Raw genomic sequence first — 57671 nt, forward strand, 5'->3', positions numbered from 1 at the left:
CTGCTGGCGAGCCAGCTCCGCGTCAATACGCTCGGCGATCTCCGGATCAAGCGTGGAAATATCCTGCGTCAGCGATGCAGGGGCCAGGGATTCGAAGGTAGCGGTCACGCTACATCGCCACCGTTGGCCGAGGCGTACTCTGCCGCAGTAAGCAGCGGGCCTTCCTCGGTCACCTCAACGGTGAACAGCCAGCCGGCGCCGTATGGGTCTTCGTTAAGGATTGCCGGGTTGTCGATGGCGTCCTGGTTGACAGCAACGATGGTGCCGGTGACCGGTGAGTACAAATCGGATACCGACTTGGTGGACTCAACTTCGCCACAGGTTTCGCCTGCGGTCACTGCGTCGCCAACCTCTGGCAGATCAACGTAGACAACGTCGCCCAGTGCATCTGCTGCTACCTGGGTGATGCCGACCTTGGCAGGGGTCGCGTCATCGAGCCACTCGTGCTCGGCGGAGTAACGAAGGGAGGCAAGAACCTTGCTCATGATGATATTTCCTCTCAAAGAATGTGATGGTAAAGCTGTAAAGCCGTGTGGTTGGTGGTGCGCTGAGCAACTAAATGCCTCGCACACCACCAACAACGTTACTTGGCTCGGGTGTAGAACGGCAGCGCGACGACCTCAAAGGCCTCCGGCTTGCCACGCAAATCAACATCGACCTTGGTGCCGATTTCCGCGTGCTGCGGTTCAACATAGGCCAGTGCCACCGGGAAGCCCAGGGTTGGGGACGGCTGACCGGAGGTCACAGCACCAATCTGGGTGCCATCAACCGAGACCGGGTAACCGCCACGACCGGCGCGACGTCCAAGACCCTTCAAGCCGACCAGTACCTTCTTGGCGCCCTCGGCCTTGATGGCCTCCAATGCCGTGCGGCCCACGAAGTCTTCTTCCTTCTTGAAGGAGACGATGGGGCCTAGGTTGGCCTCGAACGGGTTGCCTTCTTCGGAGAGCTCGTTGCCGTACAGCGGCATGCCGGCCTCGAGGCGCAGCGAGTCGCGGCAGGCAAGACCTGCCGGGGTCAACCCGTGGTTTGCGCCGGCCTTCATGAGTGCTTCCCACAGTGCCGGGGCCTGATCGTTGGGCAGGTACAGCTCAAAGCCGTCCTCACCGGTGTAACCGGTACGCGCCAACAACACGTCGAAGCCACCAATGGTTGCCTCGTCCGCTGCGTAGTACGGCATCTCGGAGACAAGTGCCTTGTTTGCATCGTCGGCAAGCTCATGCAGGATGGCCACGGAGTTTGGACCCTGCACGGCAACCAGTGAGGTATCTGCCGAGGCATCGGTGACAACTACGTCAAAGCCAGCCGCACGTTCGGCAAGGGCTGCCGCAACAACCGGTGCGTTACCGGCGTTAGGAACCACCAGGAACTTTTCTTCGCCGCGGCGGTAGGTGATTAGGTCATCAATGATGCCACCTGCTTCGTTGCAGATCACCGAGTACTTGGCGCGGCCGATCTTCATGATCGCCATGTTGCCGGCCAGCGCCGAGTTCAGGAACTTCGCTGCTTCCGGGCCTTCAACCCAGACTTCGCCCATGTGGGAGAGGTCAAAGAGACCAGCGGTCTCGCGTACTGCCTTGTGTTCGGCCAATTCCGAACCGTACTTCAGCGGCATATCCCAGCCACCGAAGTCGGTGAAGGAAGCGCCTAGTTCCGCATGCTGGGCATGCAGGGAGGTTTTCTTCGGGTCGCTCATCAAGCTACCTTTCGTGGGGTAAACGAGTTCTCGGGCTTAGTTTTCGAAGGCTTCGGCCGGTGGGCAGGAGCAGATCAGGTTGCGGTCGCCACCTGCACCATCGATGCGTCCCACGGCCGGGAAGTACTTATCTACGCGCAGTGCCTTCACCGGGAAGGCCGCCTGCTCTACCGTGTACTTGCGATCCCAAGCGGTGTTGACCACTGCCGCAACGGTGTGCGGGGCATTGCGCAGTGGGGATTCTTCGATAGCGAAGTCTCCGGCAAGTACCTGCTCCATTTCGCCGCGGATGGCGATCATGGCTTCGATGAAGCGTTCGATCTCGCCCAGGTCCTCGGACTCTGTTGGCTCAACCATCAGGGTGCCGGCCACCGGGAAAGAAAGAGTTGGGGCGTGGAAGCCGAAGTCGATCAGGCGCTTGGCAACATCCTCGGCTGTCACGCCGGTCTTGTTGGTCAGTTCGCGCAGATCCAGGATGCATTCGTGGGCAACTAGGCCCTTATTACCGGTGAACAGGATCGGGAAGTGCTCGTTCAGTCGGCTCGCGATGTAGTTCGCGGAGAGGATTGCGGTCTTGGTGGCGCTGGTCAATCCGTCGCCACCCATCATCGCAATGTAGGCCCAGGAGATCGGCAGGACGCCTGCCGAACCAAAGAGCGTTGCAACTACCGGGATGCCGTCGCGCACGGTGTAGGTGCCGGTGGCATCGCCCGGAAGGAACGGTACCAGGTGTTCGGCAACTGCAACCGGGCCAACGCCCGGGCCGCCGCCGCCGTGCGGGATGCAGAAGGTCTTGTGCAGGTTCAGGTGCGAGACGTCTCCGCCGAACTTGCCCGGCTGCGCCAGACCAACCAGTGCGTTCATGTTTGCACCGTCGATGTAGACCTGGCCACCTGCTGCGTGAACCTTGTCGCAAACCTCGCGCACATCAGGATCGTACACGCCGTGGGTCGACGGGTAGGTGATCATGATTGCCGCAAGAACATCCTTGTTGGCTTCGATCTTCGCATCAAGGTCGTTGGCGTCGATTGAACCATCGGCCGCGGTCTTGACGACGACGACCTTCATGCCGGCAAGTACTGCCGAGGCAGCGTTGGTGCCGTGTGCCGAGGCCGGGATCAGGCAGACATCGCGGGCGGTGTCCCCATTGGCAAGGTGGTATCCGCGGATGGCCAGCAGACCCGAGTATTCGCCCTGTGAACCGGCGTTTGGCTGCAGTGAGACACCTGCATAGCCGGTGATTTCTGCCAGGCGGCCCTCAAGATCGGTGATCAGCGCGCGCCAACCGGCGGTCTGGTGTTCCGGGGCAAACGGGTGAATGGAGGCGAATTCCGGCCAGGAGATGGATTCCATCTCGGCGGTGGAGTTCAGCTTCATGGTGCATGAGCCCAGCGGGATCATGGTGCGGTCAAGGGCTAGGTCGCGGTCCGAGAGGCGGCGCAGGTAGCGCAGCATCTGGGTTTCTGACTTGATCGAGTTGAAGATCGGGTGGGTCAGGTAATCGCTGGTGCGCAGCAATGCGGCAGGGATTTCAAAGCCCTCGGCCTTGATACCCGCGGCATCGGCACCGAAGACTGCGGCGATGGTTGCCACGTGTGCGGCGGTGGTTGTCTCATCGGTGGAGATACCCACGGTGTCTGCGTTGACGCGGCGCAGGTTAATGCCCGCTTCTTCGGCCTTGGCGATGATCGCAGCAACGTCGACGCCCTTGACCTGGACGGTGTCGAAGAAGGTGTTTGCAACAAGTTCCAGACCTGCAGCGGAAAGCACCGTGGCGATGGTGCGGGCGTGGTTGTGCGTGCGCTGAGCAATGTGCTTCAGGCCGGCCGGACCGTGGTACACGGCGTACATCGAGGCGGTGATGGCCAACAATGCCTGTGCTGTACAGATATTGGAGGTGGCCTTCTCGCGGCGGATGTGCTGCTCACGAGTCTGCAGGGCCAGGCGGTAGGCAGGGGTTCCGGCATCATCCTTGGATACGCCAACCAGGCGGCCCGGAAGAGCGCGCTCAAGACCATTGCGTACTGCTAGGTAGGCGGCGTGCGGGCCACCGAAGAACAGTGGAACACCGAAGCGCTGAGTGTTACCCACGGCGATGTCCGCGCCCTGATCGCCAGGGGCGGTGATCATGGTCAGCGAGAGGATATCGGCGGCAACGGTCACCATCGCACCGCGCTCCTTGGCGGCGGCGATCACGGCAGTGTGGTCAACAACTTCACCGTTGTTGCCCGGCTGCTGCAGCACGATGCCGGAAATTTCACCTTCTGGCAGGCCAGCGGTCAGGTCGGCGATTTCAACCTCGAAGCCCAGGGCTTCGGCGCGGCCCTGGACCACGGAAATGGTCTGCGGGAACAGGTTTGCATCAAGTACGGTCTTGGCGGTGGCCTTGGCCTTGTTGGCACGGCGCATCAGCAAGACGGATTCGGCAACTGCCGATGCTTCATCGAGCATCGAGGCGTTGGCGATCGGCAGACCGGTCAAGTCCATGACCATGGTCTGGAAGTTCAGCAAGGCTTCGAGGCGGCCCTGGGAGATTTCTGGCTGGTACGGGGTGTAAGCGGTGTACCAGGCCGGAGCTTCGAGCACGTTACGCAGGATGACCGGAGGGGTGAAGGTATCTGCGAAACCCTGACCAATCATCTGGGTCTTCATGACGTTCTTGTTAGCCAGCACGCGCAATTCGGCAAGCGCTTCTGCTTCGGTGCGGGCTGAGGGCAGGTTCAGCGGTTCGCTCTGGCGAATATCTGCTGGGACTGCTGTGTCGACGAGTTCGTCGAGGGATGAATAGCCAAGCTGGGTGAGCATGGTGTCAATATCGCTGCCCTGAGGGCCAATATGGCGGGCGACGAATTCAGCGGACGGGGTCACGGTCATGGGGAACTCCATTGGGTCATCGGCGTACGCGCACGCCGAACGAGCTGCAAGTTCCTCTCCGACCCTGTTTCTGTGACCTGAGAGTTTCCGCACCACCCGCTGGAGACGGGAGATTGCTTGCACCTTCGGTGAGCCGCAACGCCTTAGGCGATGTTGCTACTTTCCAGAGTTGCCTCTTCGCGGCGGTACGGGGGCCTGAGAGTTTCCCGGAGAGGAATTGCTCCTACGGCGCCCGACCAACTTACGTTGAGCGGGACTCTCCCGCCGCGTGTCAATGGCTATGCCCCCTGCGAGGCACGCCTTCCATCCTACCGCCGAAGCGTGAGCCAAACAACATGTGGCATTGAATCGCAGATCAGCATGGCAATTTGAAAAAAACTTCTGACCTTTCCCCGCTTCCGATTCCATCGGCCGAAAGGAAATCGAACACCTAGGCGAGATTTTATACTTGGGCTCAACGCGACACTCATGAACGAAGCCATGACTCAGTTCGGTACTCCTTTGGCCGTTTCCCGCACACTGCAGCGTCATCTTCGGGCCTACACGTATAGGGGGCGACTAACCAATATTTTGGTTAGTCGCCCCTCTATACTCGAATGCATTTCAGAACGTGAAAAACCTATACAAGTTCCTCGGTGGCCTTACGGTCCGGGAACAACACGTAGTAGGTGAGACCCGCGATTGCCGCGCCGATCAGTGGTGCCACGAAGAATAGCCACACCTGACCCAAGGCTTCAGGTCCGGCAAACCATGCGACCCCCAATGAACGCGCAGGGTTTACCGAGGTGTTGCTGATTGGAATGGCAACGAGGTGGATCAGGGTCAGTGAAAGACCAATAGCAATCCCGGCAAAACCAGCTGGCGCACGTAGATCCGTGGCCCCCAGAATCACATAGAGGAAGATCGCCGTGAGCACGATTTCGGCCACCAGCACCGAAGCCATTGAGTATCCATCCGGAGAACGCTCGCCATAACCATTTGAGGCGAATCCGGATTCGACGGCGTTGAAGCCATCCTTGCCATTGGCAATAAGGAACAGCACGGCACCGGCAACGGAGGCTGCAATCAGCTGAGTCACGATATAAGGAAGTACAAGCTTCCATTCCACACGCTTGGCAAATGCGGCACCCACGGTTACTGCCGGGTTGAAGTGTCCACCGGAGATGTGGCCAACCGCGTAGACCATCACCATGACCGTGAGACCAAAGGCCAGCGCAACGCCAAGAAATCCGATGCCCATGTTCACTGTCTCATCGGAGAGAACCTTTGCGGCGAAAATAGCCGAACCACAGCCGCCAAATACCAACACGAAGGTGCCCATAAATTCAGCGGAAAGTTTCGCACCGAGTGTTGGTGCATGTATCTCAGACATATAAACCTACCTCCATCGTCGTCGTTGTTTATTGAGCCACAGAGGTTCGTACCACACTCACAAACCCACGTAAACGCATCCTAGGTCAGGGGTGACTCTGGGCGCTAGCTATGAGCACCAATTGATCGGCACCATAGAACAGCGAAATCAGCCTACGACACCTCCCCAACAGGAATCGGAATTCAAACCGAGCCTTCCAAACACGTCACAAATTTGTCGCATGGTGGCACAAAACGTGGCACTACATCTGGTGCTCATACCCATAGTTCAGCACCGCTGCTCGATGCTATAGAACCCCTGAAACACCCAACCACGAACCAATGGCAAAGGTGACGGCGAGCGCCGCTGCCCCACCGATCAGCACCCTGAGCGTAGGCCGTAGCATCGGAGCTCCGCCCAGCCGGGCACCCAACGCCCCGGTAATTCCCAGTGCGATCATCACGGCAATAAAGGTGATGGGGATTTTCAGTGCACCGGGAAGGAACACGGCAGTGGCGAAGGGCAGCGCGGCTCCCACGGAAAAGGCGATGGCGGAGGCGATGGCCGCGTTCCAGGGGTTGAGCACCTCGTCTTGATCGAGTTGTAGCTCGGCATCCAGATGGGCCGCCAGCGCATCATGTTCGGTCAGTTCGCGGGCCACCTGTGCCGCGGTTCTTGGGCTCAGTCCCTTGGCTTCGTAGAGCCCGGTCAGCTCGGCCAGTTCTTCCTGCGGCATGTGCTTGAGCTCTAGACGTTCCTTTTCGATCAGCGCCCGTTGCGAGTCGGCGGAGCTTGAGACCGAGACGTACTCCCCCAGTGCCATGGAGATGGCCCCGCCGATGGCCGCAGCAGCACCCGCGGCTAGAATTGGCCCGTTGGCAGTTGTGGCTCCGGCAACGCCAACCACTACCGCTGCCACCGAGACAATCCCATCATTGGCGCCCAGCACCCCGGCGCGTAGCCAGTTCAGCCGTTCGGCGACTCCCCGATTATGGGGTTCGTTCGCGTGTTTGCCTTGTGTATCCGGTGCCTCGTGGGATTTCTGTTGCCCGTCCATGGTCCCCAGCAAATCATTTCCCGCAGCGTCTTGACTAGATGTGTGGCTGATCTTGCCGATTCAGGCAACGAACCCGAGGCATATCGCGCCGCGGACCCTAGATTTAGGAGGCAAGCCCCTGCAGCGAAATATACTGCGGGTAGCGTGCCGAAAGGTGATCGCCCGATGAGGTGCCGGTGAGCCGACGTTTGATCCACGGTGCCAAGAATTCTTTGGCCCACACGGCATCCGCGCGTGCCTTTTGAATCCTGGATTGCACCACCATCGGTGGCAGCACCGGGTCGGTGATGGCATTGGGCCCCGGGCCGAGGCCAAATCCTTCGCCCAAGACACCAAGCACTTTCTTGGCCATCAGGGTGTGTCCGGCTGCTCCCATGTGTAGCCGGTCGGTGGCCCAATAACGCCAGTCCTGAAATTCGTACCAGTTCCAGTAGTCGGCAACACGTGCACCGTGGCGTTCGGCAATGGCCCGCACCCCCAGGTTGTAGATGGCCGTACGACCGCGGGTTTTTTCAAAGATCGCCGAACCATTTGAATCAAAGCCGGTAAACAGCAGCAGTTGCGCACCGGTGCCGGCCAGCTCGCCGACCATTGCATCGTATTTTTGCAGCAGGTTATCGATATCCACGCGCGGGCGCAAAATATCATTGCCACCCATATACAGGCTGATCAGGCTCGGGTTCATGCGCAGGGCCACGGGCAGCTGCTCGTCGATGATTTGCCCGACCTTCTTCCCGCGGATCGCCAGATTCGCATAACCCCAGTCTGGGTCCTGGCAGAGCTGTTCGGCTACCTTATCTGCCCAGCCGCGGACCTGATTGGGCCGTGTTGGATCAACATCGCCCATTCCTTCGGTGAAGGAGTCGCCAAGAGCCAGGTATCGTTTCGAGAATTCCACGCCCACCAGCCTATCCCGGGACAACCCGGCCTTGCCCCCTAGATGACTCATGGTTTGTACCGGCCTTAGACACAGCCACCGCATAGTCTTGGCGCGCAGGCTCAAAGCATGAAACATCACCTCGGTAAGAATCTCACGCATCAAAACCACCGGTCCACTGAGCTCGAAAACCACTCATACCCCGGCCATCCGGTGTTGGGACACGGTCAAGATCTTGGTCAAGCTGGCCCACACCAGGTTCCGCTAACCCTTAGTGAGGCGACCGATCAGGCAAAGGCTACTGATGAGTACATCATCCCGGTACACATCGTGTTCTTGCATCAGGCCAACACGCGGCGCAGCGCCGAGCCGGCGCAGATCCCCTGGCTAGAGGAACTTCGGGCCGATCAGTATCTCTCAGATTTACCTTCCGAAGTCATCTAAGCGGATTTCTATCCCTGGCTAAGAGCTAAAGTTCTCGAAGAAGGTGCCCCTTTCCCTGCATTCGCACGGATTTCAGTTCCGTCGCGCCAAAGGATTAGCCGCCCAACAGCACCTGGCGGCTCAGTACACTCAGGCGTCCACCGCGCGATCCGGTGCCGCCGGCCTCGGCTCGCGAAGGAATGTAGCCAAAGGCCAATCCGTAGGCCGGATCTGCATAGCCAAGCGAAGCATTAGCCCCATCGTGGCCAAAGGCGCGTGCTGATCCAAAGTCGTTGCCCGCATGCGCTTTCATGAAACCAATGCCAAAGGCATTCTGGTTCCCAGAAGCACGGTCAAAACCATAAACCCGGTCTTGGCTGACCGCGGCGATGGTCTGTGCGGTGAGCAATGGTGCGTGTTCATCACCCGATGCATCAACAAAGCCAGTGGTTACGGCCGCATAGAGCGTTGCTAAGCCATGTGCATTGGCAACCCCACCAATCGCGGCAAGTCCTGCCTCACGTACGGCACGGGTATTTGGCACATCCATCAGTTCGAAGCTCGGACCTTCGGGTCCCACAAACCCGGCGGTGGAATTTAGCGCAAGTCCCAGCGTCGAGTACGGATCGATGAACTGTGCCTCATCCCCGGCGGTGGCCTTGAGCACCGGGCGGAAGCGCTCCTCAAGAGATTCGGGCAACCCCAGGTAAAAATCGATGTCATGCGGGGCACGCATGCGACGCTCAAAAATACTCTGCAACGATTCTTGGGCGGCCCGGCGAGCCAGCTCCTCCATGAAAACACCCATACTCAGTGCGTGATAGGTAAAGATGCCGGGAGCATTCCAAAGCGGCTGAGCCGCAGCCAGAATCCCGGCGGCGAGCTGCGAATCAATGAGCTCTTCTTGGGTGAATCCACCCTCAACTCCGGGCAGGCCACCTTGGTGGCTGAGCAATTGGGCCACGGTCATGGCTTCCTTGCCGGCGGTGGCAAATTCCGGCCAGTATTCGGCCACCGTTGCTTCGAGCTCCAGCACGCCTTCTTGCACCAGCAACGCCATGACTAGCGCTCCTGCACCCTTGGAGCAGGAGAACACCCCCGTCATCGAATCGTCGCTGCAATCATCACCAACATGCATGTCAACAACCAGTTCACCGTGCTGGTAGATGGCCAGCTGGCCCGAATACGTTGGATCGTCTTGAGCGTAGGACGCCAGCAGCTCGGCAACGGGGGCAAAACGTCGGTCAAGGGTCTTGGCATTTATCTGCGTAGTCACCTGCCCCACATTACCTATTCACGTGGGCTCTCGGATGTCTTGCGAACCATTCATGACGGTGTCACACCGTTTATGGCTCCTATGGCACTAGCTGGAGGGGGTTTCTTGCCGGTAGCGCAGCAACCAGCGGCCCTCGATCCGATGCCAGAATGAGGAACACAAAATCACTTGGTGACCCGACTGCAATCTGTAGGCAAGCTGCACCATATTTGCACCCAGCGGGTTAGCGGCAAGCACCTGCAGGCTGCCACCCGGTGGCAGTGCCTGGCCCGCACCGAGTGCCGCAATGATCGTCGATCTGTCGGTCAGTGAGCCATCACGGCTAATCTCCTGGAATTCCGGGTGCAAGAATGCGAGCACCTCACGCACATCACCGCGCACCTCATCGGAAAGTAGTTCGCTTTCAAGTTCAAAGACCATGTGTAGATCGGAGGCCGATGCTTCTGGCTCACGCTGTACCGGAAGCGGGGCCACCGGCGCCTCGGCAATGGTGTGCGGTGGCGCTGCAGCGGGGCTTTGGCCCTGTGCATCCTCGAGCATGGCTAGCGTTTCGCTTTCCACCGGCGTGGAGGATATCTGCGCGCGTTTTGCCGCACGTTCCCCGGCATCGGGTGCGTCTTTGAGTCCCGGCCCGGCATCGGGTTCGCGCCCGGCCTGATACGCGGTGGCGGCCGCTCGAGCTCGGTCATCTGCGGCCTCATTCAGATCATGCCCGGCATGTCCCTTGACCCATTCAAAGCGGTAGTTCCGACCCTTGATGGCTTCATCGATCTCCTTGAGCAGTTCAAGGTTGAGCACGGGTTTTCCATCGGACTTTTTCCAGCCCTTTTTCTTCCAGCCCGGCATCCATTTGGTCACCGAATTGATCACGTATTGCGAATCGCACAGGATGTGTAGCTCTTCATCCTTGCGGTGTGCGGTGGCGCGGAACAGGTCAAGCACCGCCATGAGTTCGCCCATGTTGTTGGTGCCGTGTGCCCAACCACCGGAGGCCCATTGGTTATCGTCGATGTACCAAGCCCATCCGGCCGGGCCTGGGTTTCCGAGTGCTGAACCGTCTGCGGCTGCGGTGATCGTCATATTTCAATCCTGCCACGTGCCCACCGACGCTTTCACATCGCCGCCCACGGCCCCCAAATCTTGCCTCAAGCTTTCTCGCGCTACTCATACCGGTCCGCTCTCGTGCCGCTTCGATTCAAAGAGAAGGGAATCCCGAGCCACACCATCGATCGTTTTGTCGCCTACGAGGTAACCGATCCGATTCAAGCCAAGTTTCTCCAAGACGCGCACCGAAGCACTATTTTCTGGTCGACACGTTGCAACTAGTCGAGTAATCCCCTGTTCTTGGTGTGCCCACCGCATCACGGCTCCCGCTGCTTCGGTGGCAAACCCCCTGCCCCAGGAGTCTTGGCGCAGCACATAACCAATTTCGGCATCACCTTCCCGGCGTACCAGATCGGATTTTTCACGCATCAAGGCGATCGATCCAATGACTTTTCCCGCACGCGAAATGGCAAAGGTCCACGTCATCCGCGGGGTTTCGGTGCTTTCGGTCAAACATTGGGCAAGGAATGCTTGACTCTGAGCAATACTGTTAGGACCCCACTCGGAGAGCGCACACACCAGCGGATCCGAGGCGAATTCGTGCACATCGTTCAGGTCGGTTAGCAGATATTCACGCAAAACTAATCGTTCGGTGCTCAAGTCCATGCGCATTATCATCACACACGCTTCCCGTGGACTTGGCGGTAGGCGGCAAAATTGGTACCGCGGATTCATCCCCAACCCGCCACCTCGCCTAGACTCGAAGTCGAACCCCACCAGCACTCCCACGCAAGAACCGGCGGCAATGCAAAACAAAGATTCCTCAGTCCAGGCCACCTTCAACTCGGTCGCCCGACGCTATGACCTAATCAACCGCCTGATGACCCTGAACTCGCACCAAATCTGGTGCCGCGAGGTCGCCGCCAAGGCCACCTCATTCCCGGGCTCCAGCTACCTTGACCTCGCCACCGGCACCGGTGTCATTGCCCGCGAAATTCGCACCCAGTACCCGGCAGCAAAGATCATTGGCGCCGATTTCTCCGAATCGATGTTGGATCTTGCTCGGCAGATCAATGGCGGGGAGGGCATCGACTGGCAGTTTGCCGATGCCCATGAGCTTCCCTTTGCCGATGAGAGCTTCGATGCGGTGACCCACGGTTACCTGCTGCGCAATGTCAGCGATCTGGATAAGGTGCTTGCCGAACAGTTCCGTGTGCTCAAGCCAGGGGGCATGGTTTCGGCCCTTGAGTCTTCTCCCCCGGCCGGCCCGCTGACCCCGGTGATTCGTTTGGGCATGCGTATCGTGATTCCAACCCTGGGTCAGTTCATTGGTAAGGATCGCCCGTCCTACGAGTACCTGGTTGATTCGACGCTTGGTTTCTTGTCCCCCGATGCGCTGCGTGAGCGTTTCATCAAGGCTGGCTTTGAAGATGTTCAGGTCAAGGCCAAGTACTTGAATACAAATATGATTTGGTCGGCACGTAAGCCCGCCTAGGTTTTTGCCTGCGCCTGCCGAGGTCTTTGCACGGGGCATGATCCAAGGTTTGCGCCGATCGGCTGACGTGCAAAGAACAATCAATAACGCACGATGCTTCGAGGTGGTGGATTACCGTCGGTAATCCACCACCCTTGCTTCACTCGGCATAACTCAGAAGCATTCGGTACAACTCAAAGCTCACGAAAATTGGCGTTCCGAGCCCGGATTCTAGGCAATTTTTAGTTTTCCGCTACATTGCCAAGTCATCCCCCAACGCTTTGCTCCCCGCTGCGCACAGGCCCTTGCAACCACGCGCTCTTCTACACCTAGATGTATTTTCGCGCCCGTCGAAGCTTTTTAAAAAGGTTGATCTAGGCTCGGAAACTCGGTCTTTTCAGCGACCCGATCACGTTCGTCGCTCTGTACGATGCGGCTCTTGCCTTCCTTGCCTATGGGCAGTGATCGTTGCACCGCATCCCAACGTTTGTACAACATTTAGCAAAACTAGTTTAGGCTCGCTTCATGCAGTCCTTCCTCACCCCAGCGCAACACGCAGATCTTTACGACGCGGAAAACACCTGGACGATCGCCGAAGATTTCTTTCTCGAGTTCATTAACCAGCAACCGTCCAGCCGAGTTCTTGACCTTGGGTGTGGCACCGGCCGACTGACCATAGCCCTGGCTCAGGCCGGCCACCAGGTCACCGGACTTGACCCGCATTCCGGTTCGTTGGATGCCGCACGGGCCAAGCCCGGGTCACACGCCGTGCACTGGATCGATGGCACTTCGGCCCAGCTGCCCGATGATGCAACATTTGATGCAGTATTGATGAGCTCCCACGTGGCTCAGGCAATTACCCGCGACGATGAATGGTCCCGAACGCTGGCCGATGTTCAGGCTGCCTTGTGCCCCGGGGGTCGACTGGTCTTCGATTCGCGCGATCCGCAGGCGCGCGTTTGGGAACGCTGGACACCGGGTAGCACGCGTGCTCAGCACACGCTCTCGGATGGAACCGGGGTGCATTTATGGATCGATGCACAGGAACAAGAGCACGGATTGGTAAACATCACCGAACATCGTTTACTGGCCGATGGAAATCGTGAATTTGAAGATGCCGTGCTTGCCTTCCGCAGCGAAGCGACGCTACGGAAGAATCTTGACGCCGCTGGTCTGATAGTCGATGAGGTCTATGGCGGGTGGGCGGGACAACCGGTCGGCGCCGGTCATGGCGAGCTTATAGTCACCGCACACCGCTAACAGTTGCGCAATTGTGTAAGACCATGGGCCTCACCCGATCCTTCGGGTGAGGCCCATGGTCTTTGCCTAAGAGTTCGCCTAGCTCAGCGGGTAGAGCGGGTTGTGTCCGGCCGTCACACGCTCGGAGTCGCGCACCGGTTCCGGTGCGGTGCCTGCGCCCCACGGGTTTGATCCCAGGGATTCGCGGCCGTGCGGTTCAAGCCAGTTCTCCAGCGCCGGTCCCTGGGGCACAATCTGGGTTGGGTTCACATCGGTATGCACCACGTAGTAGTGCTCCTTGATCTGAGCGAAGTCGATGGTGTCCCCAAAACCGGGCAACTGGAAAAGGTCCCGTGCGTAGGCCCAGAGATTTGGCATTTCGGTGAGCTTGTTCCGGTTGGCCTTGAAGTGGCCGTGGTAGACCGCGTCAAAACGTACAAGCGTGGTAAACAAGCGAATGTCGGCCTCGGTGATTGCATCGCCCATTAAGAAACGCTCAGTGGCCAAGCGTTCCTCGAGCCAGTCCATGGCGGCCCAGAGCCGATCGTAGGCTTCCTCATAGGCCTGCTGGGAACCGGCAAAACCGCACCGGTAAACCCCATTATTGATCTCGGTGAAGATGCGCTTATTGACAATTTGCATCTCCTCGAGCTTGTCCGCGGGGAGCAAATCCGGGGCACCAACACGGTGGAAGGCCTTCCACTGGGTGGAGAAATCCAGCGTGATCTGCGGGTAATCGTTGGTCACCACCGCGCCGGTGGGCACCTCAACGATGGCCGGCACGGTAATGCCGCGTGGGTAGTTCGCGAAGCGCTTGAAGTAGTTTTCCTGGATCCGTTCGGTGCCAAGCACCGGATCCACTCCGCCGTCATCAAGGTCGAAGGTCCAGGAGCGCACATCGTGCACTGGCCCCGGGGTGCCCAGCGAGATTGCATCTTCGAGGCCCAGCAGGCGGCGGATAATGATGGTGCGGTTGGCCCACGGGCAGGCGCGTGCGGCAATCAGGCGGTAGCGTCCGGCTTCTACGGGCCAGAGCTGTGCGCCGTCGGCAATCCCTGCATCAACATTGCCGATGGTGCCCTCGGTGGGTCCACCTGTTGCACGGACCTCGTCGGGATGAGCGACGATGCGGTCCTGAATGTAGTTTGTGTCGCGCGTGAATTCGGCACCGGTCACGTAGGCACCGGCGGTGCTATGTTCTTGTTCGCTCATGATCCAACCCTAGATTCGTGTGCTGCAAAGCACCATGGCAATAAAAATGGCCTGCCCGGCGGAACGGCACGGGCAGACCCTTGGGCCATGAACTGTACGCATGGTCAGGGGAGATACCACGCGTTTTTTCACGGCCGTTCAGGTAGTGGCCTCAAGCAACCCCAAGTTTCTTGAGGCCACCACCTGAAGTTTCCCCCTTCGCGAGGGAAAGCTAGTTAGGCCGAAACCAGTGCTGCTTCGCGAACCGACTTCATGGCCGCGGTCCACGGAATCAGCTGATCCAGAACCGGCGCCAGCGATGCTGCCTGCATGTCGGTCGGCTTGAAGACGGAGAAGTTCTCGAAGTCGGTGAACAGGGAGAACATGCCGGTCTTCTGCACGTGTGCAACCTGAAGCTCGGAGAGGATGCCACGCAGGTGCTCCACGGCACGCACGCCGAAGGCCGAACCGTAGGAAACGATGCCGGCTGCCTTGTTGGCGAATTCAACGTTCAGGTAGGACAGCGCGTTGGCCAGCGCCGGTGCCACCGAGTGGTTGTACTCCGGGGTCACGAAGATGAAGCCATCGAATTCGTTGATCTTCGCGGCCCAGGCCTTGGTGTGATCGTTCTGGTAGTTCTGGTAACCGGCCGGGTAAGCCTCGTCCAGAACCGGCAGGTTGAAGTCTGCAATGTCGACGAGTTCGTAGTTTGCATCTCCGCGCAGGTTGGCCTGCTCGAGGACCCACTGGGCCACGCCTGCGTTGTTGCGGCCCGGACGGGTTGAACCGGTGATGATGGCAATCTTGTTCATGCGTGTTCTCCTTGAACTGTGGTGTCACGCCGCAATGTTGCTGACGTGTCAACTAAAACTTGTTGACTCAATCATTGCGTGAAACAATTGACGTGTCAACCAATTATTAAGAATTGTGAGGAGCACCATGTCCGAACCCCTTTGGCTCAGCGCCACAGAACAAGAACTCTGGCTCGAATTCCGCGAATTTCTCTGGGGCTTCCCCAGTGCCATGGACCGCCAACTCAATCACGATGCCGGTCTATCCACCGGCGAATACTCGGTGCTTGCCGCAGTCTCCGAGGCCGATGAAAGCCGCATGCGTTCCGGGGATCTTGCCTGCGCCCTAAAATGGGACCGCTCCCGCGTCTCCCACCTACTACGCCGCATGGAAGCCAAGGGACTCATCTCCCGATGCGCGGCAAGCGGCGATGGCCGCGGTCAAGACATTATGCTCACCGATTCCGGCTGGGAAACCGTTAGGGCCACGGCCCCGGATCACGTGACGTTTGTGCGCGAGACACTCTTCGACTCAATCTCCACCGACGAGCAAGAACAACTACGCACCATTCTTAACAAGATCCGCACTGCAGTAGTGGAGCGCGAACTCTGGTAATCCTCCCGGCCCCCACCCAGAGTTATCCACAAATTCCATCTTCCTCGCCCACCGCCTAGCCATCGTGCCCATACTTGGGGACATGGAAACAACGCGCTTTATCGAGGACGTCGTGGGACAGCACGACCCTCCGGGGCAGTCCCTGACCCCGGACGATAAATTGCGTGCCTTCATCGCCGCCACCCAACTTGCCGAAGACCTCGGCCGATCCATTGCCCACGACACGACCTCCCCGACGCGCGCAGCCCTCTACGCAAGCGCTTTGGAACATCATTCCCAAGCCGTGGAACTTGAGCAACTGCGCGCGGCCCAACTCGCCCAGCAAACCCTGCTTCATGAGCTTGTCCCCGAAGCGCTGAGCGCGATTCGCAGCATTGCAGATCATCCAACCGATTACGTTCACGGCCTCGTCAGCTTGCCGGCGGACCCGCAGATGGCACGCACCGGCCGGCTCGAATTCAAGAGCACCGCCGAGGCACTGCACGGCATGCTGGGCATTAGTTTTTACGATGCCCGAGACCGGCTCCAGGGCGGACGTTCATTACTTCCACACACCAGTGTCACGGGGCAGCCCACGGCTCCTCGTTTCCCCAAACTTGCCAAGCAAATCACCGAAGGTCGGGCACGGGTCAAGGATGTCTGCACGGCCGCCCGCCATCTTGAAAAGCTGCGTCCGACCATCGATGCCCAGCCCGATGCCAAGGATTTAGCCCGACGCGTCGAGGAGAAAGTTGCGGACTCTTTGACGCAGCAGCGGCCCGCCGAGACCAGAAAACTCATCGATGCCATCGGTCAGAAGCTCGAGGACTTGGAAAGCAGCCCAGCTCCGGCCGAAATCCGTGAAAAAACGGGGATCTTCATTACCCGTCGCACCCGCCACTTCACCTACTTGAGTGCATGCATGCTCAATTCCGATGCCGAAATCTTCCTCTCCCACTTCGCACAGTCCGATAACCCACGTACCCTTGCAGGAAATCGCCAGAACCTAACAGATTCTGCCACGCAGCCCGGCGCCGAGCCCACGATTGAAGACCAAAACTCCTTAGCCGCTCCCCCGGATTCGACGACTAGCGGAACGCTTGTTCAGGGCCCCGAAGAAACGCAGGCCCCGGTCACCCCATGGTTTACCGCCGATCCGGCGCTCGCGCTAGATCCAACACCGGCTCATCCGTCGAATGACGATTTCAGTGACGTTGCCCAGGATCAGTTTAATTCCCGTGCCACAGGATGTGACGGACTCACGGCCCCACAACGCCATCTACAGACCTTGATCAACATTATGCGTAGCGCAAACCATCCATATGGCATCAAGAAAAATGGAAAGCTCACCGGCCTACCGGCGGGAAAGCTCTTGGTGATCATCAAATTCGAGGTGCTCATGGGACTTGCTCGGGGTGCTGGCTACACGGCGCACGGACTAGAAATCTCGGCCACCGAATGTAGACGCAGACTCGCCAACGATGGAGTCATCCCCCTAGTTTTGGGTGGTGATGGAGAAATACTTGATCTGGGCCGTGAACGACGGCAGCTCAGTGAAAAACTCAAGCTTGCGGTGCAGGCTCGCGACGGCGGTTGCATCTTTCCGGGGTGTACCGTTCCACCGGAACTCTGCGAATTCAACCACATCGATCAATGGCAACATGGCGGGCGCACCAGCGTGACAACGATCCATATGGCCTGCATCAATCACCACCATATGATCGATAATGGCGAGTTGCGAGTCGTGATTTACCGCGGTTTACCGCATGTGATCCTGCCCAAATATTTGGATCCCGATCAGCTACCGCGTCGAAATAATTATTGGAAGCCACCGGAGCTCACGCTGTTCTGAGCCTGCACACGGAAACGCTCATCGCTCCGGGTGAATCCCCACAACGATGAGCAATCTCTGCTCCGCGACCTTTAGTGCGCGGACTCCAGCGCAGCATCGAACACTTCTTGCTCCCGGGCAGCTATCAATGCGGTGTAGGCGCCATTCGAAGAACGCAACACCGCAGGTTCTCCCCGTTCGATGATGTTCCCGTCCTGCAGAACCACCAATTGGTCCGCATTTTCAACGGTTGAAAGCCGGTGGGCGATCATCAGCGTTGTGCGTCCGTGGGCAAGCTGGTCCAGCGCCTTTTGCACCAGCGCCTCGGTGGTGTTATCGAGTGCGCTTGTAGCCTCATCGAGCAGCAGGATCCGCGGATTGCGCAGGATGGTGCGGGCGATGGCCAGACGTTGCTGCTCACCACCGGAGAACCGATGCCCGCGTGCCCCCACCACGGTATCCAGGGATTCGGGCAGCGCGGCAATCAGGTCCGCAATCTGTGCGCTGGCCAAGGCTTCCCACAAGTGCGCATCGGTGGCCTCGGGGTCGGCAAGCAGCAGATTCTCGCGAATCGATGAGTGGATCAGGTAGGTCTCCTGAGAAACCACACCCACGATTTGGTTCAGGGTCTCGGGCGCCAGTTCACGGATGTCGATGCCGTCGATGGTGATCCGCCCGGAACTTGGATCGTGCAGACGCGGCAGCAACGAACCAAGCGTTGATTTACCGGACCCCGTAGGACCCACGATCGCCGTTGAGCTACCCGGTTCAAGAACCAGGTCGATGCCGTGCAGCACCTCGGTGCCATCGTGGTAGGCAAACCTGACGTCCTCAAATTTCACCAGCCCCTGCACCCGCTGAGCATCGAGCTCATGGGGGTGGGTCGGTGCCTTGATCTCCGGTTCCAAATCCAGGTATTCGAAGATGCGGCTAAACAAGGCCATCGCGGTGACCCACTGAACCCCGACATTCAACAGCCCCATGATGGGACGGAAAATTGCACCCTGTAGCGCGGTAAAGGCAACCAACGTACCAATGGTCATTCCGCCACTGGTCAACGGGAATCCGGCGGCCAGGTAGATAATGGCGGGGATTGCGGCAAAGACGATGCTCATGGTGGCCATGCGCCAGCGTCCCGCCAACTGGCTGCGCAGCTCGAGATCTACCAGGCGGTGCGAGGATGCACCGAAGCGGGCAACATCCCGGCCGGTGGTACCCAGGGTTTTAGCAAGGCGAATTCCGGAGACCGAGAGCCCCTCCTCGATTTGCGTATACATTCCGGCAAGCTCGGCCTGCCGGGCACTGGTAATATCGCGGCGCAGCAATGCCACCTTGCGTGAAAGCCAGATGGCCGGGGGTAGCACGATCAGTGAAAGCAGGCTCATCCGTGGGGAGAGCGCGATCATCGCGATGGCCGTTGCCACCGCGGTTGTCAGGTTTGAGGCCACCGAGGTAGCAGTGGAGGTGACAACCGACTGCATTCCGGCAATGTCGTTGGTCAGGCGTGATTGCACTTCGCCGCTGCGGGTTCGGGTAAAGAAGCCCAGCGATTGGGCCTGCAGGTGGGTAAAGAGTCTGGTGCGCAGCGTGTGCATGACCTTTTGGCCCATTTTGGTCGCCATCCAGGTTTGGACAACCCCGATGGCCGCGCTGGCTGCTGCCACTGCCACCAACCCACCGGAAAGCCAGGCCAGCAGCGCGACGTTCTGGTGTGGCAGCGCATCATCGATAATTGCGCGGATCAAAAATGGTTGGGCCAGTCCGATGATGGATGCTGCGGAGATCAGCAATACGACGATCATGATGGTGATTTTGTGTGGTTTGAATAGTTCGGCAATCCGGGAAAGCTTCACCGGATGGAGTTTGACCTGCCGAATATCCGCGGGATTTTTGCGGGCTACGCGCCCACCGGGTCCGCCGCCGCGTCCCGAATCTGGTGTTTCACTGGCGCCACTGGCACCCGATGATTTAGTGGCCGAGCGGCCTTGGCCCGAGCGGGCTGCGCTGGAAATAGTAGGTGTTCCCGACATGCGCACCACCTTTCTTGGTGGTTGTGGGTGCGGGATTCGCACCTCGTCATTACTGAGGTTACCTCACTGTGTGGTTACCAGTCAACTCTGCGGTACGCTTAGCACTATGCCAAATAGCCCAGATTCCGCCGCTCAGGGCGATCTTTCAGACCTATTTCACCGAGCTTTTCGCGCTTTGCGACACTCCTGGGTTGAACAATTAGCACCCTTTGATCTGACACCCCACCAGTATCGGGCCATGGCGGCACTAGCGAAAAATAGCCTTGATCCTTCGAGCAACGATGGTCTTCGACTCAAGGACGTTGCACACCGGTTACGCATTGCTCCACGTTCGGCCACCGAGGTTATCGACCAGCTCGAAGACAAAGACTTGGTCATCAGGACCCAAGATCCGCTTGATCGACGGGCAACATTGGTGCAGTTGAGCCCGGCAGGGTTTGACCTTTCGACCAAGGTACGCACCGCGCGTCGCGGCCATACCGAAGAATATTTTGGGCGCTTAACTGCTCGGGACCGCGCAGAACTCGCCCGCATCTTGACGCAATTGGGACCAGAGTGAAGAATTCTTGCTCCCCCCCCTGCCACACCTAGTGGGATCAACAAGAAAAAAGTAGGGCATGGTGGCTCCCACTATTTAGCGGGAGCCACCATGCCCTACTGCTTTGAATCCTTGAATCCAGTTTGAGTCCAAACTTAGGCCGATATCTGCGGATGTTGCAGCCTAGGTTCGTAGCCCGTGGATCTTGGCTTAGCCCTCGGCCTTGCCGCGACGCCAGTAGCCCATGAAGGCAACCTGCTTGCGATCCATCCCCGCATCACGCACCAAATAGCGGCGTAGTTCCTTGATAGTTCCTGCTTCACCGGCAAGCCACGCGTAGAACGGTTGGGTCGACGCGGTGGCTGTTTCCCAGAGGATCTGCTCATCGACATCGATTTCTTCGGGCTCGGCACCTGTCATCACGGCCCCGGCACCCGGAATGGCAACAGTTGCACGCACGGCCGAGGCCAAGAGCTCGCCATGCGGGTGCGAACCGCGCGGCAACCATTGAACCGAAACACCCGAACGCGTTGAAGAACCCTGAATATCGCTGGTATTTGGAACTTCGATGAGCGCATGACCGGTGATTCCGGCTGGCAAGGATTCAAGAATTGAGCAGATGGCCGGAGCCGCCGTCTCATCGCCAGCCAAAAGAATACGTTTGGCCGACCCCGGACGGAACTCAATTCCTCCGTAGTCCGCAGTGCACAAGGCGGCATTGGGCCCCAACACCATGAGCCGGTCCCCCGCCTGTGCCGTTGCGGCCCAGTTGGTTGCCGGCCCGCCACCGGGCTTGCCGTCATCGCCCGTGAGATGCAAGACAAAGTCGATGTCGATCTCCGCCTCGGTGCCACGGTTATCGCGGTGACCCGCGGGGCGCAGCGAACGCACTGTATAGGTGCGCATAAGCCCGCGTGCTTCTTCGGGTTCGGCGAGCCAACGTTTGTACCATCCGGTGGCCTGTGAGGCGGTAATCAGCGCGTCGGGGCGCAGTGATTCGAAAGCACCCAGATGCGCGACTCCTGGGACGCTGGAGTTGCCGGCCGCCTGAAACATGAGCTTGATGCGCAAATCCCACGGTGCATCCCCGGCACCAAAATGCGCAAGATCGCTTCCCGCAAGGGTGATGCGCTTGAAATTATCCCCCAACGTGTCGGTGGCAACCACACGAGTTGAGAAGGCAAGCATTTCACTGATGCTTGATGCCGGAATTGGGGCTTCTAAGCCTAAATTCGCGGGAGTTTCGGTATTTTCTTCCGGTTCATCGGTCGCAAGGATTCCGGCGTCCGAGGACGTGGCCGGGGTTGCGTCTTGAGCCGCGAGGTGCGGAACAGTTGGTGCAGTAGTTGATAGTTCGGTGGCTGGATCCTGGGTACGGTAAATACCCTTGGCGGCGAGCACCGATTCGGTACGTAAGACGCGGTGGCGGCCAATGGGTAGCACCAGCGGGGTTCCGGCCACCGGGTCCGGGATCACCCGGCAGGGCATACCAAAAACGTTTTTGACCATTTCCTCGGTCACCACGGCGGCCGGGTGTCCGGCGGCAACAATCTTGCCTTCCTTGAGCGCCACGAGGTGATCTGCATAGCGTGCGGCAAGGTTGAGGTCATGCAGGACTATGACAACTGTGGTGCCGCGGGTGCGGTTGAGCTCGGAAATAACATCGAGCACCTCCAATTGGTGGGCAACATCAAGGTAGGTAGTTGGCTCATCGAGCAGCAACAACTCGGTTTCCTGCGCCAACGCCATGGCAATCCAGACGCGCTGGCGCTGCCCACCGGAAAGTTCATCGACGGGACGTTCGGCAAGTTCCAGGGTGCTGGTCATGCTCATGGCCCGCTCCACGGCTGCCTCATCCTCGGAATTCCAGCGCTTGAACCATCCTTGGTGCGGGTAGCGGCCACGGCCCACCAGTTCACGCACTGTAATGCCATCGGGCGCGGTGGGAGTCTGCGGCAACAGTCCCAACATCTTGGCTACCTCGCGGGCCGGGCGCGTGTGGATGTCATCGCCATCGAGCAATACCTTGCCGCCGGCCGGCTTGAGCAACCGGGCTAAACCACGCAAAAGCGTTGATTTTCCGCAGCCATTGGCTCCGACGATGATTGTCACCTCGCCGGTGGGTAGCTCGAGGGAGAGCTCATCGACAATGCTCACCGAGTCATAGGCGAGCGTGAGATCCTGGGCTTGAAGTAGTGCCATGGGGGCGCTTCAGCTTCCTTCCTTGTTGGAGCGCACCAGGACCCAGATGAGGAACGGTGCTCCCAGCGCGCCGGTAACGACGCCGACTGGTAATTGTATGTCGGGCAAGACGTTGCCCGCGATAAACGTAGCGAGCGTGACAAGCAGGGCACCGGTGATTGCCGCGGCGCCCAGGTGACTGCGCCCCTGACAAAGGCGCAGGGCCAGCGGCCCGGCCAGGAAGGAGACGAAGGCCAGCGGGCCGGTGACGGCGGTGGCCACCGCCGTGAGCCCCACACCCAGCAGGATCAAGCCCAGCCGGGTGTTTTTGGGGTTTAGGCCCAGCCCGGCGGCCGTGTCATCACCCAATTCGAGGATGCGTAACTTGGACGCCGCCGGTAGCAGCAGCGGGAAAAGGATTGCCAATGCTACGCCAAGTAATCCGGCGCGCTCCCAGGTACTGGCACTGAGCGAACCGGTGAGCCAGCGCAGTGCATCGGCGGCACTGCGCACATCGCTCCGGGTGAGCAGGTACTGAATGATGCCTTGCAGCATTGCAGCCACGGCAATGCCGGCAAGGATCAGCCGCGGGCCTGTATGTTTTCCGGCATCGGCAATTTTATAGATCAGCAGCGCCACGACCATGGCACCAAGGCAGGCAATCAGGGACAGGCCGATGCCTTGGGCGCCAAAGAGTAGCATCCCGGCCACCGCCGCGGCGCTGGCTCCATAACCAACACCTATCACATCGGGGCTGGCCAAGGGGTTGCGCAACATGCGCTGGAAGATGGCTCCCGAAGCACCAAAAGCGGCACCGGCAAGGATGCCCACCGCGGCCTGCGGCAGCCGGTCCTCCCAGAGGATAAAGGAGACCCCGGGAATCGCTTCACCGCTCAGGGCCGCGATCAGGTCAAGAACCGCGATGGGATGGCGGCCAAAGAGCAGGTTCAAAAGCACCGCCGCGAGGATGCCTAGGGTGCCGAAGCAGAGGACGGAGGTCAGTGGATTGGTGGAACGTGGCTTGCGTGCTGTGCCAGTGCCGGGCGTACCAAGGTTTTTGCCATGGCCTAGGTTTTGGGTCGTGACAACAAGGCCTGGATGGATGATGGGGTTTAGGTTCTGTTTGGTGGCACGTTCAGGCTGTGTGCTGGGGTCCGTGGGTAGAGATTCTTGGATTGGGCGGGAGTCCGGAAGGATTATCGGATGGGTCATGGGTCGGCTCATAGCGATACCTGCTTACCGCGGCGCAGCAGCCAGAGGAAGAGCGGCGCCCCTACAACTGCCGTCATGACACCCACCTGAATTTCCGCAGGTGGTGCAACCACCCGGCCAATAATGTCGGCACCCAGCAGTAGCACCGGACCGGCAAGCATTGACAGGGGTAACAACCATCGATAATCGCCGCCGCTCAGCGCACGGATGGCATGCGGAACAATCAAGCCAACAAAGCCGATGGGTCCGGCCAATGCGGTAGCCGCACCACAGAGCAGCACCACCCCGGCAGCGGAAATGGCCCGACCCCGGCCCACTTTGAAACCCAGCCCACGGGCCGAGTCATCACCCAATGCCACGGCGTTGAACAATCTTGCGCTCAATAGGATGGCGATGGCACCAATTAGCAGGAATGGTGCGACACTCAGCATTTCTGGAACCTCACGGGCCCCCAGCGTGCCGACCTGCCAGAATCTGAACCTATCGAAGGCCTGATTGCCGATCATGAGTAGGGCGCTGGTCAGTGAGCCGAGCCCGGCGGCCATCGCGGCCCCGGCCAGGGCCAGCTTCAGCGGGGTTGCCCCGTCACGGCCCAGCGAAGCCACCAGATAAACAATCAGCGAGGCAGCGGCCGCGCCAAGGAATGCAAAAAGTATGTAACCGTTCAGCGTTGAGACCGCAAAAAAGTGAATGCCCGTAACTACTGCCAGAGCCGCTCCTGCATTCACACCCAGGATTCCGGGATCGGCCAAGGGGTTTCGGGTGATCCCCTGCATGCCGGCTCCGGCCAAGCCTAGGGCCGCGCCGATCAGGAGCCCGGCAATGGTGCGTGGGATGCGGGAGGCCACCACCGCGTGTTCACCATTGTTGAGGTCAGGGTGGAAGAGCGCGTCAAAAACGACAGCTGGGTGAATGGTGCGGGCACCGATGAGTAACGAGGCAAAGAGTGCAAGCAGCAGGGCAGCGAGTAGCACTAGCGCCAACACCGGTGCGTGGATGCGTTGACGTTTGACCGGTTCCTGCGACGTTTCGCGGTGTGCTGCCGGTCCGAGCGCGGGATGCGGCAGGGGCGGGGAAGGCGCGGTGGAATCCATTACTGCCCGAGTCTTGGCGACTGGTGCCTGCGCGTTGGTATTCATGCTCATCGTTTCGTCGTCATTTCGCACTCGCCAAGACGAGCTAGCACCCTAGACTGGGTGCCATGAGCCTTCAAGCTACTCGCGCCACCGATCTCGCATCGTACATATTGGCCCCCAACCCGGGTCCCATGTCCCTGGATGGCACCAATTCCTACATTTTGCGTGCCCCGGGTTCCGAACACGCGATCATCGTGGATCCGGGCCCCGAGGATGCCGGGCACCTTGCCGCATTGGCCGCGCAATCGGTAGAACTGATCCTGATCACTCATCGACATGCAGATCACACCGAGGGCATTGACACCCTGCACCGACTGACCGGCGCTCCGGTGCGTGCAGCACTGCCCGAATATTGCCGGGATGCCCCGGTGCTGCACGATGGTGAAGAAATCCGCGCCGCCGGTGTACTGCTGCGCGTGCTCGCCACCCCCGGACACACCTCGGACTCGCTCTCGTTCCTGTTGCCCGATGACGGGGCCAAGGGATCGATGCTGACCGGGGACACCATTTTGGGCCGTGGCACCACAATTCTTGATGCACCCGATGGCACCCTTGGCGACTACTTGAAGTCGTTGGATGCACTGGGAGAAGCACCCGATGCCCGGGTGCTTCCGGCACACGGCCCGGTGTTGGACTCGCTGCATGAAATTGTTAGCCAGTATCGTATGCACCGGTTGGCGCGTTTGGAGCAGATTAGTGCCGCGCTGAAGCAGTTGCGCGGCACCAACCGAACCCCGGGCATCACCGAAGTCACCGAAGTCACCGAAGTCACCGATATTGTCTATGCGGACGTGGATGCTTCCGTGCGTAAGGCAGCAGAGATCTCGGTGGCAGCCCAATTGAGCTACCTTGCCGAGTTCGATGCCTCTTAACATGATGTCCTAGTCCGCTGTGCAGGTTTAGTTGCCGAGTTTTTGCTATTTTCCGGTGGCCGCGTGGGCGCCGGCGGCGAGAGCCGGGACTACCTTCTCAATGGCGTAGGGAACCGACAGCGGTGAGGCAGCGGAGATGGAAAGAACTTCCATGTCATTGGCCGCTGCCACCAGGCCGCCCTTGGCAACCGCCGGGATCTGTGAGAACAGTTTGTTTGCCTTGATAGCGTCGGTGGTTGAACCGGCGGGGATCCAAGTGAAGAAGATATCGGATTCCAGTTCGTTACCGCGCTCGGCGGCCCACGGCAAGAAGAACTCGCCGTCCTTGACGTTTTCATCGACCATTGGTGCCTGCTTCATGCCCAAGGCGGTGAGGAAGCGTGGACGGGAGTCCCCCGTTGCATAGAGGTTGATGCCGCCATCGGCCGGTTCCAGGTTTCCGGCGATGAAGACCGTGTCCTTGAAGACCGGGTTGGCGTCGGCAGCTGCCTTGAGTTTGCCTTCGACATCGGTGATCAGCGCGGTTGCCTCATCCTGCTGACCCAATGCTTGGCCCACAGCGGTGGTGACTTGCTGCCAGCTACTGGTGTAGTTGGGTGCGATGGGTGCGATGACCGGTGCAATCTTGGAAAGCTTTTCGTATTCGTCCTTGGTCAGGCCCGAGTATCCGGCAACGATGAGATCCGGTTTGGTTTCGGCAATTGCCGTGAAGTTCACGCCGTCGGCTTCCGCATACTGCACCGGTGCCTTCTCGGTTCCAAGGGCGGCGCCCAGCTCGGTGAGCTTTGCGTCCTTCCAATCGGTGGAGCCCTGAGCATTGTTGCCCCAGACGTCTTCGGCCATCCCCACGGGAACCACACCCAAGGCCAGCACGGCATCGGCATTGACCCACGACACTGTGGCAATGCGTGTGGGTTTTTCGGTGATCTCGGTGGTGCCATAAATGTGTTTGATACTTACCGGGAAACTGGCCTCACCCGATGCCTCAGCGTTTGCCGTGCTACCCGATGATTGGGGGGATGAACCCACCGGGGTTCCGCAGGCGCTGAGCGTCAGGGCGATGGTGGCCGAAGCTGCTGCGAGCAAGGCCGTACGACGAGTGAACTTCATCTGGTTGGAATCCTTCGTGATTCTGGAGCGTTGTGCGTGCGTGAGTGCAAGATTGCCTAGTTCAGCGCGGCAATGTAGTGGGTGGGGATCATGGAATGGACTTACCCCGCATTCCCCTGACGAGTAAGGCTAACCTCACACAAACCAATTAAGCAACGTCCAAGTAACCTATTTGGGCAGGCGGCGGACGGTTGATCCGGTGAAAAATCGCACCAGCTCGCGCAATTGGACGGCAAAAAGTGGGCTGCCGCACATTTTTGCGCCACCTCAAGCACACCTACGCTCGCCCCATTGCACCTGAGCCCACCAGCCCGCGACACCCTGGGGGGCAGCAAACCGCCCACACAAGCCCGTGGGTGCAGCAGAAAGCGGGCAATAGATGGCGCGGGATCAAGGAACGCATCACATCGAACCCAGTCCCCGCGGGTTATCGAACCCCCCCTCACTTCGGGCGGTTCCGCTCAGTGGGACCCACTGTGAACCAAGTGTGACAGGGGTCATAGAAAAGAGTTTTAGGGAGCCGGAATCCGCGTAAACTCGGCGTAGCTTAGGCAAGCCTTGCTTGGTAAAACGTGCCAAATGAGCGCCAGAACAGCCCACCGGCTTGCACCTAGGCATGCCTTATCTATAGCGTTTCACTTGAGTTCATTTACGCAATGAGGTTGTTAGCTAATTACCCGGCCGGCCATCTCAGCACCATTTCATCGGAGAAAAGTACAGTGAAGATGTCTTTCCGCACCGCCCTGGGCACCGTAGCCGCGGGTGTATCACTGCTCGCATTGACCGCTTGTGGCGGTTCCCCCGAGGCAGGCGCCAACGCAGCCGATGGCAAGACCGTCGAGATCACCCACGCACAGGGAACCACCACGGTTCCTCTCAAGCCGGAAACCGTTTACACCTTCGATCTGGGTGTTCTTGATTCCATGAGCGCGCTGGACCTTACGGCTGATGGTGTGCCGGAAACCAAGTACCCCGAAGCTCTGGCCAAGTACAACGACAAGAGCGTCACCAAGATTGGTTCCATGAAGGAACCAGATTTTGAAGCGATCTCCAACGGCAACCCGGATCTGATCATCATCACCGGACGTACCGCGGGCTCCTACGAAGAGCTCTCCAAGATTGCACCGACCGTCGATCTTTCGGTAGATGCCACCAAGCCACTTGATTCCTTCAAGGAACAGGCCGGCAAACTGGGTCAAATCTTCGATGTTGAATCACAGGTCACCGAGAAGCTCGCAGCCATCGACACCAAGATCAATGACGTCAAGGCCAAGAGCGCCGATGCCGGCAAGGGTCTGATCGTGATGACCTCCGGTGGCGAACTCACCGCCTACGGTGCCGGATCACGCTTCGGCCTGATCCACGACGTACTGGGAATTGCAACGGTTGCCGATATCAAGTCCGAGGGTTCCCACGGTGAATCGATCTCCTTCGAATTCCTCAAGACCAACAACCCGGACACCCTGTACGTGATTGACCGCGACTCGGCCATGGGCACTTCCGGTGCAGCTGCCTCCGCAGTACTGGATAACGAGCTGGTCAAATCGACAAATGCCGCAAAGAACAACAAGATCGTCAACCTAGACTCAAATGCTTGGTACATGGTGGGCTACGGCCTAAACAACACAGCCAAGATGATCGATGAGGTAGCTGCGGGGCTCTAGGCTCCCGCGGAAAGGTCCACTAGGGACACATCAACCATGAGCGCACCAGTGCTACCGGAAGCGGTCGCCGCGGAAGAAATTCCGCTGGCGGCCGTTCCGCGTACCCGAAAGATTTCAGAAACTAGCTGGCTGATCATCGGCACCCTGGCGGTGCTGGTGATGGCGGGGGTGAGTTTGTTCGTCGGAGTTTCCGATGTCACGCTGCCCCAATTGCTTTCCGGTGATAAGGAAGCCTGGGAGCTGCTGTGGATTTCGCGGCTGCCACGCACCCTTGCCGTGATCCTCGCGGGAACCGCGGTGGCGGTTGCCGGATTGATCATGCAGCTGATGGTGCGCAATAGATTTGTTGAGCCCTCCACGGTGGGAACCGTCGAATCGGCAACGCTTGGCATCTTGGTGGTCACCGTGGCGCTTCCGGCCGCACCCATGATGCTCAAAATGGGTGTGGCATCGGTCTTTGCACTGGGCGGGACGGCCTTGTTCTTGGCCGTGCTGAACCGACTACCGGCCCGCAATACGCTGCTGGTTCCCATCGTGGGCATCATGCTTGGCGGCGTCATCGGCTCGGTGACAACATTCTTCGCCTATAAGTACGATCTGCTCCAGACGCTGAGCAACTGGATGATCGGAGACTTCTCCGGAGTGCTGCGCGGGCGTTATGAACTCTTATGGATCGTGGCGATCCTGACCGTCATTGGTTATATTGCCGCTGATAAATTTACTGTTGCCGGACTGGGTGCGGATTTCACCACGAACCTTGGCATGAACTACAAGGCAATCATGCGCCTGGGCCTGGTGCTTGTCTCACTGATTTCCGCGGTGGTTGTCACAACCGTGGGTGCGGTGCCATTCCTGGGGCTGATCGTACCCAACATCGTCTCGCTGATCTTTGGGGACAACCTGCGCCGCGCGGTGCCCTGGACAGCACTCTTTGGCGCGGGCTTCGTACTGCTCTGCGACATTATTGGCCGCACCATCCGCTACCCCTACGAGGTCCCGGTGGGCATGGTCATGAGCGTGCTCGGTGCCATCGCCTTCCTGATCCTGCTGCTACGAACCAGGAAACGAAATGCCTAATCCGCTTGCCTCGCTACGTGAGCGACTACGCCCGGGACGCGGATTGACGCGCAACCCCTTTGACTCCGGGGGCTCGATGAGCAGCCGGGGATTCTCGTTCAAACGCATCTCGCCGGGTACGCTGATCACCATCCTTGCAGTGCTCACGCTTGTATGCGTGGTGCTGTTTATGACCATCGATCTCAAGGGGAATCTCTCCTACGCGCTTTCACGGCGCTCGATCCGCGTCGGTGCCATGCTGGTGGTTGCCATGGCAGTTGGCCTTTCCACGCTGATGTTCCAGACGGTCACCGCAAACCGCATCCTGACCCCATCGATCATGGGGTTTGATGCGCTGTACATCCTGATCCAAACCGCGCTGGTCTTTGCGCTGGGTTCCTCGACCCTGATGACCGCCACCCCGGCCCTGAAATTTGGTGTTGAGGTGGGGCTGATGGTGCTCTTCTCCGCGCTGCTCTACCGTTGGCTGTTCACCGGCGGGAACTCCTCGCTACACCTGATGCTGCTGGTGGGCATCGTGATTGGCACGCTCTTCCGCGGGTTCTCCTCACTGCTGCAACGCTTGATGGAACCCAGCGAATACATCGTGCTCCAGGACCTGTTCTTCGCCTCCTTCAACCAGGTAGATCCGGTACTGCTGGGGATCTCCGCGGTGGTGGTAGGCATTATTACGGTGATTGTCTGGCGATTGCGAAAGAGCTTTGACGTACTTGCGTTGGGCCGCGAAACGGCAATCAACCTGGGCGTCGATCATCAACGCGTGGTCACCTTGGTGCTGGTGCTGTGTTCAGTTCTTGTGGCGGTCTCCACCGCACTGGTGGGACCGGTAACCTTCTTTGGGCTACTGGTGGTCTCGCTGGCCTACCAAATGGTCCGCAAGTTCTCCCATGCCGCGCTCATTCCCATCGTCGCCCTGCTCGGTGCCATTACGCTCGTTGGTGGGCAGTTGGTACTTGAACGTGTCTTTGGTTTTGCCACCGCGCTCAGTGTGATCATTGAGTTTGCCGGCGGCCTGCTATTCCTCTACCTGCTTTTGAAGGGTTCCCTGAAGTGATTCGCATTGATTCGGTGTCCAAGTCCTATTCCGGGACCACGGTGGTGGATGCGGTCAGCACCGTCATACCCTCCGGTGGAGTCACCTCCATCATCGGGCCCAACGGCGCCGGAAAATCCACGCTACTCTCACTGATCTCCAGGTTGCTGCCCATGGACACGGGGTCGGTTTCCATCGCCGGGCTCGATGTGACAAAGACCGCGAGCAAGGATTTGGCCAAGTCGATGGCGATCCTGCGGCAGGATAACCACATCACCATGCGCTTGCGCGTGCGCGACCTGGTAGGTTTTGGGCGTTTCCCGCACTCGGGTGGGCACCCAACCTCGGTGGATCAAGAACACATTGAAAAGGCCATGGCGCAGCTGGATCTTACAGATTTGGCTGATAGGTTCCTTGACGAGCTTTCCGGTGGGCAACGCCAGCGTGCCTACATTGCCATGGTGCTGGCCCAGGATACCGAATACCTGCTGCTCGATGAGCCGCTGAACAACCTGGACATGAAGCATTCGGTGGAGATGATGCGGATGATCCGCAGGCTTGCCGATGAGCTGGGTAAGACGGTTGTGATAGTTATTCACGATATTAATTTTGCTTCATGCTATTCGGATACGATCCTTGCCATGCGCCGGGGCGTATTGGTACATCAGGGTGCGCCGGCGCAGATCATGACGCAGGAAGTATTGCGCGATGTGTATGACATCGATATCCGTATTGAGGAGATCGATGGGAACCGGATTGGCGTGTACTTCGCCTAGTTTGGCAGTTAGCATCTCGTTGAAAATGAGGCATCTACGCCCCGTGTTTGCGTGGATTCTTGTGTAACTGCCGGTAGAGGGGCTGACGATGGTAACCGCTAGGTCTAGCAGCAATATGCGGATCGCAGCATTGCTTACTGTTCGCCTAGGCCAGGCAAAGTAATCGGTTGAAATTCGCCCGCAGATGGCTATTTCGCTCGGTGGTGTCTCAAGGCATCAAGTTCTCGAAAATCGGCGAATTTGCGGCATCATTACGGCAATTTTGGTATCTGCTTACAGCATCGCCACCGCCAGCCTTCATCTGGAACAAACTGCAACCCTATCCCAGCAGCTTGCCCAGGAACTCGGATCAATACAAATAGCAATCTAGTGCGCAGCAAAAGATTATGCGAAGTCCACACGCTCTTTGCCGCGCATTCTGGACTTTGAAAGTATTCACGACTTCGCATAATCCTTGCTTATTAGAGCAGGGTTCGTAACCACTTGACGAGGTCTGCGCGTTGTTCTTTGCCATAGGGGCTTTGGGGAACGATGTTCTGCTCGGCAGATTCGATGGCTCGACGTTTGACTTCGGTGCTGGCCCTGGCATAAATCTCCGTGGTGGTGACACTTTCATGACCAAGAAAATCACGGATATAGACAAGATTCACGCCGGCATCTAGAAGATGCATAGCCTTCGAAAGCCGCTTATGTGGATGGTTTGGTTATGTGGCCATTGCGGTGTTTGTGCTGGTCAGACCGGTGGCGTAGCTGGCTTCGCACGCATAATCCCCGGGTACGCGGCTCAACGACTTGGTTCTTCCGCACATCTGGCCGGGTATCGGCCCTCGATATGTTCGAGTTTTCCGTGACCGATTTTCTGCGCGGAAGACTGTTGCCGTCCCCGGACAAAGAGAAGAGTTGGCCTATCTGATCAACACCAGTAGGGAGCTCGATTCCCATGGAGGCATCAAATATTCGCAACGCGTCAGCGCAAGTGATCGACGCGTTGACGGCGGCATATACATAATATTCAAGTGTAAAACAAGCGTCTTTTGTACTTGAACTAGTGATTAGAAAAAGTGCTGATTCCCATATATATTATGTTTTCCATCACTCGAAAAAAGAGTCTTCCTGAACAAGCCGAGCACTGAATCGTTTGTGAGGGGGGAAGACCCCGAAAGAAGAAGGCTCGCAAATGCCTAACCTTGCATTAAAAAGACATCACAAAAAATCGCTTACAACGATGCTCGCAGCGACAACCGCATTCGCCTTAGTTTTTACTCTGGCAGATCCAACTATGGCGGCAGAAGACGCTTCACTCAGAACGGTATCTGAAGCCGCTTCCGCTTACGATGCCAACGATCCAAAATCTATTGCAGCGTTGGCAGAGGCCGCTTCGCCAATCAATGCACTAACTCTTAGCGGTACTGATAACAGCTCGGTTTCTCTTACAGAGAGTGGGGCTTTCGTTTCTGTCGATGAGAAGGGAGTAGCTTCGCTTTCTGGCGTAGGGTCCCCAGAAATTTCAATTGGTGTGGCATCCCCGAACAATGATTCAACTCTGACAGAGGGTGTTTCTGTACAACGCAATGCTGCACCAGGTACTAACATCGTGACACGAGCTACTGCGAATGGTGCGCAGCTTATTGCTGTTCTTGAAGATTCGCAGGCTTCCTCTTCGCTTGACTTTGATCTTGATTTGCCGGCAGACGCTGAGCTTGTTGAAAATCCTGATGGGTCTGTCGCAATTGTTGCAGACGTAGAAATTGTGACGCCTGTGGATGAAAGCTTTGATGCTACTAGCGCCCAAATCGAATCAATTCTCGGAGATACGGACGACCCTGAAGAAATCACTCAGGAACAATGGGATCAAATTGAAGCATTGCCTGAGGCTGAGACTCAAACGACAATAGCTCGACAACAGATTGCACTCATTGAGACGCCTTGGGCTGTAGACGCTGAGGGAGAGCATCTTAAAACGCGTTTTGTTCTTAACGGAAATGGTTTAACCCAGATCATTGAAACTAATGAACAGACAGCTTTCCCTGTAACGGCCGACCCTAGCCTCGCTTGGTGGCTATGGACCGGGGCTACTTGCGCGGCAAATTTAGCTACAATTCTCTTCGGTGCAGCAAAACTAGTACAAGCTATAACAAAGATGAACGCTCTCGTTAAAAAGAGTGCAAAACTTTCTGCGGCCGTCAAAAAGCTCGGTGGAGCGAAGAAATTTCTTACTGCTATCTACAAGGCAGCCAAAGGATTCGTCGAAGGAAAGATCGGAAAGTACCTCACTAGAACGCAGATGTTAGCGCTTTCCTCTATCGGGTCTGGGGGGCTCGCACTTGTGGGGGATGCGTTAGGGATCGGGTCATGCATCTCTCTGATCAAGGCAAAACTCTGATGATTCTTGCCTTAGTATTTGGAACAATATACGGACTTTCAGCGGCTATATATCTAGTCATTGTATTGTCTGCAGCGAAGTCTAAGGGATTCCTTGGTGCACTGGTCGCAGGCATTCTAGTGACTGCCCAAGGGTTATTACTCTTCTTCAACGTTTCGTGGGCTCCGCGACCCACTCATATTGCTGAGTCTTTCGGACTTAGCTTCAATGGAGATACCAAATTGACTATGTTTATAACGATTTTCGTGGTCACCGGAGGCATCCTAGCCATCGCATATTTCAGTGGGTTAATCCGGTGGGTCTCACATTGGATCGACAGTATCGGAACTGGAAGATCTGAAAATGGGGAAAAAGCATAATTTCCAAAACGGACTTTCCTAACACCAGGGCTCTGGACATGGCACTAAAGCTGAATTCAAACAGGCCCAGATTTCCGCGGAATATATTCTACAAAAACCTGTCGACAGTTGCCCGACTCGAGATAATTAATCTGAAGTCAGCTTACATCTGCTCCTTCAAAAATCTCATGAATCCGGGAAAATTCGAAGCAGTTTTGACCGAAATCCACTGGATCTGTACGAATAAATTATCTCGTGATGTCCAGACCCCTGAATCCGTCATTATTCTTTGTTTCTCATGGTTTGTGATTCTTGGCTTGCCGGTTGCAGGAGGTTTGGGATCGAAACTCACTGATGATTATGCAAAATAATTCATGGAGTTGCGGCTGGGTTTCGCCCGATGCAGGCACCGTCGAGCGTAAGATTCGCCACAGTGGGAATGTCACACAAATACGTTGAACCCCTGATTGACCTGATGTTTGAAGATTTTTGACGCATCGCGGACGTAACAATGATGCAGTGGTCACACTTCCGAAGGATGGGAAGATTTATACATGACCACGCAAAAGATTGCACAGGGTGGAACCCGGCCCACACTGCGCCAACAACTAGGTGCCCGTAAGCCGATCGAGGCGTTCATCGCCGAGGCAGGAAACGGCACCGGGGACGGCCCCAAGCTACGCCGCACCCTCGGGCTACTGCACCTGACAATGATCAGCGTCGGTGCCACACTGGGCACCGGCATTTTCGTCGTACTCTCCTCCTCGGTTCCTATGGCCGGTCCGGCCGTCTGGATTTCCTTTGCGATTGCCGGTCTTGCCGCGCTCTTTGCCGCGCTTTCCTATGCGGAGATGGCCGGCGCGGTTCCGGTCTCCGGGTCTAGCTACACCTACACCTACGCAACCATGGGCGAGGGGTTGGCCTGGATCTGTGGTTGGTGCTTGGTGCTTGAATATGCGGTCTCCGTGGCCGCGATCGCCGTGGGTGCCGGCGAATACCTCAACGAAATGGGCAGGACGCTGGGTCTAGATCTACCCGCGGCGCTGACCAATCCCCCGGGCACCGACGGCGGAGTGTTCAATATCCCCGCGCTGATCATCGTGCTCTTTGCCACCGTGCTGCTGGTACGCGGCACCCGCGAATCCGCGGTGGTCAACACCGTGCTGGTGTTCATTAAGATCGCGGTGCTGGTGTTCTTCATCGCCATTGCCTTTAGCGCCTTCACCTCCGGAAACTTTGACCCGCTGCTGCCCATGGGCACCGCCGGTGTCTCGGCCGCCGCGGCACGCCTATTCTTCTCCTACATTGGTTTTGATGCGGCCTCAACGGCCGGTGAGGAAGCCAAAAACCCACAGCGCGATCTGCCGCGAGCCATCGTGCTCTCCATGGTCATCATTACCGTGCTGTATATTCTGGTGGCGATCACCGCGATTGGTGCACGTGAATGGACCTGGTTTGAGGGCAAGGAAGCCGCGCTGGCGCAGCTGCTTGAAGAAGTCACCGGGCAGGGGTGGGTCTCGCTGCTCTTTGCCGCAGGTGCGGTTCTTTCCATCATTTCCATCGTGATCACCGTGCTCTACGGACAGACTCGTATCCTGGTGGCCATGAGCCGCGATGGCATGGTGCCGAAGGTCTTTGGCCGCCTCTCGCCACGCAATGGTGCGCCGGTGGCCGGCACCTGGATTACCGGTGGAGCCGTGGCCATCGTGGCCGGGTTGGTTCCGCTGGGCCAGCTGGCCGATGCCACAAGTATCGGTACGCTCTTTGCGTTCTCGCTGGTATCACTGGCCGTGATTATTCTGCGCCGTACCCAGCCGGAGCTGCCGCGTACCTTCAAGGTGCCGCTCTACCCGCTGACTCCGATCCTCGCGATTCTCTTCTGTGGTTACCTGATGGCGAACCTTGGGGTGATCACCTGGGTGGTCTTTGGCATCTGGATGCTGGTGGGTGCCGCCGTGTACCTGGGTTATGGACGTCGTAAGTCAGTGGTTGCCAATAACTGGGACAAAATAGTTTCCAAGTAGGGATTTATGACTTTGGCGTAAGGCCAACATGACGATGCCCCGGGAATGGATTCCCGGGGCATCGTCGTAACTAGGTGTGAGTGGCTAGTCGATGCGAACTAGCTTCAACGTCTGGGATGTGGAGGTCAGAGCCACGGCTCCGCGTACGGCAAGCACTCCGGCAACCAGCGTGCCTAAGATGATCGCCACCGAGAGCGGGGCGAAGATCATCGCCATACCGGCCAGCGGCAGCACCAGCACGCCGCTGATAATGATTGAGCCAAGCCCCACGCCGATCACCGGTCCCATGACCGAACCGACCCGGGCCTTTTCCATGGTTGAGCGTTGCACACCAAGCATGTTCAGCCCCGCATAGAGTTCGGCACGGTCAAGGGTTGTCGCGGCCTGAGTGATGGCCGTTGAACAGGCAACGGAGATGAAGGAAACGACGATGGTGATGATGACCCCTGTCATCACATCCGCACTAAGCAGCGCGTCGGGGCTACCCGGTGAAGATTCGGTACCGGCCATGTTCATCAACGCAGCTCCACTGCCACCGACTACAGCAACAAAGCAGGTCATGGCGATGCCGGAGACCTGTCGCCAAGCCTGAGCGGGATTTTCCAGGATCATGCGTGCGGCAAGTAGCTTTTCGGGTGTTTCGGCCTTTTTCAGTTTTGCCTTACCGATCAGGCCCACTGCCCATGGACCGACCAGATTCAGTGCGCCAACCCCCAAGGCAAAACCACCAAGTAGCACTGCAAGCATGACGGCCAGATCCTTGAACACTGAAATCATCGAGAATGCTTGGGAGATGCCAGCAATCAGGCCAACGACGATGAGTGCTCGAATCCAGCGTGGTTTTGGCGTTTGGCTGCGGTTGCGCACTCCCAGTGGAGAGACGATGATTTTTCGCATGCCAAAACCTGACGAAAGCGCGGCAATCAGTACAACGCCAAGCACTACCAGGGCGATGATTCCGGGGTTGAGCCAAATGGCGGCACCAATGGCCGAACCTTGGAATTGAATCATTCCTACAAGTGGTGCCATACCGGCGTACAGCGCGATGCCTGCCATTGCTCCGGTGAAGGCAACCAGCGCGGATTCCACAACGGTAATACCGAGGACCAGTCCCGGGGTGCCGCCAAGTAGCCGAACCGTGGAGAGCCGGAGGTCTTGGCTGCGGGCCGAGAGCCGGGCTGCGGCGGAGCCAAGCACGGCAAGCGGCACGATCAGCAAGACGCAGGCTAGTCCGGCAAGCATCAAATACATGCCGCTGAGTTCGTTTTGAATGCGGTTGAAGGACAGTGCGCCGGCAATAGTTGTCAGTACCAGTGCAGAGACCAGGCCGTAGGCGCCTGCGGTGAGCAGCATCGGGGCTCGGCGTGCGGCCGTGGGTTTGCCCAGCAGCCAGGCCAGGGAGAGGGTACGCATTAGTGCTGCGCCCCCGGTGCGATGGTGTTCGGTGATCCGGGACGGGTTTCGGAGGTGATCTTGCCATCGCGCAGCGAAATGATCCGATCGCAACGTGCGGCAACATCGGCATCGTGGGTAACCATCACCAACGTGTTGCCGCGTCCAACTGTGGATTCCATCAGGACGTTAAGCACCTCGGTGCCAGTCGCGGAGTCGAGGGCGCCGGTGGGTTCATCGGCAAAGATGACCTTTGCGCCGGTAACCTGGGCGCGGGCTATTGCAACGCGTTGGGCTTGGCCGCCGGAGAGTTGGCCAATGCGACGTTCCTCCATCCCGGCAAGACCCAGCGCGCTAAGCCACTGGTTGGCCTGCGGAAGTGCTGCGGCTCGTGGCAGTCCGTTGATCATTAGCGCCATGGCGACGTTTTCCACGGCGGTGAGTTCGGGGATCAGTAGCCCGGATTGGAAGACAAAGCCGAAGGCCTCGCGGCGCAGCTTGGATCGGGCGCTCTCCCCCAGCGTGGTGATGTCTTGCTGGCCGGCGGACGAAGCGAGCAGTACAGATCCGGAATCCGGCTTTTCGATACCCGCAAGGGTGTGTAGCAGCGTTGATTTGCCCGAACCCGAGGGACCCATGATTGCCACCGATTCCCCGGTGAGGATCTCCAGATCCACGCCATCGAGCGCCAAGGTAGATCCATAGGCGCGGCGTAGGGCTCGGGCGCTGAGCACCGGGGCTGAAGAGTGCTGGGTGGGGTTGTTGCTTGCGGCATGGCTGAAAATGGTGCCGGGTGCCTGTTCTGGTGCGGAGTTTGCTTCGATCATGACTTTAGTTTTTCAAAAATGATCCGGTACGGCATCGGAGCAGATGATGAAGTATGCGTTCGATGGCTCCTACCTAGGGTGGAGATGAACGGTTCCGGAATGCTACCTGTGAGGTTTGAAGGTAAAAATCTACCGATTAGTGATATTTGGCGCTATGGTTGGCTGAACTGAAGGTGTTTTAGGTGGTCAGCAAGGATTTTTGATTCCCTGGAACGCCCTCATGTTTGTCTGGTCTTGGTTCGGCTCTTGAGGGGGAAGTTGGACATGGAAAATATGACATCGTGGACGCGCATGCTGGGCATTTCGTTGCGTCCATTCACCGGGCATGCCCCGCTATCGCTAATAATTCGAGGTGCAATTCAAGCGGCAGTCAGTATTTTCTTCTTGGTGATTGGCATCAAGATGCAAGGGACGCTGAACGAAGTTTCGGCGGTCGATGCAGGGGCTAAGCAGCTAAGCGGACTGTTCGTCATGTTTGGCTTTGTCGTGGTGATGATGCTGATTTACGGGTTGGCAAAAGTCGTCGTCGGCATCCTCGATTTGGTGCCACGCAGCACGGTGCCGGGAACCGTGGTGAGCATTTCCGAACGAAAATTCTTAGACTTCCTGCCCGACGTTGTGAACAACGCGTTATGGGACAGGGGAAATAACACCGGACAATCATGGTCCGAAAAACGCAGGGTCCGCCACGAAGTGGTGGTTGATACTGGAGCGGGAACTAAGGCTTGGACCGTGCGGAACCTGAAGAAGGTACGCGCCCTAGTCCCGGGCCAGCGCATCACCCTGACGGTGAGCCCAATTGTTGGCTACGTCGAAAAAATTGAGTAACAGTTTCTTGGGACTGGCAAAGATACTGACACGAAAACCACGAACAAAGGGATTTAGCAGCGCAATGAGTACTGCAATCAAGAAACTTAGCTGGGCAAGCATTGGTGCATTGTTGGTGGTGGGACTAGTTGGATGCGGCGGTTCGAATCCTGACGCCTCGGCAACACCACAGGCAACGACACCCTCCGCAAAGCAACCCGCGACGGAACAACCGGCATCAAACGCACTCTCGGAATCGGCAGCCCAAGCGAGCACCCCGATTGGCACGCGCAAGGATGTCACTTGGGTTTTGGAGCAGCAGCTCGAAGAATACAACGCCAAGGCGCGCTGGGAGGGTGACACCTTGTACATGAGCATGGACGGTGAACGGGAAAATCCTCTCAATGGCAGGCACTGCAGACTCATGGATACTCTGCTTGAACCCACTGACAGTTTTGTGCTCGAATTCCCCGATGGCACTATCCCGTGCAGCGAAATTCCCGGCGCTGAGTAACTGTAAAGTCACTGAGCACCAGGAACATTCTGCTTAACCGAGGTTGGCGAAGGCCTGCGCTAAATGGGTGGGGACCATGGCGATGAGTGGCATCTCGTCGCGGTCAATGACCGCTGACTTGTACTTGCGCAGCACCGCTGCTCCATCATTCGGCCAGGAGAAGTCAGGCAGGCCGAGGGCAACCTGGTAGAGCTCAGCTACCGTGCTGGGGTGAGCCTCGGCCAACATCTGGAGGACAAAGGCCGGGATTTGGGTATCTTCAAGGTAGCCACGCAGGACTTCGGCTCCCGGATCATTGGCGCTTTCCGGGGGCGTTGTGTGAGCATCCTCGAACACATCGTAATCGACAAGGAAAACTGCACCCTTGACCGGGTGATGGGTAAGCCTGACACCCTCACGTTGGGCAAACCCGGCGGGGAATGAGGCATCCGGGGCCAAATCCGTGCCATCAATCGCTGTGTTCTCGGTCTTTTCCTCGCCAAGCATGGATTCTTGGGTGCAAGTTACTAGGAATTTTCGGTAGGCCTCGATCATTTGGGCGCCTGTGCCGATGATCGTCGTTGCACCAAAGAGCTCGGTGAAAATACGGTGTTGGTTGGCTACCGTTGCGCTTGCCTTGGCGAGTTTCGCCGGGTTACGGAAGGGCAGCGAGTGATCGACGCTTAGCAATTTGGCGGCCATTGAATAAGCGGTGTTGGTGTCCTGCGGGCCAAAGTTTTTGGTGGTTCCGCTGAGCGTATAGACGTTGCCGATTGGAACGATGCGGGTCATGACATAGCCATTGACAGTGACAGGGCTGATTGCCTCGGAACCCTGCGAAGAGTAGGTGGGGTAGTCGAGTTCATCGATGAGGTTACGTAGCAGCATGCGTTCGTTCTTGTGCTCGATTACCTTGAAGATCCCGAAGACTGCGTGCTCACGCCAAGATTCATAGATTGCACGGTCTTGCGTGCTGAGGGTCTTATTTGTACGCAGGAAGCGGTCGATCAATGGCTCGGAGCCCGGTCCGCGGTCATAGATGATCGATTCGAGGGCCTCGTAGATAGCGTTTTCTTGGCTCAGTCCGGTGCCTGCCAGTGACTGAAAACGCGCTGCCAAACGCTTCTTGAAACCCGGTGAAGTTGCATATGAGACAAGCGCGCCCTTGAGCTCGGCTGTCTTGTCAATCAGGGTTTGCAGGCCTTGCGCTGTCAATGAGTCCATCTGGGTATTTTCTCCCGGTCCGGCTCAGCTAGGCAAACCCGCCACATCTTGGTGGATACTAACTCTGGTTGCTAAATGCAGCATCGAAGCTTGCTGTTGGGGTTTCCCAGAGCAGCGAGCGAATGAAGTCATGTGCTTCGGCCGCCCCGTGCAGCCGATCCATTCCCGCGTCCTCCCATTCCACCGAGATGGGCCCGGTGTAACCGATGGAGCGTAGCGCGCGGAAGGCGTCTTCCCACGGCACGTCCCCGCGCCCGGTCGAGACAAAGTCCCAGCCACGGCGCGGGTCGCCCCAGGGCAGGTGGGAGCCGAGCACCCCGGAACGGCCATTGGGGGTGCGCATCCGGGTGTCCTTGCAATCCACGTGATAGATGCGGTCCTTGAAGTCCCAAATGAAGGCGACCGGGTCGATGTTTTGCCACATCATGTGGCTCGGATCCCAGTTGAAGCCGAACGCTTCGCGGTGCCCAATGGCCGCCAGCGTGCTGATTGAGGAGTGGTAGTCGTAGGCGATCTCGGAGGGGTGGACCTCGTGGGCGAAGCGCACACCGTGATCGTCGAACACATCAAGAATTGGATTCCAGCGGTCAGCGAAATCCTGGTATCCGGCCTCGATGACCGAGGCCGGGACCGGTGGGAACATCGCAATGTATTGCCAGATGCTTGAGCCGGTGAAGCCAACGACGGTGTCCACCCCGAGTTTGCGTGCCACCCGGGCGGCACGCTTCATATCCTGTGCGGCGCGCTGGCGCACGCCCTCGGGATCCCCATTGCCCCAGGTGTAATCGCGGAGAATATTTTGGTGGCGGAAATCGATCGGGTCATCACAGACCGCCTGACCGGTGAGGTGGTTGGAGATTGCATAGACCTTCAGCCCATGCCGATCCAGGATATCCAGCCGGGATTGCAGGTAAGCATCGTCCTCATCGGCACGCAACAGGTCCAGGTGATCCCCGGAGGCCGCGATCTCCAGCCCGTCATAGCCCCAGGAAGCTGCCAAGCGTGCAACTTCTTCGAAGGGAAGATCCGCCCATTGTCCGGTGAATAGGGTGACCGGATGGGTGGAAGCGTTGGTGCTCATCGGCGTTTTCCTTTTGTTTGCAAGTTTTCGGCTAGACCACGCAATCTGTGGCGAGGGGTGTGGTGCTTGGAACCAGAGTTGGCCTCCCACCGGTAAGTAAGTAGGAGGCTATCAAACACCCTGTACCTGTTAGCTGCTCATTTCGGCAGCAAGGGAAATTCGTGTGCTGCGGTCAGCTGCGCTGTGTTCCATTGCTTCGAGCACCCGTTGGACTTCGAGACCCTCTGCAAATGATGGAGAAGGCTCGGTCCCATCCTTGATGGCCAACAAAAAGTCGCGCATTTGGTGGATGAAGGTGTCATCCCAACCCAGCACATGTCCGGTGGGCCACCACCCATCAAGGTAAGGATGTTCGGGTTCGGTGACCAGAATTGAGGTGAATCCTTGTTCCCCTGCAGGACGGTTGGTTTCACATAGTTGCAGGTGGTTCAGTGATTCTAGGTCAAATGCGAGGCTTCCTTCGGACCCATAGACCTCAATCCTGAAGGCATTCTTCCTACCCGTAGCCATGCGGGAAGTTTCAACTGTTGCTACGGCACCGTTCTCGAGTTCAAGCGTTGACCACATGGCGTCGTCGACACTCACCTCTTCTTGGCCCGAGGCACCGGGCCTGTGGGTGACGAAGGTCCGTGTTGAGGCAGATACCGAGGTAATTTCCGCACCCGTCAGGAAACGTACCTGGTCCACCGCGTGAGATCCCAGATCCCCCAGGGCTCCGGATCCCGCGTCTTGCTTGCGCAAACGCCAGCTCATCGGTGAATTTTCATCGACAAGCCAATCCTGGTAGTAACGGATGTTGAGCTGCCGCAAGTCGCCGAGCCTGCCGGCGGCAATAAGTTTGCGGGCCAAGGCCAGTGCAGGAACTCGGCGGTAATTAAACCCCAGCATTGATTTCACGCCGATTGTTGAGGCTTTTGCGGCGGCTTCGCTCATTTCGGCGGCTTCACTCACCGTATTTGCCAGCGGCTTTTCGACCAGCACGTGTTTTCCGTGGGCCAGGGCAAAAAGTGCTATCTCTGCATGCGATGCACCGGGGGTGCAAATATCTACGATGTGGATATCATCGCGCAGGATGGTTTCGCGCCAATTGGTGCTTGATTCTTCCCAACCGTACCGCCGTGCGGACTCGTCGACAGTCTTGGCATCCCTGCCGACGAGTACGCGCTGAACCACGGCCGGAGTTTCAAATGTAGCGTTGACGTTGCGCCAGGCCTGTGAATGGGCCTTGCCCATGAACGAATGGCCGATGACTGCCACTCCGAGGGCCGAGCTAGTCCGAGACATCTAAAACTCCTTGTAATTGGTGGTGTTATTCGGTGAGGACGGGAATCGTGCGAACCCTCTTTAGGATTCGAAGGCCGTCGGTAGGTACTTCTCGACGTTTTCCTTGGTGACTACCGCCGCGTAGAGCACGATTTCGCGTGGAACTTCAATATCCAGCAGATCGCCCAATGCCTTATCCTGGGCCACCAGACGAGCTACACGTACACCGTCGGCTGCTTGGTAGGCCGGGTAAACGGTGGTGGCGCGAACTACCGAATTTCCACTCTGGATTTCACGCATCATATTTGCCGAACCACCATTGCCGACCATGAAGAATTCGTCGCGGTTCGCTGCCTTGATGGCTGCCATGACGCCGACTCCCTGGTCGTCGTCATGGTTCCAAATGGCGTCCAGATGCGGTGCTGCTTGCAAAAGGTTGGAGGCTGCCTTCTCACCTGATTCAACGGTGAATTCTGCAGGTACTCGGTTGGAAACCTCGAGCCCGCACTTGGCTAGTGCGTCCTTGAAACCACGGCTGCGGTCCTGAGTCAGTGGCAGTGAGTCGATGCCTGGGATCTCGCCGATCTTTGCATCTTTTTTGCCGTCGAGTTCCTTGCAGATGAAGTCACCTGCCGAGACACCCACACCATAGTTATCGCCCAGTACCGTCACGCGGGAGGACTGGGCGGTGCTAAATTCGCGGTCAACGTTGATGACCGGGATTCCTGCATCCATGGCCTTTTGGGCCACCTGGGTCAGTGCAGCACCATCGAACGGCAGCAGCACTATTGCATCTACCTTGTCGTTGATCATTGTCTCGACCTGGCTGATCTGGACGTTTACATCGTTAGTTCCCTCGGAAACCTTTAGATCAACGTCCGGGTATTCCTTGGCCGTCTCGACGGCCAGGTCGGTCATTGCCGCCATGAATCCGTGGTCGGCTGCTGGAACGGAGAAACCGATGGTTACCTTCTTGCCTGCCTCGGCGTTGCCGCCGGCTGCTACAGCCGTTGCGGCAGTTGTTGCGTCGGCCTTTGGTGCTTCGGCCGGGGCATTTGAAACGCAACCGGTGAGCAACATGGCCGAGCTGGCCAGCAATGCTGCTGCCCCAAGAATCTTGCGGTGAGGTGCGATGGACTTGAACATGACTTCTCCTTTGAAACAGTGTTTGGTTCTGGTGCGGGCGGTGGAGCTTAGGTTCGAGATTGTCGTGCTGCGAGCTGACGCTGGATCAGCACCGCGATCACGATGATGGCGCCCTTGGCGACAAGCTGTACCGAAAGCGAAAGGTTGTTGAGGGTGAAGATGTTGGTCAACGTCGAAAAGATCAAAACACCTAGGACTGTGCCGAAAATTGAGCCTCGTCCACCGGTGAGCAGAGTTCCGCCGATAACTACCGCGGCAATGACATCGAGCTCGAGACCCGTACCGTGGGTGGCGCTGCCGGTGGTGGTGCGAGCCATGAGCATGACCGCGCCAATTCCCGCGCAGAGGCCGGCAAGTGCGTAGATCATCATGGTGTGGCGTTCGACCTTGACACCTGCAAGTCGGGCGGCTTCGGGGTTGCCACCAATGGCAAAGGTGCGGCGGCCAAATGTTGTGCGGTTCAGTAGCACCCAACCGCCTAGCGAAACCGCAATAAAGATCAGCACAATCACGGGGATGCCCAGGAGGTCCCCACCGATGGTCTCCAAGAACCCATCGACGGTAATAATCTGGGTTTTCTTGTCCGAAATAATCTCGGCAAGACCACGTGCCGCTGCCATCATGGCCAGAGTAGTGATGAAGGCGACGACCTTGCCGTAGGCGATCAGAATGCCATTGACCAAACCTGCGAGGGTTCCAATCAGCATGGCGGTGAACACCATGAAGATCCAATGGGTGTTTTCGGCGAAGACTTGCCCGGAAAGGGTACTGGCCCAGACCGCGGAGAGCGCGAGAATCGCCCCTACCGATAGGTCGATGCCGGCAATGGTGATCACAAATGTTGCGCCAATGCTGACAACACCGGTCACTGCTGCCAGACGAACGATGGTCATCATATTGTTCGAGTCGGCAAAGCGATCACCCGCCGTGAATACTCCCACGGCCCCGAGCAGAATCAGGGCCAAGATGAGGCCCATATTTCTGCGCAGTCCGGCATCGAGTAGCCATCTCATGGCGGTTCGCCTCGGTGGGGTGAGCGGTGCCCGTTTCACTTCGGTTTTGGCCGAGGTGCTCATAGTGTTGTCCCTTCCATCACAAGATCTAGAATCTGGTGTTCGCTTAACTCGGCGGCTGGTGCTTGGTGCACAATGCGGTTCTCCGACACGACAAGCACCTGGTGCGAGAGTCCAAGGACTTCCTCAAGTTCGCTGGAGACCACGATGATGGCAATGCCGGCTCGGGAAAGTCCCGAGATGAGGTTGTAAATTTCGCTTCGTGCCCCGACATCCACCCCGCGTGAGGGTTCATCTAGCAGCAGCACCCTGCAACCATGTGAAAGCCAGCGCCCCAGGACAACCTTTTGTTGGTTTCCTCCCGAAAGCGTGCGGGCTTCACGTGTTGGATCCGCTGGGCGCAGTTCGAGGCTTTGTACTTGTTCCATGCTGGCTTGGTATTCGCGTTGCTGGCTGGTGAATCCGGCGGTGGCGTAGCGACCGATACTGGCGAGGGTGAAGTTTGCAATCAAGGTATCGTCTAGCAGCAGGGCCTGGCTTTTACGTTCTTCCGGGCACAATCCCATGCCCGCTTTGACCGCAGAAACAGTTGATCCCGGGCGTAGTTTCCGTCCGTCGATGGTGACGCTGCCGGAAACTGGTTTGTTGATGCCGTAGATGGCCCCCAAAATCTCCGAGCGTCCCGATCCCACAAGCCCGGCCAGCCCCACGACTTCACCGGCACGCACGCTAAAGGAGATGGGAGAATGTCCCGGTGCGACCACCAAATCGTTGATCGTAATAATTTCCGCAGCATCATCTTCGATCGCTACCCGTGGTGGAAAAATATTGGTGATTGAGCGGCCGGTCATGAGTTTGATGAGTTCGGCGTTGGGCGTCTGGGAAACCAAGAGATTAGAGGCGACTGCCTGGCCGTCTTTCAATACCGTGATTCGGTCACCAATAATGCGGATTTCTTCTAGTCTGTGGGAGATGTAGATGACGGCAACTCCGCTGGAGGTCAGTGCGCGGACCGTATCAAAGAGGTTTCGGACTTCCTCGGAGTCAAGTACCGCCGAGGGTTCGTCCATGACGATCACTCGAACATCGCGCGATAGCGCTCGAGCCATCGAGACTATTTGTTGGCCCGCTGCGGAAAGTTCACCGACTTCCATGGCCGGGGATATTTCCGGGTGCCCCAAGCGTGCAAGTAATCCTGCAGCTGCACGTTGTTCGTCCTTCCGTGCGCTAAATCCGCGGATTGATTTTTCGTGACCTAGGAAAATGTTTTCGGCAACCGTCAGTGACTCAACAAGATCGAGTTCTTGATACATGGTTCCGATACCGGCCTTGATGGCATCGTCCGGATTGGAAAATGTCGCTGCCTTGCCATCGAGCAGGATCTGTCCCTCATTGGGTTGGTGTACCCCGGCCAGCACCTTGATCAGGGTTGACTTGCCTGCACCGTTTTGGCCCAACAGGCAATGTACTTCGCCCGCAGTTACTTCAAAAGAAACGTTTTGCAGGGCGATGATGCCGGGGAACCGTTTTTCGATCCCCCGCATTTGGAGAAGATGTGCTCCGCCCCCGGCTGCGTCTTTGACTTCACTCTCGCTCATAGTGATGGACGCTACACATACTTTTGATTATTGTCGAGCATAAGTCGATAAATGGATGTTATTAGTCGGCTCAATCCGCTCAACTTATGCATAATATGCTTCACTGGTTACATGTCCATGACGATCTCTTCGACGAAAATTCAGCCAACAGTCACCGGAGCCGGAGAGCTGTTCCAGCACCTGCGTGACGGTGCGCCACGGACGCGGTCCGAGCTCGCGGCGGTGACGGGACTATCCCGGTCCACGATTGCCGCACGAGTCGACGCGCTTTTGGACATCGGACTGATCGGGGCCGTGGGATCTGCCATGTCTTCAGGCGGAAGACCCCCCTCAACCTTTGCTTTCGCGCCCGAGTCACGCACGGTTCTGGCAGCAGACCTCGGCGCCGCCCACGGGATCTTGGCCCTCACCGATCTGGCTGGTCGCGTGATTGACCAGCTGCGTGCCGACATTGATATCAATGAAGGTCCCCTCCCGGTGCTGGAATGGGTGGTCAGCAGCTTCGCAGAGCTACTCGAGCGCAATAACCGAGATGTCTCGACGCTGTCGGGGATCGCGATAGGTGTCCCGGGGCCGGTTGAACATTCAACGGGACGGCCTACCAAGCCACCCATCATGCCCGGCTGGAATGACTTCGATATTCCCGGAACCATTCAGCAGACCTTCAAGGTCCCGGTTCTTGTCGATAACGATGTAAATATCATGGCGTTGGGCGAACAATCATTTAATTGGCCGGATACCGAGAATCTCATCTTCGTGAAGGTAGCAACCGGTATCGGAGTTGGCATCATCAGCGGCGGCGCGCTGCAGCGCGGCGCCCAGGGATCCGCGGGCGATCTGGGCCATGTGCAGGTTCCGGGAGGTGCCGAAATTCATTGCCGTTGCGGCAATAGCGGTTGCCTGGAAGCCCTGGCCGGAGGTCCCGCGGTGGCCAAGAGCCTAGCTGACCTGGGACTAGAAGCACATACCCCCTCCGAGGTAGTGCGCCTTGCCGAATCGAATGATCCGGCAGCCATCGCCGTACTACGCCAAGCAGGACGTGATATCGGTTCGGTGCTTGCCATGTGCGTCAATTTACTCAACCCATCGGTCATCGTGCTCGGCGGACGATTGGCAGATGCTGGGGAGCATGTCATCGCGGGAGTGCGTGAACTCGTGTACTTCCGCTCTACCCCTCTTGCCACCCAACATTTGGTCATCGTCGGTTCGGCCTCGGGAGACATGGCAGGTGTCCATGGTGCCAGCATGCTGGTCATCCAACACGTGCTTTCCGCACGTGCCGTCGATAAATTAATCCAAGATCGAAACCCTGCCTCAATTCCCGAATTCACTAGGTAATCCACGTGCCTTCAGCGCTCCCTTCAGGGCTCGAGGAGTCTTCCGGTCTGGAGACGGCGCGCCGTCAGTTCGCGGTACCGGAGAATCTTGGGAACAATGGGGCAGGTGACTTCCCTTCCGTTTGAGACAATCCCCGCGCCGTGCCTAGGCAGAGTCGTAGCCGACTCCGAAGACCGGATCGCCTGGTTGCGTGCTCGTTCACAGGGAATCACAGCCACCGATGCCGCAAAACTTTCAACCCCGCGCTCCATCCAATCAGCGGCCTGGGACAAGTTGAATGGAACGAGTTTTGGTGGGAATTCCTACACCGAACATGGCCGGGCCCGTGAACCGGTGATCGCGGCCTGGGTACAGGAAAATTATGGGATTGCACCCTCTTCCCAGCTCTTTCACGCCGCCGAAAACCGCATTCACCTAGCCACTCCCGATGGGCTGGGAATCCGGGACACGGGCAAGGTTGAGCTTGCGGAAATCAAGACGACTAACAAGCCGTTCAAAACGATTCCACGCAATTATCTGCGCCAAATCTTTTGGCAACAGTACGTCTTAGGCGCCGAACGCACGCTCTTTGTCTGGGAGCCGCATGTTAATTTTGTGCCAACCCACGATGAACCACTGACCCGCTGGGTGGATCGCGACGATTCGGAAATTGACGACCTGATTGGCAAGGTCGATCAGATGGTCGCGATCTTACGTCGCCAAACTGCCGCAGCCCGCCGTCGCGAAGATTACGGGCCCGCGGCACTTCACCTCTAGGTTGCTGGGTCGCCAAGCCTCGAGTTGCGAATCTATGACTCATCTAAAATTCACACAAAGCAAAACGCGTAGATAGATTCTGGACTGCCGCACATGATTATCAGCCGGGGCAGTGCCATTTATTGCGAAAGCCCGGACTTTGGAGGGCAGTTTCCGATGGGCGTTCTCGAATCTAGAAAACCTCATATGCGGGCATTTTTACAGCGGTAGATCGCTTGAGAATTCTCCTGAAAAACGTCCCATTCGAGCCCTAGCGGTATCCCCACCTACTGGCCAAACGATTCTCATAACCGCTCGTCAGACATGCAATGGCCGCTCACTCAATGGTGACCTTCAGCACTTCTCGACGCTACGTCTGTGGCACAATTATTTCGTGACGTATGTCATCAACTTTTTCCGAAAGAAACAGGTCTCAATGTTTGAAAAAAAGATCGGCGATTCAATGAATCGACGCACCATCGTCAAGGGAGCAGCTTGGTCTGTTCCCGTTGTCGCATTAGCAGTAGCCGCACCAAGTGCCGCTGCTAGCGGCAATCCTGTAGCGGCAACCTTCTGGGGCACCTCAGCAACAGCCTCTGTAATCAGTGGCAACACAACGAAGTATGTGCTTGATGGACAGGATGCTCTTTCAGATCCAGCTCTACTGCCAATTGGTTCACAGATGACGCTGACTCCAGGTCCGGGTGTGACTCTAACAATGGTTCGCAGCTCAGCTGGTGTTCTCGTGGAGCCCCAGACTGACGGATCTATCATCGTGACTATCATCGCTGCGGATATTACAGAAGTTGATCTTCGGTTCAGCCCAGTAGGCCCAGCAGGCTCGGGCTACACCATCACTACGAGCGTCCCCAACATCGCTCCGTTTACCGAAGACATCAACGTAGTTCTCCAGTAACTATTTCTCTGCAACTTTCTCAAGTGCGCGTCCATGCTCGCGCGAACGCCCAATGAGCAGAATCTGTGAAACACATGTGACAGCAGATTGAGTGCGAAGGAACTCTCGTTCGGTCAGATACAGCTTGATGCATTTGACCGAACGAGAGCTCCTTATTTTGATTATTCTCGTTAGCCAGTTTCCCACTCGCCCTAGTTCTTGTTTCCAAGTAAGCGCGGCAACCAATCTTTTCCGCCCTCCGATCCGTCAGCGCATACGCAAGGTATAGATACTCTCGTCTGAGCAACCGAGTCGGCGTTTCCTAGTTTGCAGGTCACTTATTAACCAATAGTCAAACCGTTAGACCGGCTGCACGCCGCCGCTAAGCGGCTTGGGCAGGGCTTCGGGATAGTCGCGACCCAGCTCCGCAATGAGATGCTCACGAACATAGTTGCGTAATTCGTAGAGGTCTCCGGGGTTCCGGGCGCTCACCGCGATGGTGACCTTGAGAATTCCACCAATGGCGTCGGTAACGTTCAGCGAGCCTACGCGGCCATCCCACCAATCAGATGCCGCAAGAAGTTGCTCGGTGCGCGTGCGCAGATGCTCAATTGGCGCATTCCAGTTCAGATCCAAGAGCACCGTGCCATTGATTTCGGTGCTGCGCCGCGACCAGTTCTCAAAGGGTGTTGTCGTGAAGTAGGTGGAGGGAATGATCATCCGACGTCCATCGAGTAAGAGCACCACAACATAGGTCAGGGTGATTTCTTCAATGGTGCCGCGCTGGGTCTCAACAACCACTGTGTCATTGACGCGAATAGCGTCGGTGAAGGCAATCTGCAGCCCGGCAAAAACATTGGCAAGCGACGATTGCACGGCCAGGGCTGCCACCACGGAGATCAAACCTGCCGAGGCCAAGAGTCCGGCACCCAAGGCGCGAACTTCCGGGATGGTCAGCAACGTTCCGGCCACGGCAAGGACAAGAATCAGCGCCGTTGCCACCCGACGGAGCAGCCCCACCTGGGTCTGAATTTTAGCCAGTCGGCGCGGATTTTCAAGATCCACCCGATATTTGGCAAGCACCATATCTTCAAGCAGTGCCAGCAGCACGATGATCAGCCAGGCAATGGAGACGACAAGCCCAATAAGCAGCAAGAACTGCCAGAGCCGTAACCACTCATTGTCTTTGAGCGTGATGGCCAAGGAAATCTTGACCGAGGCAAAACTCAGTGCCCACCACAGTGGCATCCGGCCCTTGGCCGCATCCTTGGCCAGCGTGGGACGTTTGCGCAATAGCTGAGCCACCATCAGGGCAGCAACCATGGCAATGACGAAGGCAGCGGCTAACCCAACGGCAATTACCACCCAGGGACGCACGGGTTCCGGAATGGATTCGGTATTGGTGATAACCCCATCGAGCGTCGCATCAAGGGTTGTATCTAGCGGTGTGGTGGAGAAAAACAGCATGGGTTACACATTGCCACAAGTCCTTGGTCGGTTGCTGAACGTGATCTTGGGGCTCGTTCGATCACCGAGTCATTACATGCTTAGCAAGATTGGATATATCCCCTTGAACTAGGACAATTTTGCGCGCACGCTGATCCTGCCGAACATACTTTTTAGCTCCCGAGTTGATCCAGCTTTTCTTGTGTCGGCTCAAAATTTTTCAAGGATGTGAATGCATAATGAACAAGAAAATCACCGCCTCGCTGGCCGGGATTTTGCTGGTGGCGGGGCTGGGTATCGGGCCCGGTGCCACCGCAACAACGGCCGCGACCGCCCCGTATTGCGGGATTACTTGGGGTTCGCTCGCCGATAGGACAACCGGTTCAACAACAGCAACAATTTCCAATGTCCGCACCGGAGAACACACATGCTACGACCGGATGGTCATTGACCTCAAGGGCAAAATCAAGGGCTACGATGTACGCTACGTCAGCGCCTTCTACACCGAGGGACAAGGCAAGCTCGTCCCACTAACCGGTGCAGCAGATCTGCGCATCATCGTTAACGCACCGGCCTACAACCGTTATGGGACGCCAACCTATAACCCCACCCATAGGCTGCACGTACGCAATGTCAGCGATTATCGGACCTTTGATCAGGTTGCCTTCCTGGGCAGCTTTGAGGGACAGTCATCCTTTGGGCTGGGCGTGCGCGCCAGGCTTCCTTTTAGGACCTTTGTGCTGACCGGCCCCGGAGATACAAGCCGGCTGGTCATTGACGTTGCTCATCGCTGGTGATCGCTGAACCCACACAGCAAAATCATCGTCCGTGGTGCCTTCTCCCCTGATTCTTTGGGGCAAGAAGGCACCACGCTTTTATCCGTATGTTGCACTGCATGACAAAAGCACGTCATCCCGGAGCACAAGCGCCTTGCTATGTGCCACGATTCAGTTATGAGTATCGCGCGCCCCTATCAGCAAGTCGACGTTTTCTCTTCCGGCCCCTATTCGGGCAATGGATTAGCCGTAGTTCTCAACGGTGAAGACCTCACCGACGAGCAGATGCTGAACTTCGCCAACTGGACTAATCTCGCCGAAACCGCGTTTCTGCTTCCGGCGACCGAGCCGACGGCCGACTACCGGGTACGAATCTTCACCACCACCACCGAGCTGCCCTTTGCCGGGCACCCAACCTTGGGAGCCGCACATGCGTGGCTGCAATCCGGTGGAGTGCCAAAAAATCCTGCCGGCATCATTCAGCAGTGCGGGGCCGGACTGATTGAAGTTCGCCGAGTTCCGACCGGAGGTTCGTCCGATCTTGAACGTCTTGCCTTCAAGGCTCCAGCCTTGGTACGAACCGGTGAGCTGGAACCCGATGTTCTTGAATGGGCAATTTCCGGGCTAGGGCTAGCCCCCGAAGATGTGTTGGCCCACCAATGGCTTGTCAATGGCCCAAACTTTGCCGGCCTGCTATTGCGCGATGCAGATCTGGTCTTGGGACTCGAACCCGATTATCAGGCCCTGCAGGGCCTTGAGGTCGGCGTCATTGGTGCCTTCACCAATGCCGGAATCCCGGCACCATCCTATGATCCGCAGACTCGCTCGGAACGACCGGCCGGGGCACGCGAAGAATTACGTGCTGTGTCAGCGGCCGATGAGCGCCGCAGTTCCCAACGTTTCCGCAATGTTGTGACAGGTGCCCCGGCAGATTATGAGGTGCGTGCCTTTATCCCCGGCGAAGGACTCCCGGAAGATCCGGCAACTGGTTCATTGAATGCCGGCTTTGGCATCTGGCTCACCGAATCGGGTCTTGCACCGGAAAACTACACCGTCCGTCAGGGCACCCGTTTGGGACGTTCGGCAATCTTGCATGTTGACCGCAGCGGCGCCGATGTCTGGATCTCCGGCCATGCCGTGACCTGCATCGAAGGCGTCGTGCATCTTCCCTAGTGGGCATCCAAAGCATGAAGAAATAAGAGGGGCTTTGGCCGCATGTGAGGTGCGGCTCAAGACCCTATTGTTGATCCGTCATCGGGCGTAAGCTCTATCGGTGAGCGTGAATAAGACCGATGCCGAAGCGGCACAAGACAAAATTGCCTGGGGTGCCCTGTGGGCGCTAGTTATCGGGTTCTTCATGATTTTAGTGGACTCCACCATCGTCTCCACCGCCATGCCGGCCATCATGAGCGGACTAGACACCGACATTAACGGTGTCATCTGGGTCAACAGTGCCTATCTTTTGGCTTTTGCCGTGCCGCTGCTGATCACGGGACGTTTGGGTGATCGATTTGGGCCGCGCACCATCTTCTTGATCGGTCTATTCGTTTTTACCGCCTCATCGCTGTGGTGTGGTTTGTCCTCAAGTGTTGAATCGTTGATCATTGCCCGCGTGGTGCAGGGGCTTGGCGCCTCGATGATGAGCCCGCAGACCATGACCTTCATTACCCGCATGTTCCCCTATGCTCGCCGTGGTGCTGCCATGGGCGTCTGGGGCGCGGTTGCGGGTATTGCAACACTTGTGGGTCCGATCCTTGGTGGCATCTTCGTTGACACCCTGGGCTGGGAATGGATCTTCTTTGTCAACGTGCCGGTGGGCATCTTGGCCATCTGGCGAGTATTTCTCAAGGTGCCGGAACTCCCGCGCCATTCACATTCCTTTGACTGGCTCGGTGTGGGGCTCAGCGCCGTAGCCATGTTCTTGCTGGTCTTTGGCATTCAGGAAGGCAACGGACACGATTGGCAGGCCTTTATTGGCCCCATCGGCTCCTGGCATATGATTGTCGCCGGCATCGTGCTGCTGGTACTTTTCGTCATCTGGCAAGCCAAAATCAAGGCAGAACCGTTAGTCCCCTTAGGGCTCTTCAAGGACCGAAATTTCTCCCTAGCCAACGTGGCAATCACCTTCATGGGTTTGGCGATCACCGCCATGAGCTTCCCCATGATTCTGTACCTACAGTCGGTACGCGGGCTGACCCCAACGCTTTCGGCCCTGATGCTCGCACCCATGGCCGTAGTAGCTGGAGTGCTGGCACCAATCGTTGGCAAGAATGTGTCAAAGGTTGAGGCCAAGTTCTTTGCGATTCCCGGGTTCTTCCTCTTTGGCGCAGCAATTACCGCGTACGGGTTGATCCTGCGCGAAGACACACCGTTCTGGGTACTGCTGATTCCGCCGGTATTCATGGGCTTGGGCTCGGCAATGATCTGGCCGTCGGTCTCGTTGACAGCCACCCGAGATTTGGGTCAGGCAGATGCCGGTGCCGGCTCCGGAATTTATAACACCACCCGTCAGGTTGGTGCAGTGCTTGGCTCGGCCTTGATTGCGTTGATGATGGAATCGCGTATCTCCGCGGAATCACAGAAGGCGCTCGAAGCTGCGGCTTCCAGCGCCCAGGGGGCAGCCTCCGTGGCCAGTGGCGCTGGATCAGAGGTAGGCATGGGGGCAGTAGTTCCAGAGTTCCTGCATCAGGCGTTCTCCTTGGCCTTAGGCCAGGCACTGCTCTTGCCGGGGTTGATTGCCATGGCCGGTGCCATCGTAGCGCTATTCTTCCGCAAGGGTGCCAAACCCAAGAGCAAATAGTCACAGCACATAGCCCCATGGGCTTAGGGCTCAAAATGTTTGTGGCTGCGGCCAACCTTAGAGGTTGGCCGCAGCCACAAACATTTACGCGACAGCCATCATTCAAGCCATATGGTTCGGGCTTGGTTAGTTCTTGACCGCCTTGGCGACTTCCTTAATCTTGGTTTTGTTTTTGCCGCGACCAAAGACCATCGCTACGGCCATGCCAGCAAGCCAGAAGTCCTTGGCTAGGGCTACGCCGTTGGCGGATGGGCGAATGCCGTCGGATTCGGTCATCCCCGGCGTCTTGAGGTACACGGCGACAAGGCCAGCGGCGAAGGCGCCAAGGCCCAGACCGACGAGCCGTGAGGGAAGGAATGGAGTCAGTAATGCTGCTCCCAAACCAATCTCGCCCACGGCAAGCGCCTTACCAAAGACGGCTGGTTCAAGCTTTTCCACCTGAGGTATAGCGTTAGCGGTCATTGCTTGCAGGCCCTGTGCGGATTCTGCGGGCAGGCGTAGTTTTCCAACGCCACTATTGAGAATGTAGGCACCCGATACGAGTCGCAATGCTAGGTTGGCAATGTTCAAGGCCATGAGGGTTTCTCCTGATCGTTGGGGGCATGAGTTCTTTCCCACTCTCCACCCTATGGTTCGGACGCCCCGATGAGCTAGTACCGATCGTAATTATGTACAGATTCCCATTACGAGTTGTTTGCTACAAACTTTGATCTCTAGAAAGACCGCACTGGCTGAAGAGACTTTTTCCAGAGGTGAGTAGCACCGAAGATCATCTTGTTCCACGATTTTTCGGTGATGAAGATGAAATCGACTGCTATGAGAGTCAGTGAGAACCAGGGAAGCCCCATGAGCACGGCAATGCCTAGGTGGAATGCCATGATGCCTACAAGAGCTATGACGCGAGTCGGGTGAGTCAAGAGCATCATCGGGAAGAGCATCTGCAAGATCACCGAACCCCAGGTAGCGATCGCTACCGTCCATCCGAAGGTCGTTGCTAGCTCCGATAGACCAGGCCACGTACCAAATTGGATAGTTTGCAATGGTGCATACACGGCAGTTCCGTCTTGCCATGGTGTTCCTGCGGCCTTATATAGGGCCCCAGAAGCATAGACGAAGCACACCTGTGCCGTCAGTGCCACCAACACCAAGTTGTTGAACAAGTTGGAATAAGCAGGATTCTTTTCAAAGATCCGCTCTCCCCGCCACACACGCACGACCCACGGCCCAGAGGATTGTTGCGTATTTTTAGCTCGACGGCGCGAATCTAGGGACCATACCTGAGTGGCATCGGCAAAGAAGAACAGCAGCAACGCTATGCGGTACATGTTGTCGCCCTGATCGCCCAGTTGGTCTTGCGATTCAATGAAACTAACCCAGAGCACGAAGTACACCGGAAGCACCAATTTGAAGCGCCAACCTACGGTAACCAGTATCGCTAAGACCAACAGGAACAGATACATCAGCGTGAAGAGTGTCGCCGAGGGCATGACGGTACGGAACGTACTGAAGAGCCAGATCTCGGGAAATGCACTGCTGGGTGCTGCCCACTCGCCGTTCCACATCGATCCAGGTCCCATTGAATACAACCGTGTGGACCAGTTACTGAGCAGAATTCCGATTCCCGCGATGCCGAAAGCCATACGAGCTACCGAAAGCCCATGCTTTGCTTTCTTGGATCCCAGCAACCAGTTCTCACAGAAAACCAGAATATTGCGGATAGTTTCGACCACCCTGAGCAGAAGCTTCTGAATTGTCAGGCCAATGAAGCGGCCGGAACGCTGAATCACACGTACGGGGTTCATTTTTGAAGCTCCTTGTACAGTCGTGTGAAGGTCTCCGCAAAGTCCCTTTCAGATTGTCCGGCTGCTACTTGCAGTCCACGCCAACCGCTCAGAGTCTGTTGCGTAGCGGGTCGCTGAGCGTCTGGATTATTGCGTTCCTTAAACGGGATCACGTTTTGACGTTGCATTTGGAATTGCACTCGAACTACGTTTTCTCCCCAGATTGCTCGAGCTACTTGAGTTGAATACCTGACCGCACGAAATTCTGCGTTGATGTACCCATTGATAGCTGCGTGATTATCACCCTGGGCATAGAGTGCTTGGGTCACACGGGGAGCCCAATCATCACCCTTAAAGAAGCCAAGATTCACGGTTTCTTTTTGCTCTGCAGAAAGCTTGGCATATGCCGAGCGATAGGAGGAAGCCAGATCGATGCTGTGGTTCCCTGCTCGTGCGGGGAATAGCTGGCGGGTAAGCAATTGTGATTCAACATCTGTGACGTTGAGCCACTCGGTGGTGTGTTCTTTCCCGTCTTCGGACAACACTGCACGGACCAGCATTCGGTTATCCCCATTGATCGGTTCGGGAGCAAAAACGCTCCATGATTGGCCAAACATGGGAAGCATATATTTCGAAAGTGCATTTCCTGGGACTACGTCACGCAGGGGTGAGGCTGGTGCAATCCAAAGGAACGATGCAAAAACATGCCAAGCAGTGAATAGCACCGCTGCAACTGTCACAATCCGCAAAACCATGCTGGGTTTCTTTCCTTGCGGGATCTGTGACGTTTGTTCTGCGGGCTCCTCGCTTGTGTCTGCGATGGATCGTTCAACGGAAATTTCCGTTTGACGCACTGAAATGACTCCTCAAAAATTAGGGGCCATAAGGCTCTTAGCACCTGGAAAGGTGCCAAGAGCCCTATGGCGTGGGTCTGCCTATGACAGGCTGACCGATATGGCTTAG

General features: G+C 57.5%; 51 protein-coding genes and 1 riboswitch. Of the genes, 22 read left to right on the top strand and 29 right to left on the bottom strand.

Going from position 1 to position 57671, the window contains the following annotated elements; all coding sequences use genetic code 11:
• Positions 1-104 precede the first annotated feature (104 nt).
• The 6 genes from gcvH to CQ018_RS18805 all read right to left on the bottom strand — a co-directional run bounded on the left by gcvH (position 105) and on the right by CQ018_RS18805 (position 7876).
• Complete coding sequence (gene gcvH, locus CQ018_RS18780) at positions 105-485, bottom strand: glycine cleavage system protein GcvH (RefSeq protein ID WP_105551544.1); 381 nt, start codon at positions 483-485, stop codon at positions 105-107.
• Between the two features lie 98 nt (positions 486-583).
• Entirely contained in the window at positions 584-1696 is a 1113-nt protein-coding gene (gcvT, locus tag CQ018_RS18785; RefSeq protein ID WP_105551545.1) for a glycine cleavage system aminomethyltransferase GcvT, read from the bottom strand.
• Between the two features lie 36 nt (positions 1697-1732).
• Complete coding sequence (gene gcvP / locus CQ018_RS18790) at positions 1733-4570, bottom strand: aminomethyl-transferring glycine dehydrogenase (protein ID WP_105551546.1); 2838 nt, start codon at positions 4568-4570, stop codon at positions 1733-1735.
• 173 nt (positions 4571-4743) lie between these two features.
• Positions 4744-4844: riboswitch (glycine riboswitch) on the bottom strand.
• 345 nt (positions 4845-5189) lie between these two features.
• Positions 5190-5942, bottom strand: a complete 753-nt coding sequence (aqpZ, locus tag CQ018_RS18795; protein ID WP_105551547.1) for an aquaporin Z — start codon at positions 5940-5942, stop codon at positions 5190-5192.
• 286 nt (positions 5943-6228) lie between these two features.
• Positions 6229-6978 (bottom strand): VIT family protein, encoded by a 750-nt coding sequence (locus tag CQ018_RS18800; protein ID WP_105551548.1) that lies wholly within the window; start codon positions 6976-6978, stop codon positions 6229-6231.
• Between the two features lie 103 nt (positions 6979-7081).
• Positions 7082-7876: an SGNH/GDSL hydrolase family protein gene (locus CQ018_RS18805; RefSeq protein ID WP_105551590.1), complete on the bottom strand. Its 795-nt coding sequence runs from the start codon at positions 7874-7876 to the stop codon at positions 7082-7084.
• Between the two features lie 108 nt (positions 7877-7984).
• Between CQ018_RS18805 and CQ018_RS18810 the strand changes: the two genes are divergently transcribed.
• Positions 7985-8299, top strand: a complete 315-nt coding sequence (locus CQ018_RS18810; protein ID WP_105551549.1) for a hypothetical protein — start codon at positions 7985-7987, stop codon at positions 8297-8299.
• A gap of 94 nt (positions 8300-8393) precedes the next feature.
• Here CQ018_RS18810 and CQ018_RS18815 read toward each other — a convergent pair whose 3' ends face one another.
• The 3 genes from CQ018_RS18815 to CQ018_RS18825 all read right to left on the bottom strand — a co-directional run bounded on the left by CQ018_RS18815 (position 8394) and on the right by CQ018_RS18825 (position 11264).
• The gene (locus tag CQ018_RS18815; protein WP_258142749.1) at positions 8394-9554 is read right to left on the bottom strand and encodes a serine hydrolase domain-containing protein; all 1161 of its coding nucleotides are present in this window, start codon (positions 9552-9554) and stop codon (positions 8394-8396) included.
• An 87-nt stretch (positions 9555-9641) separates the two neighbouring features.
• Positions 9642-10634: an RNase H family protein gene (locus CQ018_RS18820; protein ID WP_105551550.1), complete on the bottom strand. Its 993-nt coding sequence runs from the start codon at positions 10632-10634 to the stop codon at positions 9642-9644.
• An 84-nt stretch (positions 10635-10718) separates the two neighbouring features.
• Positions 10719-11264: a GNAT family N-acetyltransferase gene (locus CQ018_RS18825; protein WP_181150013.1), complete on the bottom strand. Its 546-nt coding sequence runs from the start codon at positions 11262-11264 to the stop codon at positions 10719-10721.
• Here CQ018_RS18825 and CQ018_RS18830 point away from each other — a divergent pair.
• Positions 11263-12093: a ubiquinone/menaquinone biosynthesis methyltransferase gene (locus tag CQ018_RS18830; RefSeq protein ID WP_258142751.1), complete on the top strand. Its 831-nt coding sequence runs from the start codon at positions 11263-11265 to the stop codon at positions 12091-12093. The genes CQ018_RS18825 and CQ018_RS18830 overlap by 2 nt on opposite strands.
• 504 nt (positions 12094-12597) lie before the next feature.
• Positions 12598-13332, top strand: a complete 735-nt coding sequence (locus tag CQ018_RS18835; RefSeq protein ID WP_105551553.1) for a class I SAM-dependent methyltransferase — start codon at positions 12598-12600, stop codon at positions 13330-13332.
• Between the two features lie 78 nt (positions 13333-13410).
• On the opposite strand, the gene CQ018_RS18840 is transcribed toward CQ018_RS18835, so the two are convergent.
• Together CQ018_RS18840 and CQ018_RS18845 are read right to left on the bottom strand one after the other, a co-directional pair.
• Entirely contained in the window at positions 13411-14523 is a 1113-nt protein-coding gene (locus CQ018_RS18840) for a glutathione S-transferase family protein (protein WP_105551554.1), read from the bottom strand.
• 215 nt (positions 14524-14738) lie between these two features.
• Positions 14739-15314 (bottom strand): NADPH-dependent FMN reductase, encoded by a 576-nt coding sequence (locus tag CQ018_RS18845; protein ID WP_105551555.1) that lies wholly within the window; start codon positions 15312-15314, stop codon positions 14739-14741.
• A gap of 127 nt (positions 15315-15441) precedes the next feature.
• Here CQ018_RS18845 and CQ018_RS18850 point away from each other — a divergent pair, with 127 nt between their 5' ends.
• Together CQ018_RS18850 and CQ018_RS18855 are read left to right on the top strand one after the other, a co-directional pair.
• Positions 15442-15909, top strand: a complete 468-nt coding sequence (locus CQ018_RS18850) for a MarR family winged helix-turn-helix transcriptional regulator (protein WP_105551556.1) — start codon at positions 15442-15444, stop codon at positions 15907-15909.
• An 82-nt stretch (positions 15910-15991) separates the two neighbouring features.
• A complete protein-coding gene (locus tag CQ018_RS18855; RefSeq protein ID WP_105551557.1) occupies positions 15992-17740 on the top strand; it encodes an HNH endonuclease signature motif containing protein in 1749 nt (582 codons plus the stop codon).
• A gap of 71 nt (positions 17741-17811) precedes the next feature.
• On the opposite strand, the gene CQ018_RS18860 is transcribed toward CQ018_RS18855, so the two are convergent.
• On the bottom strand, positions 17812-19749 hold the full coding sequence (locus tag CQ018_RS18860) for an ABC transporter ATP-binding protein (RefSeq protein WP_105551558.1): 1938 nt from the start codon (positions 19747-19749) through the stop codon (positions 17812-17814).
• A gap of 106 nt (positions 19750-19855) precedes the next feature.
• Here CQ018_RS18860 and CQ018_RS18865 point away from each other — a divergent pair, with 106 nt between their 5' ends.
• Positions 19856-20308: a MarR family winged helix-turn-helix transcriptional regulator gene (locus tag CQ018_RS18865; RefSeq protein ID WP_105551559.1), complete on the top strand. Its 453-nt coding sequence runs from the start codon at positions 19856-19858 to the stop codon at positions 20306-20308.
• Positions 20309-20497: 189 nt separating this feature from the next.
• Here the strand turns inward: CQ018_RS18865 and CQ018_RS18870 are convergent, their stop codons facing one another.
• From CQ018_RS18870 to CQ018_RS18880, 3 genes are read right to left on the bottom strand one after another with little or no spacing between them, the layout of a single operon-like run.
• A complete protein-coding gene (locus tag CQ018_RS18870) occupies positions 20498-22489 on the bottom strand; it encodes an SIP domain-containing protein (protein WP_105551560.1) in 1992 nt (663 codons plus the stop codon).
• Between the two features lie 9 nt (positions 22490-22498).
• On the bottom strand, positions 22499-23680 hold the full coding sequence (locus tag CQ018_RS18875; RefSeq protein WP_258142752.1) for an iron chelate uptake ABC transporter family permease subunit: 1182 nt from the start codon (positions 23678-23680) through the stop codon (positions 22499-22501).
• 8 nt (positions 23681-23688) lie between these two features.
• Positions 23689-24819, bottom strand: a complete 1131-nt coding sequence (locus CQ018_RS18880; RefSeq protein WP_374954222.1) for a FecCD family ABC transporter permease — start codon at positions 24817-24819, stop codon at positions 23689-23691.
• A gap of 62 nt (positions 24820-24881) precedes the next feature.
• Between CQ018_RS18880 and CQ018_RS18885 the strand changes: the two genes are divergently transcribed.
• Positions 24882-25688 (top strand): MBL fold metallo-hydrolase, encoded by an 807-nt coding sequence (locus CQ018_RS18885; RefSeq protein WP_105551561.1) that lies wholly within the window; start codon positions 24882-24884, stop codon positions 25686-25688.
• 45 nt (positions 25689-25733) lie between these two features.
• On the opposite strand, the gene CQ018_RS18890 is transcribed toward CQ018_RS18885, so the two are convergent.
• Positions 25734-26798 carry an ABC transporter substrate-binding protein gene (locus tag CQ018_RS18890; protein WP_105551562.1) on the bottom strand — a complete coding sequence of 355 codons (1065 nt, stop codon included), beginning with the start codon at positions 26796-26798 and terminating at the stop codon, positions 25734-25736.
• Between the two features lie 725 nt (positions 26799-27523).
• Here CQ018_RS18890 and CQ018_RS18895 point away from each other — a divergent pair.
• The 5 genes from CQ018_RS18895 (at position 27524) to CQ018_RS20160 (ending at position 31718) form a co-directional block, all read left to right on the top strand.
• The gene (locus CQ018_RS18895) at positions 27524-28462 is read left to right on the top strand and encodes a siderophore ABC transporter substrate-binding protein (RefSeq protein WP_105551563.1); all 939 of its coding nucleotides are present in this window, start codon (positions 27524-27526) and stop codon (positions 28460-28462) included.
• 36 nt (positions 28463-28498) lie between these two features.
• Positions 28499-29539, top strand: coding sequence for an ABC transporter permease (locus CQ018_RS18900; protein ID WP_105551564.1), 1041 nt, complete (start codon positions 28499-28501; stop codon positions 29537-29539).
• Positions 29532-30593, top strand: a complete 1062-nt coding sequence (locus CQ018_RS18905; protein WP_258142760.1) for an iron chelate uptake ABC transporter family permease subunit — start codon at positions 29532-29534, stop codon at positions 30591-30593. Before CQ018_RS18900 ends, CQ018_RS18905 begins: the two co-directional genes overlap by 8 nt.
• On the top strand, positions 30590-31348 hold the full coding sequence (locus CQ018_RS18910) for an ABC transporter ATP-binding protein (RefSeq protein WP_105551565.1): 759 nt from the start codon (positions 30590-30592) through the stop codon (positions 31346-31348). Before CQ018_RS18905 ends, CQ018_RS18910 begins: the two co-directional genes overlap by 4 nt.
• 184 nt (positions 31349-31532) lie before the next feature.
• Positions 31533-31718: a hypothetical protein gene (locus CQ018_RS20160; RefSeq protein WP_105551566.1), complete on the top strand. Its 186-nt coding sequence runs from the start codon at positions 31533-31535 to the stop codon at positions 31716-31718.
• 91 nt (positions 31719-31809) lie between these two features.
• On the opposite strand, the gene CQ018_RS18920 is transcribed toward CQ018_RS20160, so the two are convergent.
• Positions 31810-32019: a tyrosine-type recombinase/integrase gene (locus CQ018_RS18920; RefSeq protein ID WP_105551567.1), complete on the bottom strand. Its 210-nt coding sequence runs from the start codon at positions 32017-32019 to the stop codon at positions 31810-31812.
• Positions 32020-32525: 506 nt separating this feature from the next.
• On the opposite strand from CQ018_RS18920, the gene CQ018_RS18925 reads away from it, so the two are divergent.
• Together CQ018_RS18925 and CQ018_RS18940 are read left to right on the top strand one after the other, a co-directional pair.
• Positions 32526-33731 carry a hypothetical protein gene (locus CQ018_RS18925; RefSeq protein ID WP_105551568.1) on the top strand — a complete coding sequence of 402 codons (1206 nt, stop codon included), beginning with the start codon at positions 32526-32528 and terminating at the stop codon, positions 33729-33731.
• Between the two features lie 892 nt (positions 33732-34623).
• The gene (locus CQ018_RS18940) at positions 34624-36093 is read left to right on the top strand and encodes an amino acid permease (RefSeq protein ID WP_105551571.1); all 1470 of its coding nucleotides are present in this window, start codon (positions 34624-34626) and stop codon (positions 36091-36093) included.
• Between the two features lie 84 nt (positions 36094-36177).
• Here CQ018_RS18940 and CQ018_RS18945 read toward each other — a convergent pair whose 3' ends face one another.
• Positions 36178-37506 carry a permease gene (locus tag CQ018_RS18945; RefSeq protein WP_105551572.1) on the bottom strand — a complete coding sequence of 443 codons (1329 nt, stop codon included), beginning with the start codon at positions 37504-37506 and terminating at the stop codon, positions 36178-36180.
• Positions 37506-38312 carry an ABC transporter ATP-binding protein gene (locus tag CQ018_RS18950; RefSeq protein WP_105551573.1) on the bottom strand — a complete coding sequence of 269 codons (807 nt, stop codon included), beginning with the start codon at positions 38310-38312 and terminating at the stop codon, positions 37506-37508. Before CQ018_RS18950 ends, CQ018_RS18945 begins: the two co-directional genes overlap by 1 nt.
• 264 nt (positions 38313-38576) lie before the next feature.
• Here CQ018_RS18950 and CQ018_RS18955 point away from each other — a divergent pair, with 264 nt between their 5' ends.
• Both CQ018_RS18955 and CQ018_RS18960 read left to right on the top strand, forming a co-directional pair.
• Positions 38577-39140, top strand: a complete 564-nt coding sequence (locus CQ018_RS18955; protein ID WP_146111959.1) for a hypothetical protein — start codon at positions 38577-38579, stop codon at positions 39138-39140.
• A gap of 64 nt (positions 39141-39204) precedes the next feature.
• Positions 39205-39633 carry a hypothetical protein gene (locus CQ018_RS18960; RefSeq protein ID WP_105551575.1) on the top strand — a complete coding sequence of 143 codons (429 nt, stop codon included), beginning with the start codon at positions 39205-39207 and terminating at the stop codon, positions 39631-39633.
• Positions 39634-39666: 33 nt separating this feature from the next.
• Here CQ018_RS18960 and CQ018_RS18965 read toward each other — a convergent pair whose 3' ends face one another.
• The 6 genes from CQ018_RS18965 to CQ018_RS18990 all read right to left on the bottom strand — a co-directional run bounded on the left by CQ018_RS18965 (position 39667) and on the right by CQ018_RS18990 (position 46937).
• Positions 39667-40836, bottom strand: a complete 1170-nt coding sequence (locus tag CQ018_RS18965; RefSeq protein ID WP_105551576.1) for a hypothetical protein — start codon at positions 40834-40836, stop codon at positions 39667-39669.
• A gap of 58 nt (positions 40837-40894) precedes the next feature.
• Entirely contained in the window at positions 40895-41917 is a 1023-nt protein-coding gene (locus tag CQ018_RS18970; protein ID WP_105551577.1) for a sugar phosphate isomerase/epimerase, read from the bottom strand.
• Between the two features lie 129 nt (positions 41918-42046).
• On the bottom strand, positions 42047-43201 hold the full coding sequence (locus tag CQ018_RS18975) for a Gfo/Idh/MocA family protein (RefSeq protein ID WP_105551578.1): 1155 nt from the start codon (positions 43199-43201) through the stop codon (positions 42047-42049).
• Positions 43202-43261: 60 nt separating this feature from the next.
• On the bottom strand, positions 43262-44326 hold the full coding sequence (locus CQ018_RS18980; protein ID WP_105551579.1) for a substrate-binding domain-containing protein: 1065 nt from the start codon (positions 44324-44326) through the stop codon (positions 43262-43264).
• A gap of 47 nt (positions 44327-44373) precedes the next feature.
• Positions 44374-45339: an ABC transporter permease gene (locus tag CQ018_RS18985; RefSeq protein WP_258142764.1), complete on the bottom strand. Its 966-nt coding sequence runs from the start codon at positions 45337-45339 to the stop codon at positions 44374-44376.
• A gap of 59 nt (positions 45340-45398) precedes the next feature.
• A complete protein-coding gene (locus CQ018_RS18990; protein ID WP_105551581.1) occupies positions 45399-46937 on the bottom strand; it encodes a sugar ABC transporter ATP-binding protein in 1539 nt (512 codons plus the stop codon).
• A 111-nt stretch (positions 46938-47048) separates the two neighbouring features.
• Between CQ018_RS18990 and CQ018_RS18995 the strand changes: the two genes are divergently transcribed.
• The 3 genes from CQ018_RS18995 to CQ018_RS19005 all read left to right on the top strand — a co-directional run bounded on the left by CQ018_RS18995 (position 47049) and on the right by CQ018_RS19005 (position 49926).
• Positions 47049-48275, top strand: coding sequence for an ROK family transcriptional regulator (locus CQ018_RS18995; RefSeq protein WP_105551582.1), 1227 nt, complete (start codon positions 47049-47051; stop codon positions 48273-48275).
• A gap of 96 nt (positions 48276-48371) precedes the next feature.
• Entirely contained in the window at positions 48372-49031 is a 660-nt protein-coding gene (locus CQ018_RS19000; protein ID WP_105551583.1) for a YqaJ viral recombinase family protein, read from the top strand.
• Positions 49032-49404: 373 nt separating this feature from the next.
• Positions 49405-49926, top strand: a complete 522-nt coding sequence (locus CQ018_RS19005; protein ID WP_146111960.1) for a hypothetical protein — start codon at positions 49405-49407, stop codon at positions 49924-49926.
• A 339-nt stretch (positions 49927-50265) separates the two neighbouring features.
• Here CQ018_RS19005 and CQ018_RS19010 read toward each other — a convergent pair whose 3' ends face one another.
• Positions 50266-51372, bottom strand: a complete 1107-nt coding sequence (locus CQ018_RS19010) for a mechanosensitive ion channel family protein (protein ID WP_105551585.1) — start codon at positions 51370-51372, stop codon at positions 50266-50268.
• Between the two features lie 218 nt (positions 51373-51590).
• On the opposite strand from CQ018_RS19010, the gene CQ018_RS19015 reads away from it, so the two are divergent.
• The 3 genes from CQ018_RS19015 to CQ018_RS19025 all read left to right on the top strand — a co-directional run bounded on the left by CQ018_RS19015 (position 51591) and on the right by CQ018_RS19025 (position 54927).
• The gene (locus tag CQ018_RS19015; protein ID WP_105551586.1) at positions 51591-52148 is read left to right on the top strand and encodes a hypothetical protein; all 558 of its coding nucleotides are present in this window, start codon (positions 51591-51593) and stop codon (positions 52146-52148) included.
• Between the two features lie 156 nt (positions 52149-52304).
• Complete coding sequence (locus CQ018_RS19020; RefSeq protein WP_105551587.1) at positions 52305-53300, top strand: PhzF family phenazine biosynthesis protein; 996 nt, start codon at positions 52305-52307, stop codon at positions 53298-53300.
• Between the two features lie 100 nt (positions 53301-53400).
• On the top strand, positions 53401-54927 hold the full coding sequence (locus tag CQ018_RS19025; RefSeq protein WP_258142766.1) for a DHA2 family efflux MFS transporter permease subunit: 1527 nt from the start codon (positions 53401-53403) through the stop codon (positions 54925-54927).
• Positions 54928-55053: 126 nt separating this feature from the next.
• On the opposite strand, the gene CQ018_RS19030 is transcribed toward CQ018_RS19025, so the two are convergent.
• The 3 genes from CQ018_RS19030 to CQ018_RS19040 form a co-directional block, all read right to left on the bottom strand.
• A complete protein-coding gene (locus CQ018_RS19030) occupies positions 55054-55503 on the bottom strand; it encodes a DoxX family membrane protein (protein ID WP_105551588.1) in 450 nt (149 codons plus the stop codon).
• Positions 55504-55640: 137 nt separating this feature from the next.
• A complete protein-coding gene (locus tag CQ018_RS19035; RefSeq protein WP_105551589.1) occupies positions 55641-56729 on the bottom strand; it encodes an HTTM domain-containing protein in 1089 nt (362 codons plus the stop codon).
• Positions 56726-57562, bottom strand: a complete 837-nt coding sequence (locus CQ018_RS19040) for a DUF5819 family protein (protein ID WP_258142767.1) — start codon at positions 57560-57562, stop codon at positions 56726-56728. The genes CQ018_RS19035 and CQ018_RS19040 overlap by 4 nt, the downstream gene beginning before the upstream one ends.
• Positions 57563-57671 lie beyond the last annotated feature (109 nt).

The sequence above is a fragment of the Arthrobacter sp. MYb227 genome (assembly GCF_002975435.1).
GTDB lineage: Bacteria > Actinomycetota > Actinomycetes > Actinomycetales > Micrococcaceae > Paeniglutamicibacter.

What these genes read in the sequence shown, in the direction of transcription:
- gcvH (WP_105551544.1), bottom strand. Translation starts at nt 485, where the DNA reads ATGAGCAAGGTTCTTGCCTCCCTTCGTTACTCCGCCGAGCACGAGTGG.
- gcvT (WP_105551545.1), bottom strand. Translation starts at nt 1,696, where the DNA reads ATGAGCGACCCGAAGAAAACCTCCCTGCATGCCCAGCATGCGGAACTA.
- gcvP (WP_105551546.1), bottom strand. Translation starts at nt 4,570, where the DNA reads ATGACCGTGACCCCGTCCGCTGAATTCGTCGCCCGCCATATTGGCCCT.
- aqpZ (WP_105551547.1), bottom strand. Translation starts at nt 5,942, where the DNA reads ATGTCTGAGATACATGCACCAACACTCGGTGCGAAACTTTCCGCTGAA.
- CQ018_RS18800 (WP_105551548.1), bottom strand. Translation starts at nt 6,978, where the DNA reads ATGGACGGGCAACAGAAATCCCACGAGGCACCGGATACACAAGGCAAA.
- CQ018_RS18810 (WP_105551549.1), top strand. Translation starts at nt 7,985, where the DNA reads ATGAAACATCACCTCGGTAAGAATCTCACGCATCAAAACCACCGGTCC.
- CQ018_RS18820 (WP_105551550.1), bottom strand. Translation starts at nt 10,634, where the DNA reads ATGACGATCACCGCAGCCGCAGACGGTTCAGCACTCGGAAACCCAGGC.
- CQ018_RS18830 (WP_258142751.1), top strand. Translation starts at nt 11,263, where the DNA reads ATGCGCATTATCATCACACACGCTTCCCGTGGACTTGGCGGTAGGCGG.
- CQ018_RS18825 (WP_181150013.1), bottom strand. Translation starts at nt 11,264, where the DNA reads ATGGACTTGAGCACCGAACGATTAGTTTTGCGTGAATATCTGCTAACC.
- CQ018_RS18835 (WP_105551553.1), top strand. Translation starts at nt 12,598, where the DNA reads ATGCAGTCCTTCCTCACCCCAGCGCAACACGCAGATCTTTACGACGCG.
- CQ018_RS18840 (WP_105551554.1), bottom strand. Translation starts at nt 14,523, where the DNA reads ATGAGCGAACAAGAACATAGCACCGCCGGTGCCTACGTGACCGGTGCC.
- CQ018_RS18845 (WP_105551555.1), bottom strand. Translation starts at nt 15,314, where the DNA reads ATGAACAAGATTGCCATCATCACCGGTTCAACCCGTCCGGGCCGCAAC.
- CQ018_RS18850 (WP_105551556.1), top strand. Translation starts at nt 15,442, where the DNA reads ATGTCCGAACCCCTTTGGCTCAGCGCCACAGAACAAGAACTCTGGCTC.
- CQ018_RS18855 (WP_105551557.1), top strand. Translation starts at nt 15,992, where the DNA reads ATGGAAACAACGCGCTTTATCGAGGACGTCGTGGGACAGCACGACCCT.
- CQ018_RS18860 (WP_105551558.1), bottom strand. Translation starts at nt 19,749, where the DNA reads ATGTCGGGAACACCTACTATTTCCAGCGCAGCCCGCTCGGGCCAAGGC.
- CQ018_RS18865 (WP_105551559.1), top strand. Translation starts at nt 19,856, where the DNA reads ATGCCAAATAGCCCAGATTCCGCCGCTCAGGGCGATCTTTCAGACCTA.
- CQ018_RS18870 (WP_105551560.1), bottom strand. Translation starts at nt 22,489, where the DNA reads ATGGCACTACTTCAAGCCCAGGATCTCACGCTCGCCTATGACTCGGTG.
- CQ018_RS18875 (WP_258142752.1), bottom strand. Translation starts at nt 23,680, where the DNA reads ATGACCCATCCGATAATCCTTCCGGACTCCCGCCCAATCCAAGAATCT.
- CQ018_RS18880 (WP_374954222.1), bottom strand. Translation starts at nt 24,819, where the DNA reads ATGAATACCAACGCGCAGGCACCAGTCGCCAAGACTCGGGCAGTAATG.
- CQ018_RS18885 (WP_105551561.1), top strand. Translation starts at nt 24,882, where the DNA reads ATGAGCCTTCAAGCTACTCGCGCCACCGATCTCGCATCGTACATATTG.
- CQ018_RS18890 (WP_105551562.1), bottom strand. Translation starts at nt 26,798, where the DNA reads ATGAAGTTCACTCGTCGTACGGCCTTGCTCGCAGCAGCTTCGGCCACC.
- CQ018_RS18895 (WP_105551563.1), top strand. Translation starts at nt 27,524, where the DNA reads ATGTCTTTCCGCACCGCCCTGGGCACCGTAGCCGCGGGTGTATCACTG.
- CQ018_RS18900 (WP_105551564.1), top strand. Translation starts at nt 28,499, where the DNA reads ATGAGCGCACCAGTGCTACCGGAAGCGGTCGCCGCGGAAGAAATTCCG.
- CQ018_RS18905 (WP_258142760.1), top strand. Translation starts at nt 29,532, where the DNA reads ATGCCTAATCCGCTTGCCTCGCTACGTGAGCGACTACGCCCGGGACGC.
- CQ018_RS20160 (WP_105551566.1), top strand. Translation starts at nt 31,533, where the DNA reads ATGGCTATTTCGCTCGGTGGTGTCTCAAGGCATCAAGTTCTCGAAAAT.
- CQ018_RS18920 (WP_105551567.1), bottom strand. Translation starts at nt 32,019, where the DNA reads ATGCATCTTCTAGATGCCGGCGTGAATCTTGTCTATATCCGTGATTTT.
- CQ018_RS18925 (WP_105551568.1), top strand. Translation starts at nt 32,526, where the DNA reads ATGCCTAACCTTGCATTAAAAAGACATCACAAAAAATCGCTTACAACG.
- CQ018_RS18940 (WP_105551571.1), top strand. Translation starts at nt 34,624, where the DNA reads ATGACCACGCAAAAGATTGCACAGGGTGGAACCCGGCCCACACTGCGC.
- CQ018_RS18945 (WP_105551572.1), bottom strand. Translation starts at nt 37,506, where the DNA reads ATGCGTACCCTCTCCCTGGCCTGGCTGCTGGGCAAACCCACGGCCGCA.
- CQ018_RS18950 (WP_105551573.1), bottom strand. Translation starts at nt 38,312, where the DNA reads ATGATCGAAGCAAACTCCGCACCAGAACAGGCACCCGGCACCATTTTC.
- CQ018_RS18955 (WP_146111959.1), top strand. Translation starts at nt 38,577, where the DNA reads ATGGAAAATATGACATCGTGGACGCGCATGCTGGGCATTTCGTTGCGT.
- CQ018_RS18960 (WP_105551575.1), top strand. Translation starts at nt 39,205, where the DNA reads ATGAGTACTGCAATCAAGAAACTTAGCTGGGCAAGCATTGGTGCATTG.
- CQ018_RS18965 (WP_105551576.1), bottom strand. Translation starts at nt 40,836, where the DNA reads ATGGACTCATTGACAGCGCAAGGCCTGCAAACCCTGATTGACAAGACA.
- CQ018_RS18970 (WP_105551577.1), bottom strand. Translation starts at nt 41,917, where the DNA reads ATGAGCACCAACGCTTCCACCCATCCGGTCACCCTATTCACCGGACAA.
- CQ018_RS18975 (WP_105551578.1), bottom strand. Translation starts at nt 43,201, where the DNA reads ATGTCTCGGACTAGCTCGGCCCTCGGAGTGGCAGTCATCGGCCATTCG.
- CQ018_RS18980 (WP_105551579.1), bottom strand. Translation starts at nt 44,326, where the DNA reads ATGTTCAAGTCCATCGCACCTCACCGCAAGATTCTTGGGGCAGCAGCA.
- CQ018_RS18985 (WP_258142764.1), bottom strand. Translation starts at nt 45,339, where the DNA reads ATGAGATGGCTACTCGATGCCGGACTGCGCAGAAATATGGGCCTCATC.
- CQ018_RS18990 (WP_105551581.1), bottom strand. Translation starts at nt 46,937, where the DNA reads ATGAGCGAGAGTGAAGTCAAAGACGCAGCCGGGGGCGGAGCACATCTT.
- CQ018_RS18995 (WP_105551582.1), top strand. Translation starts at nt 47,049, where the DNA reads ATGTCCATGACGATCTCTTCGACGAAAATTCAGCCAACAGTCACCGGA.
- CQ018_RS19000 (WP_105551583.1), top strand. Translation starts at nt 48,372, where the DNA reads ATGGGGCAGGTGACTTCCCTTCCGTTTGAGACAATCCCCGCGCCGTGC.
- CQ018_RS19010 (WP_105551585.1), bottom strand. Translation starts at nt 51,372, where the DNA reads ATGCTGTTTTTCTCCACCACACCGCTAGATACAACCCTTGATGCGACG.
- CQ018_RS19015 (WP_105551586.1), top strand. Translation starts at nt 51,591, where the DNA reads ATGAACAAGAAAATCACCGCCTCGCTGGCCGGGATTTTGCTGGTGGCG.
- CQ018_RS19020 (WP_105551587.1), top strand. Translation starts at nt 52,305, where the DNA reads ATGAGTATCGCGCGCCCCTATCAGCAAGTCGACGTTTTCTCTTCCGGC.
- CQ018_RS19030 (WP_105551588.1), bottom strand. Translation starts at nt 55,503, where the DNA reads ATGGCCTTGAACATTGCCAACCTAGCATTGCGACTCGTATCGGGTGCC.
- CQ018_RS19035 (WP_105551589.1), bottom strand. Translation starts at nt 56,729, where the DNA reads ATGAACCCCGTACGTGTGATTCAGCGTTCCGGCCGCTTCATTGGCCTG.